Origin of the sequence: Extensimonas soli (assembly GCF_029211265.1) — a bacterium.
In the GTDB taxonomy this organism is placed as follows: Bacteria; Pseudomonadota; Gammaproteobacteria; order Burkholderiales; family Burkholderiaceae_C; genus Extensimonas; species Extensimonas soli.
The window spans coordinates 111164-168230 of sequence record NZ_JARGEL010000013.1 but is presented as its reverse complement, the minus strand read 5'-3'; the positions used below and the strand labels follow the sequence as shown (position 1 = coordinate 168230).

Annotated in this window: 51 protein-coding genes (2 of these 51 cut by a window edge); 32 read left to right on the top strand and 19 right to left on the bottom strand. The window is 65.7% G+C overall.

What is annotated here, in order from left to right:
- From PYV55_RS04910 to PYV55_RS04885, 6 genes are all read right to left on the bottom strand, one after another.
- Positions 1-635: the 5' portion of an acetyl/propionyl/methylcrotonyl-CoA carboxylase subunit alpha gene (locus PYV55_RS04910; protein WP_275849570.1), read on the bottom strand. Its footprint begins 1405 nt before the window's first position; the window shows 635 of its 2040 coding nt (coding positions 1-635); its start codon is at positions 633-635; its stop codon lies off the left edge, out of view.
- A gap of 92 nt (positions 636-727) precedes the next feature.
- Positions 728-2335, bottom strand: a complete 1608-nt coding sequence (locus PYV55_RS04905; protein WP_275849569.1) for an acyl-CoA carboxylase subunit beta — start codon at positions 2333-2335, stop codon at positions 728-730.
- Positions 2336-2482: 147 nt separating this feature from the next.
- The gene (locus PYV55_RS04900) at positions 2483-3310 is read right to left on the bottom strand and encodes an SDR family NAD(P)-dependent oxidoreductase (protein ID WP_275849568.1); all 828 of its coding nucleotides are present in this window, start codon (positions 3308-3310) and stop codon (positions 2483-2485) included.
- A gap of 145 nt (positions 3311-3455) precedes the next feature.
- On the bottom strand, positions 3456-3833 hold the full coding sequence (locus PYV55_RS04895; RefSeq protein ID WP_275849877.1) for a MaoC family dehydratase: 378 nt from the start codon (positions 3831-3833) through the stop codon (positions 3456-3458).
- A 52-nt stretch (positions 3834-3885) separates the two neighbouring features.
- Entirely contained in the window at positions 3886-4329 is a 444-nt protein-coding gene (locus PYV55_RS04890; protein ID WP_275849567.1) for a MaoC family dehydratase N-terminal domain-containing protein, read from the bottom strand.
- Positions 4330-4357: 28 nt separating this feature from the next.
- Positions 4358-5542 (bottom strand): lipid-transfer protein, encoded by a 1185-nt coding sequence (locus PYV55_RS04885; RefSeq protein WP_275849566.1) that lies wholly within the window; start codon positions 5540-5542, stop codon positions 4358-4360.
- Between the two features lie 219 nt (positions 5543-5761).
- On the opposite strand from PYV55_RS04885, the gene PYV55_RS04880 reads away from it, so the two are divergent.
- The 6 genes from PYV55_RS04880 to PYV55_RS16310 all read left to right on the top strand — a co-directional run bounded on the left by PYV55_RS04880 (position 5762) and on the right by PYV55_RS16310 (position 9837).
- A complete protein-coding gene (locus tag PYV55_RS04880) occupies positions 5762-6871 on the top strand; it encodes a CaiB/BaiF CoA transferase family protein (protein WP_275849565.1) in 1110 nt (369 codons plus the stop codon).
- 118 nt (positions 6872-6989) lie between these two features.
- Complete coding sequence (locus PYV55_RS04875; RefSeq protein ID WP_275849564.1) at positions 6990-8972, top strand: DNA topoisomerase IV subunit B; 1983 nt, start codon at positions 6990-6992, stop codon at positions 8970-8972.
- Positions 8973-9023: 51 nt separating this feature from the next.
- Positions 9024-9314 (top strand): nucleotidyltransferase family protein, encoded by a 291-nt coding sequence (locus tag PYV55_RS04870; RefSeq protein WP_275849563.1) that lies wholly within the window; start codon positions 9024-9026, stop codon positions 9312-9314.
- Positions 9307-9429, top strand: coding sequence for a hypothetical protein (locus tag PYV55_RS04865; protein WP_275849562.1), 123 nt, complete (start codon positions 9307-9309; stop codon positions 9427-9429). The genes PYV55_RS04870 and PYV55_RS04865 overlap by 8 nt, the downstream gene beginning before the upstream one ends.
- 14 nt (positions 9430-9443) lie before the next feature.
- Entirely contained in the window at positions 9444-9629 is a 186-nt protein-coding gene (locus tag PYV55_RS04860) for a hypothetical protein (protein ID WP_275849561.1), read from the top strand.
- Positions 9604-9837, top strand: coding sequence for a HepT-like ribonuclease domain-containing protein (locus PYV55_RS16310; protein WP_407066776.1), 234 nt, complete (start codon positions 9604-9606; stop codon positions 9835-9837). Before PYV55_RS04860 ends, PYV55_RS16310 begins: the two co-directional genes overlap by 26 nt.
- A 32-nt stretch (positions 9838-9869) precedes the next feature.
- On the opposite strand, the gene PYV55_RS04855 is transcribed toward PYV55_RS16310, so the two are convergent.
- The gene (locus PYV55_RS04855; protein WP_275849560.1) at positions 9870-10520 is read right to left on the bottom strand and encodes an FMN-binding negative transcriptional regulator; all 651 of its coding nucleotides are present in this window, start codon (positions 10518-10520) and stop codon (positions 9870-9872) included.
- A 138-nt stretch (positions 10521-10658) separates the two neighbouring features.
- Between PYV55_RS04855 and parC the strand changes: the two genes are divergently transcribed.
- From parC to PYV55_RS04800, 11 genes are all read left to right on the top strand, one after another.
- Positions 10659-13082: a DNA topoisomerase IV subunit A gene (gene parC, locus PYV55_RS04850; protein ID WP_275849559.1), complete on the top strand. Its 2424-nt coding sequence runs from the start codon at positions 10659-10661 to the stop codon at positions 13080-13082.
- Between the two features lie 67 nt (positions 13083-13149).
- Complete coding sequence (locus PYV55_RS04845; RefSeq protein ID WP_275849558.1) at positions 13150-14043, top strand: thymidylate synthase; 894 nt, start codon at positions 13150-13152, stop codon at positions 14041-14043.
- A 119-nt stretch (positions 14044-14162) separates the two neighbouring features.
- Complete coding sequence (locus tag PYV55_RS04840; protein ID WP_275849557.1) at positions 14163-14396, top strand: hypothetical protein; 234 nt, start codon at positions 14163-14165, stop codon at positions 14394-14396.
- Positions 14397-14398: 2 nt separating this feature from the next.
- Positions 14399-15385 carry a hypothetical protein gene (locus PYV55_RS04835; protein WP_275849556.1) on the top strand — a complete coding sequence of 329 codons (987 nt, stop codon included), beginning with the start codon at positions 14399-14401 and terminating at the stop codon, positions 15383-15385.
- Positions 15382-16317, top strand: coding sequence for a DNA topoisomerase family protein (locus tag PYV55_RS04830; protein WP_275849555.1), 936 nt, complete (start codon positions 15382-15384; stop codon positions 16315-16317). The genes PYV55_RS04835 and PYV55_RS04830 overlap by 4 nt, the downstream gene beginning before the upstream one ends.
- Before the next feature lie 188 nt (positions 16318-16505).
- On the top strand, positions 16506-16733 hold the full coding sequence (locus PYV55_RS04825; protein ID WP_275849554.1) for a hypothetical protein: 228 nt from the start codon (positions 16506-16508) through the stop codon (positions 16731-16733).
- A gap of 97 nt (positions 16734-16830) precedes the next feature.
- Positions 16831-18432 carry a DNA recombination protein RmuC gene (locus PYV55_RS04820; RefSeq protein WP_275849553.1) on the top strand — a complete coding sequence of 534 codons (1602 nt, stop codon included), beginning with the start codon at positions 16831-16833 and terminating at the stop codon, positions 18430-18432.
- A gap of 57 nt (positions 18433-18489) precedes the next feature.
- The gene (locus tag PYV55_RS04815; protein ID WP_275849552.1) at positions 18490-19494 is read left to right on the top strand and encodes a DMT family transporter; all 1005 of its coding nucleotides are present in this window, start codon (positions 18490-18492) and stop codon (positions 19492-19494) included.
- An 88-nt stretch (positions 19495-19582) separates the two neighbouring features.
- Complete coding sequence (locus PYV55_RS04810) at positions 19583-20101, top strand: dihydrofolate reductase (RefSeq protein ID WP_275849876.1); 519 nt, start codon at positions 19583-19585, stop codon at positions 20099-20101.
- A 34-nt stretch (positions 20102-20135) separates the two neighbouring features.
- Positions 20136-20915: an exodeoxyribonuclease III gene (locus tag PYV55_RS04805; RefSeq protein ID WP_275849551.1), complete on the top strand. Its 780-nt coding sequence runs from the start codon at positions 20136-20138 to the stop codon at positions 20913-20915.
- Between the two features lie 62 nt (positions 20916-20977).
- Positions 20978-22555, top strand: a complete 1578-nt coding sequence (locus PYV55_RS04800; RefSeq protein ID WP_275849550.1) for a phospholipase D family protein — start codon at positions 20978-20980, stop codon at positions 22553-22555.
- Positions 22556-22622: 67 nt separating this feature from the next.
- Here the strand turns inward: PYV55_RS04800 and ntrC are convergent, their stop codons facing one another.
- From ntrC to PYV55_RS04775, 5 genes are all read right to left on the bottom strand, one after another.
- Positions 22623-24284, bottom strand: coding sequence for a nitrogen regulation protein NR(I) (gene ntrC / locus PYV55_RS04795; RefSeq protein WP_275849549.1), 1662 nt, complete (start codon positions 24282-24284; stop codon positions 22623-22625).
- Positions 24285-24382: 98 nt separating this feature from the next.
- On the bottom strand, positions 24383-25438 hold the full coding sequence (gene glnL, locus PYV55_RS04790; protein ID WP_275849548.1) for a nitrogen regulation protein NR(II): 1056 nt from the start codon (positions 25436-25438) through the stop codon (positions 24383-24385).
- A 38-nt stretch (positions 25439-25476) separates the two neighbouring features.
- Positions 25477-25992 carry a hypothetical protein gene (locus PYV55_RS04785; protein ID WP_275849547.1) on the bottom strand — a complete coding sequence of 172 codons (516 nt, stop codon included), beginning with the start codon at positions 25990-25992 and terminating at the stop codon, positions 25477-25479.
- 177 nt (positions 25993-26169) lie between these two features.
- Positions 26170-27585 (bottom strand): type I glutamate--ammonia ligase, encoded by a 1416-nt coding sequence (gene glnA, locus PYV55_RS04780; RefSeq protein ID WP_275849546.1) that lies wholly within the window; start codon positions 27583-27585, stop codon positions 26170-26172.
- A 482-nt stretch (positions 27586-28067) separates the two neighbouring features.
- The gene (locus tag PYV55_RS04775) at positions 28068-29345 is read right to left on the bottom strand and encodes a THUMP domain-containing class I SAM-dependent RNA methyltransferase (RefSeq protein ID WP_275849545.1); all 1278 of its coding nucleotides are present in this window, start codon (positions 29343-29345) and stop codon (positions 28068-28070) included.
- 190 nt (positions 29346-29535) lie between these two features.
- On the opposite strand from PYV55_RS04775, the gene PYV55_RS04770 reads away from it, so the two are divergent.
- Positions 29536-30561 (top strand): 2-hydroxyacid dehydrogenase, encoded by a 1026-nt coding sequence (locus tag PYV55_RS04770; RefSeq protein ID WP_275849544.1) that lies wholly within the window; start codon positions 29536-29538, stop codon positions 30559-30561.
- Positions 30562-30583: 22 nt separating this feature from the next.
- Here PYV55_RS04770 and PYV55_RS04765 read toward each other — a convergent pair whose 3' ends face one another.
- A complete protein-coding gene (locus PYV55_RS04765; protein ID WP_275849543.1) occupies positions 30584-30754 on the bottom strand; it encodes a hypothetical protein in 171 nt (56 codons plus the stop codon).
- Between the two features lie 52 nt (positions 30755-30806).
- Between PYV55_RS04765 and PYV55_RS04760 the strand changes: the two genes are divergently transcribed.
- Complete coding sequence (locus PYV55_RS04760) at positions 30807-31121, top strand: YdhR family protein (protein ID WP_275849542.1); 315 nt, start codon at positions 30807-30809, stop codon at positions 31119-31121.
- Between the two features lie 46 nt (positions 31122-31167).
- On the opposite strand, the gene PYV55_RS04755 is transcribed toward PYV55_RS04760, so the two are convergent.
- The 3 genes from PYV55_RS04755 to recG form a co-directional block, all read right to left on the bottom strand.
- Positions 31168-32133: a LysR substrate-binding domain-containing protein gene (locus PYV55_RS04755; protein WP_275849541.1), complete on the bottom strand. Its 966-nt coding sequence runs from the start codon at positions 32131-32133 to the stop codon at positions 31168-31170.
- A gap of 41 nt (positions 32134-32174) precedes the next feature.
- The gene (locus tag PYV55_RS04750; protein ID WP_275849540.1) at positions 32175-34049 is read right to left on the bottom strand and encodes a DEAD/DEAH box helicase; all 1875 of its coding nucleotides are present in this window, start codon (positions 34047-34049) and stop codon (positions 32175-32177) included.
- An 89-nt stretch (positions 34050-34138) separates the two neighbouring features.
- Positions 34139-36346: an ATP-dependent DNA helicase RecG gene (gene recG, locus PYV55_RS04745; RefSeq protein WP_275849875.1), complete on the bottom strand. Its 2208-nt coding sequence runs from the start codon at positions 36344-36346 to the stop codon at positions 34139-34141.
- Between the two features lie 200 nt (positions 36347-36546).
- On the opposite strand from recG, the gene PYV55_RS04740 reads away from it, so the two are divergent.
- The 4 genes from PYV55_RS04740 (at position 36547) to hemE (ending at position 41479) form a co-directional block, all read left to right on the top strand.
- Positions 36547-37821, top strand: a complete 1275-nt coding sequence (locus PYV55_RS04740) for a cyclic di-GMP phosphodiesterase (RefSeq protein ID WP_275849539.1) — start codon at positions 36547-36549, stop codon at positions 37819-37821.
- Between the two features lie 40 nt (positions 37822-37861).
- Positions 37862-38977, top strand: coding sequence for a 1-phosphofructokinase family hexose kinase (locus PYV55_RS04735; protein ID WP_275849538.1), 1116 nt, complete (start codon positions 37862-37864; stop codon positions 38975-38977).
- Positions 38978-39089: 112 nt separating this feature from the next.
- Positions 39090-40241 carry a tRNA preQ1(34) S-adenosylmethionine ribosyltransferase-isomerase QueA gene (queA, locus tag PYV55_RS04730; protein ID WP_275849537.1) on the top strand — a complete coding sequence of 384 codons (1152 nt, stop codon included), beginning with the start codon at positions 39090-39092 and terminating at the stop codon, positions 40239-40241.
- Positions 40242-40309: 68 nt separating this feature from the next.
- Positions 40310-41479 (top strand): uroporphyrinogen decarboxylase, encoded by a 1170-nt coding sequence (gene hemE / locus PYV55_RS04725; protein WP_275849536.1) that lies wholly within the window; start codon positions 40310-40312, stop codon positions 41477-41479.
- Between the two features lie 314 nt (positions 41480-41793).
- On the opposite strand, the gene PYV55_RS04720 is transcribed toward hemE, so the two are convergent.
- Positions 41794-42039: a hypothetical protein gene (locus tag PYV55_RS04720; protein ID WP_275849535.1), complete on the bottom strand. Its 246-nt coding sequence runs from the start codon at positions 42037-42039 to the stop codon at positions 41794-41796.
- 21 nt (positions 42040-42060) lie between these two features.
- On the opposite strand from PYV55_RS04720, the gene priA reads away from it, so the two are divergent.
- Positions 42061-44172, top strand: coding sequence for a replication restart helicase PriA (gene priA / locus PYV55_RS04715; RefSeq protein ID WP_275849534.1), 2112 nt, complete (start codon positions 42061-42063; stop codon positions 44170-44172).
- Positions 44173-44316: 144 nt separating this feature from the next.
- Here priA and PYV55_RS04710 read toward each other — a convergent pair whose 3' ends face one another.
- Complete coding sequence (locus tag PYV55_RS04710; RefSeq protein ID WP_275849533.1) at positions 44317-45261, bottom strand: ATP-binding cassette domain-containing protein; 945 nt, start codon at positions 45259-45261, stop codon at positions 44317-44319.
- Between the two features lie 123 nt (positions 45262-45384).
- Here PYV55_RS04710 and PYV55_RS04705 point away from each other — a divergent pair, with 123 nt between their 5' ends.
- Together PYV55_RS04705 and PYV55_RS04700 are read left to right on the top strand one after the other, a co-directional pair.
- A complete protein-coding gene (locus PYV55_RS04705; protein WP_275849874.1) occupies positions 45385-46311 on the top strand; it encodes a sulfite exporter TauE/SafE family protein in 927 nt (308 codons plus the stop codon).
- A gap of 129 nt (positions 46312-46440) precedes the next feature.
- A complete protein-coding gene (locus tag PYV55_RS04700) occupies positions 46441-48849 on the top strand; it encodes a glycoside hydrolase family 15 protein (protein ID WP_275849532.1) in 2409 nt (802 codons plus the stop codon).
- A 471-nt stretch (positions 48850-49320) separates the two neighbouring features.
- Here PYV55_RS04700 and PYV55_RS04695 read toward each other — a convergent pair whose 3' ends face one another.
- Positions 49321-50067 carry a pseudouridine synthase gene (locus PYV55_RS04695; RefSeq protein ID WP_275849873.1) on the bottom strand — a complete coding sequence of 249 codons (747 nt, stop codon included), beginning with the start codon at positions 50065-50067 and terminating at the stop codon, positions 49321-49323.
- A 561-nt stretch (positions 50068-50628) separates the two neighbouring features.
- Here PYV55_RS04695 and PYV55_RS04690 point away from each other — a divergent pair.
- The 6 genes in view from PYV55_RS04690 to PYV55_RS04665 are tightly spaced (at most 10 nt apart) and all read left to right on the top strand, a layout consistent with a single transcriptional unit that may run on beyond the window.
- Positions 50629-50841 carry a helix-turn-helix domain-containing protein gene (locus tag PYV55_RS04690; RefSeq protein ID WP_275849872.1) on the top strand — a complete coding sequence of 71 codons (213 nt, stop codon included), beginning with the start codon at positions 50629-50631 and terminating at the stop codon, positions 50839-50841.
- Positions 50838-52424, top strand: coding sequence for a type I restriction-modification system subunit M (locus PYV55_RS04685; RefSeq protein ID WP_275849531.1), 1587 nt, complete (start codon positions 50838-50840; stop codon positions 52422-52424). Before PYV55_RS04690 ends, PYV55_RS04685 begins: the two co-directional genes overlap by 4 nt.
- Complete coding sequence (locus PYV55_RS04680; RefSeq protein ID WP_275849530.1) at positions 52421-53461, top strand: PDDEXK nuclease domain-containing protein; 1041 nt, start codon at positions 52421-52423, stop codon at positions 53459-53461. The genes PYV55_RS04685 and PYV55_RS04680 overlap by 4 nt, the downstream gene beginning before the upstream one ends.
- On the top strand, positions 53458-54714 hold the full coding sequence (locus PYV55_RS04675; RefSeq protein WP_275849529.1) for a restriction endonuclease subunit S: 1257 nt from the start codon (positions 53458-53460) through the stop codon (positions 54712-54714). The genes PYV55_RS04680 and PYV55_RS04675 overlap by 4 nt, the downstream gene beginning before the upstream one ends.
- A gap of 10 nt (positions 54715-54724) precedes the next feature.
- The gene (locus tag PYV55_RS04670; protein ID WP_275849528.1) at positions 54725-55762 is read left to right on the top strand and encodes a virulence RhuM family protein; all 1038 of its coding nucleotides are present in this window, start codon (positions 54725-54727) and stop codon (positions 55760-55762) included.
- Positions 55755-57067, top strand: the start of a protein-coding gene (locus PYV55_RS04665) for an HsdR family type I site-specific deoxyribonuclease (protein WP_275849527.1). 1786 nt of this gene lie beyond the right edge of the window; 1313 of the gene's 3099 nt are visible here — the first part of the coding sequence; it begins with the start codon at positions 55755-55757; its stop codon lies beyond the right edge, outside the window. The genes PYV55_RS04670 and PYV55_RS04665 overlap by 8 nt, the downstream gene beginning before the upstream one ends.

Sequence of the window (57067 nt, the reverse complement as noted above, 5' to 3'; positions counted from 1 at the left end):
TGCACCTCGATATGCCGGCCGTGCTCGATGAAGGGCTCCACGATCAGCGCCGGGTCGCCAAAGGCGCTCGCGCCTTCGCGCATGGCCGATGCGATGTCGGCTTCGAGCGTATCGAGCGTGCGCACCACGCGCATGCCCTTGCCGCCGCCGCCCGCTGCGGCCTTGAGCACCACGGGCAGCGCCATGCCGCGCACGGTGGCGGCGATGGCGGCTGCGTCGCGGCTGGGCTGCGCGCTGCCGCCGAGCACGGGCACGCCAGCGGCGCGCGCCTCGTGCTTGGCCGCGGCCTTGTCGCCCAGGCGCTCTATGGATTCGGGCGTGGGGCCGATGAAGACCAGCCCCGCCGCCTCGACGGCGCGCGCGAATGCGGGGTTTTCGGCCAGAAAGCCGTAGCCCGGATGGATGGCCTGCGCGCCCGTGCGCCGCGCAGCCGCGATCACGGCGTCTATGCGCAGGTAGCTCTCGGTCGCGGGGGCACCGCCGATTTCGATCGACTCGCCGACGCAATCGACGTGCAGCGCGTCGCGGTCGGCGCTCGAATGCACGCCCGCGACGGCAATGCCCAGGCGCGCGCAGGTGCGTGCGATGCGGCAGGCGATCTCACCGCGGTTTGCGATCAGGATTTTTTTGAACATAAAACTTCCAAATCAGTAGCTGCCAGCGCTTGATACATCAGCGCTAGAGGCCAATTTGATACATATTTTTGGACTGCCGCCCAAGCCCGCGCTCACATGCGGAACACGCCGAAATGCGTTTCCTTGGCCGGTTGGCGCCCGGCGAGTTCGAGCAGCAGCGCCATGGTGTCGCGCGTCTCGGTCGGCTCTATGACCATGTCGCACCACAGGTGCGCGGCGTAGTTGTAGGGGCTCGCGAAGCGCTCGAACTGCTCGCGGATCGGCTGCTTGAAGCGCTCTTTTTCTTCCTCGCTCCAGCTCGTGCCCTCGCGCTCGTGGATGTTGTCGCGCACCATGGTCAGGGTGGTGGCGGCCTGCTCGGGGCCCATGAGCGCGGCGCGGCCCGTGGGCCACATCATCATGACATTGGGCTTGAACGGCCGCCCGCACATCGCAAGGTAGGCCGCGGCGTAGGAGCCGCCCGTGATCAGGGTGTAGCGCGGCACGTTGGCTGAGGCCATGGCCGTCATGAATTTGGCGCCGTGCTTGGCAATGCCCTGCTGCTCCACGGCCTGGCCGACCATGAAGCCCGACACGTCGGCCATGAACAGCAAAGGGATGTCGCGCTGGCAGCACAGCTCGATGAAATGCGCCCCCTTGATCGCGCTTTCGGAAAAGATCACGCCGTTGTTCGCGAGGATGCCGACCTGGAAGCCCTTGATGCGCGCAAAACCGCAGATCATGGTGTCGCCATAGAGCGGTTTGAACTCCTGCAAGTCGCTGTCATCGATCAGGCGCAGCAGCACTTCGCGGTTGTCGGTCGGGTGGCGGTTGTCGGCGCTCACGATGCCGTAAATCTCGCGCGGGTCGTAGCGCGGCGGCAGCGGCGGGGCCACGTCCCAGCGCTGCCTGGGGCCCGTGCCCAGGTTGGCGACGATGCCGCGCACGATGGCGATCGCGTGCGCGTCGTTTTCGGCCAGGTGGTCGGTCACGCCGCTGATGCGGCTGTGCATCTCGCCGCCGCCCAGGGTTTCCACATCGACCACTTCCTTGGTCGCGGCATAGACGAGCTGCGGGCCGCCGAGGAACATGGCGCCCTGGTTGCGCACGATCACGGCCTCGTCGCACAGCGCGGGCAGATAGGCGCCGCCTGCGGTCGAGGGCCCGTGCACGGTGGCGATCTGCGTGATGCCCTCGGCGGACATGCGGATCTGGTTGTAGAAGATGGAGCCGAACTGCCCGTCGTCGGGGAAGATGAACTCCTGCTCGGGCAGGTTCGCACCACCCGACTGCACCATGGTGATGCAGGGCAGGCGGTGCTGCCAGGCGAACATCTGCGCGCGCACGTGCTTTTTCGAGGTAATGCCGTAGTAGGTGCCGCCTTTGACGGTGGCGTCGTGGATCATGATCATGCAAGGCCGCCCGCTGACCAGGCCCACGCCCGTGATGATGCTGCCGCCCGGCGGCACGCCCTCGTACATACCCTCGCCCGCAAGCTGGCCGAACTCTAAAAACGGCGAGCCAGGGTCGAGCACGGCCGCAAGGCGCTCGCGCGGCAGCAGCTGCTTGCGCTGCTTGTGCAGGCGCCGCGCCTTTTCGGGGCCACCCGCCAAGGCGCGCGCGCGGCGCTCGTGCAGGTCGGCAATGCGCGCCTCGTAGGCTTCGCGGTTGCGGCGGAATTCGTCGGTATGCACCGACACGTTGGAAGCCATTTCTGTCATTCGATTCCTCTTTCGTCTCGGTGCCCTGGCGGTCCGCCTCGTAGCGGGTCAACCCAAGGCCGCGAAGCGCTGCAGGTGGTGGTCGGCGCTGCCGAACAGGTGGCAAAACATCTCTTCGCATCCTTGTTTGCGCAAGTCCAGGCAGTGTCAGATCGTGATGCCGCCGCCGCACACCAGCGTCTGGCCGCTGACGTAGTTGGCCTCGGGCGTGCACAGCAGATAGACCGAACCGGCGGCCTCTTCGGGCGTGCCCGCACGGCCCACGGGAATGCTGCGCTCCATCATGGCGAGCAGGTCGGGGTTCACGCCGACCTTGATCTTGCGGCCCTCGATGTCGATGGAGGCGTCGCCCTTGGCCGGCGCCTCGGTCAGGCGCGTCTTGATCATGCCGAAGGCCACGCAGTTGACGTTGACCTTGTAGCGTCCCCACTCCTTGGCCATGGCCAGCGTCAGGCCCACGATGCCCGCCTTGGCCGCCGAATAATTGGCCTGGCCTGCGTTGCCGCCCAGGCCCGCGATCGACGAGATGTTGACCACCTTGCGGAACACTTCCTGGCCCGCGTCGGCCTCCTTCTTGGCGGCAAAGCGGATGTAGTCGGCAGCGGCGCGCAGGATCTTGAACGGCGCCGTCAGGTGCACGTCGATGATCGCGTTCCACTGCTCGTCGGTCATCTTCTGGATCACGTTGTCCCAGGTATAGCCGGCGTTGTTGATGATGATGTCCAGGCCGCCAAAGCCCTCGGTGGCGGTCTTGACGAACTGCTCGGCAAAACCGTCGGCCGTGACACTGCCGGGGCAGGCCAGCGCCTGTCCCCCGGCCGCCTTGATGTCGGCCACGGTCTGCTCGGCGGGTGCCGGGTCGAGGTCGTTGACGACCACTTTGGCGCCCTCGCTCGCGAGCTTGAGTGCGATGGAGCGGCCGATGCCGCGACCGGAGCCGGAAACGATGGCAACCTTGCCTTCGAGTTTTTTCATGGTGCGAATCCTTTGGGTAAGAGAAAAAAGGCCCGCGCGCAGCCTGCCTGACGCCGCCACCGCGCACCGTGGCGCAGCGGCAACTCGGGGTCGGCGGGACCAAGGGAAAGAAAATGCGCTGTGCTCTGGGGGACGCTTACAGCCGTCAGCTCAGCGCGATCAGAGCCTCGCCCGCGAGGGTGATCTCGCCCGTGCTCTTGGCCGCGGTGATGTCCACACGCACACAGGGACGCCCGCCGCGCTCGGTCTTTTCGACCACCTTGCCCGAGCAGCGCACGCGATCGCCCAGGTGTGTGACGGCGGCAAAGCGCACGCCGAAGCTCATGAGCTGGCGCTGCGGCACCCACTCGGTCAGGGCGCGCCCGAGGTAGGCCATGGACAGCATGCCGTGCGCGAACACGTCGGGCATGCCAGCCTTGCGCGCAAAGTCGATGTCGATGTGGATGGGGTTGTGGTCGCCCGAAGCGCCCGCGAACAGGGCGAGCGTGGTGCGCGTGATCGGGGGCAGCTCCAATACGGGCATTTCATCGCCGACCTGGAGCACTTTGACAGGGGGTATTCATGACACGAATCCTTCAAGCATGGCGAACGACGATGACCGAATGAATGTCGGCGACATGCTCACCGAGCTGGTTGGTCACGCGCGTTTCTTTGACGACGAACTCGAGCGCGCCGCCTTTTTTGTCATAGATGTCGGTGATCTCGGACTCGAGGCGCAGCGTGTCGCCCGCGCACACCGGCGCGTAGTAGTCGAACCGCTGCTCGCCATGCAGCACCTTGCCCAGGTCGATTTGCAACGTGGTGATGAGCTCCATCATGGCGCCCGAATCGCCCTCAGCCCCGAAGAAGAAGGTGGGCGGTGCCACCACATTGCGGTAGCCCGCCGCGCGCGCGGCCTCCACGTCGGTGTAGATCGGGTCCTTGGCCCCTATCACGTCGGCAAAAAAGGCGATGCGCCCTTTTTCCACGTCCCACAGCGTGGGCGGCTGCTTGTAGCCGATGAATTTTTTATCGATCATGTTCGCGTCTCCCTGGATCACGCGGCGCTCAGTTGGTCTGGTACATCGTCACCACGCAGGCACCACCCAGGCCGAGGTTGTGCTGCAGCGCGATGCGCGCGCCTTCGACCTGGCGCTTCTCGGCCGTGCCGCGCAGCTGGTGGGTGAGCTCGTAGCACTGCGCAAGCCCCGTCGCACCCAGCGGGTGGCCCTTGGAGAGCAGGCCGCCCGAGGGATTGGTCACGACCTTGCCGCCGTAGGTGTTGTCGCCGTCGAGCACGAACTTCTCGGCGCCGCCCTCGGGGCACAGACCCAGTGCTTCGTAGGTGATGAGCTCGTTCTGCGCGAAGCAGTCGTGCAGCTCGACCACATTGACGTCCTTCGCGCCAATGCCGGTGCGCTCATAGACCTGGCGAGCCGCATCGCGCGCCATGTCGTAGCCGACCACGCGCATCATGTCCTTGGACGTGAAGGTGCTCGGGAAGTCCGTGGCCATGGCCTGGGCAACGATCTTCACTTTGGTGTTGAGGCCGTGCTTCTTGGCGTATTCCTCGGAGCAGATCACGGCGGCCGCAGCACCGCAGGTGGGCGGGCAGGCCATGAGGCGCGTCAACACACCGGGCCAGACCGCGGGTGATTCCATCACATCCTGGACCGTCACCTCCTTGCGGAACAGTGCGAGCGGGTTGTTCACGGCGTGGCGGCTCGCCTTGGCGCGGATTTCGGCAAAGGTTTCGAGCTTGGTGCCGTACTTGTCCATGTGCGCCTTGCCCGCGCCACCAAAGTAGCGCAACGCAAGCGGAATTTCGGGATGGCCCACGAGCGCGTCGGTCACGTTGTCGAACTCTTCGAACGGCGTGGGACGGTCGGTGAACTTGGCTTTGATCGCGCCCGGCTCCATCTGCTCGAAGCCCAGCGCGAGCACGCAGTCGGCCGCACCGCTCTCCACGGCCTGGCGCGCGAGGAACAGCGCGCTCGAGCCGGTCGAGCAATTGTTGTTGACGTTGATGATCGGAATGCCCGTCATACCGACCGGGTACAGCGCACGCTGGCCGCAGGTCGAATCGCCATAGACATAGCCGACCATGGCCTGTTGGATGGCGGCGTAATCGACGCCCGCATCGGCCAGGGCCAGATGCGCGGCCTTGCCTCCCATGACGTGGTAATGCTCGCTGGCGCCGGGCTTGGCGAACGGAATCATGCCGACGCCGGCAACGATGACTTTGTGGCTCATGAAAATCTCCTAAGGATGAAGGGGCGCCTTCGTCAGGCAAAAGGAACAACGAGGACTGCGGCAGTCTATCTAACGCTTGACAGTCCTGCAAGCCAAATTTACATTGCGTCGCTGGAGCCGCTCTATGGTCTGGCGCATGCGCCCACACGCAGGGGGTTCATGCAAACCTTGCGCCAGCCCCGAGCCGCGCCGACGACAACTACGTTCTGGAGAATCCTCATGAGTGGCCCTCTCAAAGGCTTGAAAGTCATCGAATTCGGCGGCATAGGCCCCGGTCCTTTTTGCGCCATGCTGCTGTCGGACATGGGCGCGGACGTGATCCGGCTCGACCGCAAGGCCGAAAAAGGCAAGGATCGTGGCGAGGGCGCCTTCCTCGCGAGCGGCCGTCGCGGCGTGCTGCATCGCGGCCGGCGCTCGGTCGCGGTCGATCTCAAAGACCCGCAGGACAAAGAAAAGGTGCTGCAGCTGATCGACGGCGCCGACGCCATCATCGAGGGCTATCGCCCCGGCGTGATGGAGCGCCTGGGCCTCGGGCCCGACGTGCTGCTGGCACGCCATCCGCGCCTGGTCTATGGCCGCATGACGGGCTGGGGGCAGGACGGCCCCATGGCGCAGGCCGCGGGGCACGACATCAATTACATCGCGCTCTCGGGCGCGCTCAGCACCATTGGCCGCGCACAAGGCGGCCCGGTGGCGCCGCCCGCGATGATCGGCGACCTTGGCGGCGGCGGCATGATGCTGGCCTTCGGCATCGTGTGCGCCTTGCTCGAAGCGCGCAACTCGGGCAAGGGTCAGGTGGTCGATGCCGCCATCGTCGATGGTGCGGCGCTGCTGACTTCCATCGTCTGCGACCTCAAGTCGCTGGGCTTGTGGCAAAACAAGCTGCAGTCCAACCTGCTCGACGGCGGCGCGCATTTTTACGACACCTACGAATGCGCCGACGGCCAGTGGATCTCGATCGGCTCGCTCGAGCCGCAGTTCTACACCCTGCTGCTCGAAAAGCTCGGCATCACCGACCCCGACTTCGCGCTCTCGCGCCAGCGCGACCCAGCCGCCTGGCCCGGGCTCAAGCGCAAGATCGCCGACATTTTCCGCAGCCAACCCAGCAGCCACTGGCGCGCACTGCTCGAGGGCACGGACGTATGCTTTGCGCCCGTGCTCACGCTCGAAGAAGCGGCGCAGCACCCGCACAACCGAGCGCGCGGCACCTTCTTCGAACGCGAAGGCATCCTGCAGCCTGCGCCCGCACCGCGCTTCAGCCGCACCGTGCCCGGGCAGCCCGGCCCATCGCCCTACATCGGCGAGCACGATGACGAGATTTTGAAGTAAACACAGGCGCTTCACGCTACGAAAGCCGCAGCAAGCTGCGGCTTTTTTGTGCGCTATTGTGCGCACAATACTGGCGTTTCATACAGCCATTTTTCCCGCCGCACTACAATCCGCCGCCATGGCAAGCAAAGCGTCAACCGTTTCCACCAGCGCGTATGCCGAGGGCTCTATCCGCGTGCTCAAGGGGCTGGAGCCCGTCAAGCAGCGCCCGGGCATGTACACGCGCACCGACAACCCGCTGCACATCGTGCAGGAAGTGCTGGACAACGCCGCCGACGAGGCGCTCGCGGGCTTTGGCCGGCGCATCAGGGTCACGCTGCACGCCGACGGCTCGGTGAGCGTGGAAGACGACGGGCGCGGCATCCCGTTCGGCCTGCACCCCGAAGAAAACGCCCCCGTGATCGAACTCGTGTTCACGCGCCTGCACGCGGGCGGCAAGTTCGACAAGGGCCAGGGCGGCGCGTACAGCTTCTCAGGCGGCTTGCACGGCGTGGGCGTGAGCGTGACCAACGCGCTCGCACGCCGGCTCGAAGTCACGAGCCACCGCGACGGGCAGGCCGCGCGCATCGTGTTCGCCGGCGGCGACGTGCTCGAGCCGCTCAGCGTGCGCCCCTGCGCCGCAGGCGATCGCAAGCAGGGCACCAGCGTGCGCGTGTGGCCCGACGGGCGCTACTTCGAGTCCGACGCGCTGCCCCTGGGCGAGCTGGTGCACCTGCTGCGCAGCAAGGCCGTGCTCATGCCCGGCGTCACGGTGCAGCTCATCGATGAGAAGAAAAAAGACAGCCAGAGCTGGCAATACAAAGGCGGGCTGCTCGATTATTTGCAGCAAAGCCTGAGCGCCGAACCCGTGATTCCGGTGTTTGAAGGCGCAGGCCATGCCGACGCCGGCCACGACAGCTTTGCCGAGGGCGAAGGCGCGGCCTGGGCCGTAGCCTTTACCGAAGAAGGCGCGCCGGTGCGCGAGAGCTACGTCAACCTGATCCCCACGAGCGCGGGCGGCACGCACGACAGCGGCCTGCGCGACGGGCTGTTCCAGGCCGTGAAAAGCTTCATCGAACTGCACGCGCTGCTGCCCAAAGGCGTCAAGCTGCTGCCCGAGGACGTGTTTGCACGCGCGAGCTACGTGCTCTCGGCCAAGGTGCTCGATCCGCAATTCCAGGGCCAGATCAAGGAGCGCCTGAACTCGCGCGACGCCGTGCGCCTGGTTTCGAGCTTCGTGCGCCCGGCGCTGGAGCTGTGGCTCAACCAGCATGTCGAATACGGCAAAAAGCTCGCCGAACTCGCCATCAAGGCCGCGCAAAGCCGCCAGAAAGCCGGCCAGAAGGTCGAAAAACGCAAGGGCTCGGGCGTGGCCGTGCTGCCGGGCAAGCTCACCGACTGCGAAAGCCGCGACCTGCGCCACAACGAGATCTTTCTGGTCGAGGGCGACAGCGCCGGCGGCAGCGCCAAAATGGGCCGCGACAAGGAGTCGCAGGCCATTCTCCCCTTGCGCGGCAAGGTGCTCAACACCTGGGAGGTCGAGCGCGACCGCCTGTTCGCCAACGCCGAGGTGCACGACATCGCCGTGGCCATAGGCGTGGACCCGCACGGCCCGAACGACAGCCCCGACCTGTCGGGCCTGCGCTACGGCAAGGTCTGCATCCTGAGCGACGCCGATGTCGATGGCTCGCACATCCAGGTGCTGCTGCTGACGCTGTTTTTCCGTCACTTTCCCAAGCTCATCGAAGCCGGGCATGTGTACGTGGCGCGCCCGCCGCTGTACCGCGTCGATGTGCCCGCGCGCGGCAAAAAGCCCGCAAGCAAACACTACGCGCTCGACGAGGGCGAGCTTGCCGCGATCCTCGACAAATGCGCCAAGGAAGGCGTGCCGCGCGAAAAATGCCAGATCAGCCGTTTCAAGGGGCTGGGCGAAATGAGCGCCGAGCAGCTCTGGGAAACCACCCTCAACCCCGACACACGCCGCCTGCTGCCCGTGCAGCTGGGCGACCTCGACTTCGCCACCACCGAAGCGCGCATCACCCAGCTCATGGGCAAGGGCGAAGCCGCCGCACGCCGCGAACTGATGGAGCTGCGCGGCGATGCGGTGGAGGTGGATGTGTGATCGCTGCCGCCGCATAATCGACTCCCATTCGCCACCACCGGAGGCCATGCGATGAACCGCCTCCAGACCCTGGAAACCCTGGCACGGGCCAAGCCCGTGCTGCAAGAGCGTTACGGTGTCAGGCGGTTGGCCTTGTTCGGCTCCACCGCCCGGGGCGACGCACGTGGTGACAGCGATGTGGATGTGCTGGTGGCGTTCGACGGCCCGGCAACTTCCGACCGGTATTTCGGCGTGCAGTTCTATCTGGAAGACGAGCTGGGCTGCACCGTAGACCTCGTGTCAGAAAAAGCGCTGCGTCCCGAGCTGCGCCCCTATGTCGAGCAAGATGCCGTCGATGTCTGAACCCACTCGCGCCTGGGCCTTCTACATAGACGACATGATCGCCTTTGCCGAAAGGGTGGTGCACTACACCCGAGGGCTCGACCAGAACGCTTTTGAAACGAGTCCGCTCCACTAGCAGCCTGTCGGACTTTGGGCGTCGATAGCGAGAATGGGCCCCAGCGAGGCCAGTTTTTGCCGAATTTGCCGCCCCATAGCGGGACTATGGGGCAAGAAGACGGTAAAAAATGGGCCGCTGCGGCGCATTCGCAGCCGACGATTCCAAAGTCCGACAGGCTGCTAGGACGCTACGCTGCGCAATCTGGAGCTGATCGGTGAAGCGGCAACCCACATTCCCACCGACATCAGGGCCCTGTATCCCGATATTCCCTGGCGGCGTATCGTGGCAACGCGCAATCGGCTGATCCATGCCTATCTGGGCATCGATCCTGACACCGTGTGGAGCATCGTCCGTGACGATGTTCCCAGTTTGCTCGCCCGGTTGCATGACATGAAAAACCGGTTAGAACGATCGAGTCGTCAGTAACCATGACGGCATGCACTTGCCGCATCGCCCCTTCAGCGCGCCACCCGCCCCCGCGCCGCTTCTTCGACCAAAGCCGCCATGGCCAGGTCATCGGCGCCCGCGCGCTCGCGCAGGCCGTGCGCCACGCCGGCCTGGTTTTCCGGCACCTGGTTCTGGCTCGCCTTCCACTTGCCCGTGAGGCGCGTGATGGCGATCTCTATGCCCACGACGGCGCCGATCATCTTTTCGAGGTAGTCGGCCGGTGCGTCCTCAATCTGCCAGGGCTGGGCGGACGCGGCCTCGTGCTGCGCGGTGAGCGCCGCGAGGTGCGCGCGCAGCCAGACCCGGTCATCGACCGCGCGCAGCGCACCATGGGCATGCACCACGGCGTAGTTCCAGGTTGGCACGGCCTTGCCCGTTTGTGCCTTGGTGGGGTACCAGCCGGGCGTGATGTAGGCGTCGGGCCCGTGGAAGATCGCGAGCGCATCAGTGCCCGAGGCGCATTCGCGCCAGAGCGGATTGGCCCGCGCGACATGGCCGCGCAGCGTGCCCAGGGGGCCGTCCTCTGGCGAGAGGCGCAGCGGAATGTGGTTGGCATCGAGCCCGCCTGCCGCCAGCGTGACCAAGGTGGCCAGTGGCCGCGCACGCATGAGCGCGTGCAAAACTTCGGTGCGCGGCTCGGAAAAATGGGCGGGGAGGTACATGGTGAACGATCCTCAACAAAACAGTCAGCAACATTCTTACAACCTGTCCACGATCTTTTCCTGAACAGGTTCTCAAAAAGCCTTCGCAGCAGATGCCGGCTTTCCAGAAAACCTCTGCCCTGCACAGACAATACGCCCATGTCAGAAACACCGCCTCCCACGCTGAACCCCACCCCTGCCCCGCCCGCCGACCCCGACAGCCTGGCCGCCTATGCCGAACGCGCTTACCTCGAATACGCTTTGAGCGTGGTCAAGGGCCGGGCGCTGCCCGATGTGTGCGACGGGCTAAAGCCCGTGCAGCGGCGCATTCTGTATGCGATGCAGCGCATGGGTCTGGGCTGGGGCGGCGCGAACAGCAACACCCCTGCCAAACCCGTGAAAAGCGCGCGCGTGGTGGGCGACGTGCTCGGGCGCTTTCACCCGCACGGCGACCAGGCCGCTTACGACGCGCTGGTGCGCCTGGCGCAGGATTTTGCGCAGCGCTACCCGCTGATCGACGGGCAGGGCAACTTCGGCAGCCGCGACGGCGACAGCGCTGCGGCCATGCGCTACACCGAGGCGCGGCTCGCGCGCATCAGCACGCTGCTGCTCGACGAGATCGACCAGGGCACGGTGGACTTCGTGCCCAACTACGACGGCTCCACCGAAGAGCCGCGCCAGCTGCCCGCGCGCCTGCCCTTCGTGCTGCTCAACGGCGCCAGCGGCATCGCCGTGGGCATGGCGACCGAAATCCCCAGCCACAACCTGCGCGAAGTGGCCGACGCCTGCGTGGCGCTGGTCAAGAACCCCGCGCTGAGCGACGAGGAACTCTTCACCCTGCTGCCCGGCCCCGACTACCCCGGCGGCGGGCAGATCATCAGCCCCGCGGCCGACATCCAGGACGCCTACCGCACGGGCCGCGGCAGCCTCAAAGTGCGCGCGCGCTGGAAGATCGAAGACCTCGCGCGCGGCCAGTGGCAGCTCGTGGTGACCGAGCTGCCGCCCGGCGTGAGCACGCAAAAAGTGCTCGAGGAAGTCGAGGAACTCACCAACCCCAAGCTCAAGGCCGGCAAAAAAGCCCTGACGCAAGAGCAGACGCAGCTCAAGGCCAGCATTCTGGCGGTGCTCGACGGCGTGCGCGACGAATCGAGCAAGGACGCACCCGTGCGCCTGGTGTTCGAGCCCAAAAGCAGCCGCATCGCGCAGGCCGAGCTCATCTCGCAGCTGCTCGCGCACACCAGCCTCGAAACGTCCGCGCCCATCAACCTGACCATGGTGGGCTTGGACGGCAGGCCCACGCAAAAAAGCCTGCGCCAGATGCTGCAGGAGTGGATCAGCTTCCGCCAGGACACCCTCACGCGGCGCTCGCGCCACCGCCTGGCCAAGGTGCTCGACCGCATCCACATCCTCGAAGGGCGGCAGATCGTGCTGCTGAACATCGACGAGGTGATCGCCATCATCCGCGCGAGCGACGAGCCCAAGGCGGCGCTGATGGCGCGCTTCCACCTGAGCGACCGACAGGCCGAGGACATCCTCGAAATCCGCTTGCGCCAGCTCGCGCGGCTGGAGGCGATCAAGATCGAGCAGGAGTTGCAGGAGCTGCGCGCAGAGCAAGCGCGCCTCGAAGACATCCTGGCACAGCCGGCGAGCCTGCGCCGGCTCATGGTCAAAGAGATCGAAGCCGACGCCAAGACCTTTGCCGACGCACGCCGCACGCTGATCCAGGCCGAGAAAAAAGCCGTGGCCGAGGTCAAGGTGATCGACGAGCCCGTCACCGTGGTGGTGTCAGCCAAAGGCTGGGTGCGCGCGCGCAGCGGCCACGGCCACGACGCGGCGGGCTTTGCGTTCAAGTCCGGCGACGGGTTGTACGGCACCTTCGAGTGCCGCACGGTGGACACACTGCTCGTGCTCGGCAGCAATGGGCGCGCGTACAGCGTGCCCGTGGCCAGCCTGCCCGGCGCACGCGGCGACGGCCAGCCCATCACCACGCTGATCGAGCTCGAACCCGGCACGCAGCCCGTGCATTACTTTGCCGGGCCAACGCAGGCCACGCTGCTGCTTTGCGGCACGGGCGGTTACGGCTTTTTGGCCACCGTCGAAGACATGGCCTCGCGCCACAAGGCGGGCAAGGCCTTCGTCACGCTGGCCGAAGGCGAGGCGCTGTGTGCGCCAGCGCTGGTCAGCGGCGCTCAGGTCGTGCGCCGCGCCGCGCTCGACGGCAGCATCATCGCGCCGCCCACCACGCCCGAGGGCACGCCGCTGCCCGGCGCGCTGGCCCCGGCCACGCAGGTGTGCTGCGTGTCGGCGCTCGGGCGCATCCTCACGTTCGAGCTGGCCGAGCTCAAGCTCCAGCCCAAAGGCGGGCGCGGCCTGATGCTCATGAGCCTGGAAGGCAGCGACACCCTGGCCGGCGCCGCGGGCTACACGCGCAGCGTGCGCGTCGAGGGCCTCGCGCGCGGCGGCAAACCGCGCGCCGAGACGCTCGAGATCCGCAGCCTGAACAACGCCCACGCCGCGCGCGCACGCAAGGGGCGCGAGGCGAACTTCGGCTTCAAACCCACGGGCGTGATGCGCATCGAATGAGAAAGAACCAAGCCACGCGCGCCCTGCGACATCGCTCCATGCCCCATTTCGCTACCCATCCCGCACCATGACGACACCCCCGCCCCCCTCCATTTCGGCCCCCACGGCCCTCACGGCCACCGCGCGCCCCGTGCGTTCGCAGTACGAAGACTTCATGCGCCACGTGTTCACGCACGGCGTGCACAAGGGCGACCGCACGGGCACGGGCACGGGCAGCGTGTTCGGCTACCAGATGCGCTTCGACCTGCGCGAGGGCTTTCCGCTGGTCACGACCAAAAAGGTGCACTTCAAGTCCGTCGCGCTCGAGCTGCTCTGGTTTTTGCGTGGCGACCGCAACGTGCGCTGGCTGCAAGAGCGCGGCGTGACGATCTGGGACGAATGGGCCGGCCCCGACGGCGACCTCGGCCCCGTCTATGGCGTGCAGTGGCGCAGCTGGCCCGCGCCCACGCCCGAAAACCCGCACGCCGCCATAGACCAGATCAGCGCCGTGATAGCCACGCTCAAGACCAACCCCGACTCGCGCCGCATGATCGTGAGCGCCTGGAACGTGGCCGAGCTCGACAAAATGGCCCTCATGCCCTGCCACGCCTTCTTCCAGTTCTACGTGGCCCCGCCGCAAACGCCCGGCGCACGCGGCACGCTGAGCTGCCAGCTCTACCAGCGCAGCGCCGACATCTTCCTGGGTGTGCCCTTCAACATCGCGAGCTACGCGCTGCTCACGCACATGTTGGCGCAGCAGTGCGATCTGGACGTGGGCGACTTCATCTGGACCGGCGGCGACTGCCACATCTACAGCAACCACACCGAGCAGGTGCAAACCCAACTCGCGCGCACGCCCTACCCCTACCCCGAACTACACCTGCGCCGCCGCCCGCCGAGCATCTTCGACTACGAATTCGATGACTTCGAGCTGCGCGACTACCAGCACCACCCGGCGATCAAGGCGCCGGTGGCGGTGTAGGTGTGGGTTGAAGAATATTGGTCAAAATTGCAGCTATCGCTTATCCAGAAAGCACAAACCGCTATATTTAGTGAAGCAATTTATTAGTATGCGATATACTGAAACGAGAGGTTGAAAATATGTTTGACGAACTGACGATGGGCCAACTTCGTTCACAGATTGAGCAACATCTCCTGATGGTTGAGGAGGTACTTGGCGGAATGGATACCTTCATTCAACGACTCGAAAAACGGGTTTCCCGAATCGAGGAGGGATTAGGAATCGAGCCCGAAGGAATTTCTGCATCGGGCTGGGTCGCCGATTTGCAGCGGGTCAAAACGGAGCTTTCCTCTATTCGAAATTTGGTCAAGTGATCATGAGTGCCGTGACCTCTCCGAAAATTGACCAACTAAGCCGTGGTTACGGCAACGTAGGTGGTAGGCCCGCTGGTGAGCGGTTTTACGATGCATTTCAGAGGTATTTGAAGGCCAACCGAGAATCCCTCTTCGACCTGACACTAACGGCCGCGTCAGCGGAGGTATTGGTAGGCCAGGATATTGCTGACCTTGATTCCCGCCTTGTTGAAGCGATTCGCATCACTAACCCCTCCCTGGCCGACGAGCATTTGCTTGGGCTAACCGGGGAAGAACTGCAAGGGGCCATCAATACCGCCAAGGGGAAATACTTTGAGTACCTTGTTGCGGATCGTCTAAATGCCGGCGAACAGGTGGGACCAGTTCTTCTTCCCGATGGCTATAACGCCGTCTTGGCAGACTCGCTGAATCAGCCTGGCTGGGATATGCAGATCGTTGGCCCTGATGGAGCCACCGCAGATTACTTGCAACTCAAGGCGACAGACAGCGCAGGCTATATTCAAGAGGCGCTGCATCGCTACCCGGACATTGAAATCCTGGCCACCCATGAGGTGGCCCACTCCGGTTTGGTGCTGGACAGCGGAATCACTGAGAGTGACCTGCACGATCAAGTGTCGTCGGCCATTGATGTCATGGATGACTCGGTGGCTGAACGCTTCCTCGACTATTTCAGCCCGCTCTTCCCCCTGGTGGCCATTGCGACTTGGGAGGGATACAAGGTTTCAGTTGGGCAGCAGACAATCGACAAGTTCAAGCTAGCCATCGCGCGCCGAGGCCAGCGCATCGTCGCCGCCAAACTCGCTGGTGCCGCAGTCTATGCCGCAGGCGGAGGGTTGCTGGCAATTCCCGCCGCTTTTGCCGGAGGCCTTTTGTTCGACCGGTACTGGAATCAGGAGGCGATCATCACTTCGTTCCGCGCCGATACCAACAGGCTGCTATCAATGCGTCTGTCGCAGCAGAGTCGGCTGCTTTCCGGGGAGTCACTATGAGTTTTTTTGACCGGCTTGCAAACGGCTTGGGGACGCTGCTCGGGGTTCTCGTCGACACCACTGTTCAGGTGATTTCTGGAATCAAGCGAGGGTACGACGCCTACAAGCGTCAAGGAGGGGTAACTGGCGCAGAAGTCGTCGATGAGATCGCGCGCAAGAAGGACCGCTTGCGCTCGGTTAATGACGAAATCATGCACCTGCGGAACCAGCACATGTCGAGCGGAAGTCTCAATGACCGTGCTCGAAAACGTTGGGAAGACCTGCGCGCCGAGCGCGAACAACTCCTCTCCGAACTCAACGAGGGTAAGGAGGTCCGCGCTGCCGAAAAAATCATCGAGACGGAGGGCGTCATCGACAAGGTTGAAATCGACCTTGAAACGACCCATGTCCTTCAGTACAACGCGTTCGCCGACACTCTCGGTAAGCAGTGTCGAGTATGCGGACGGCCGATGAAACTGCAGTGGAAGCGGGATCTTTCCGTCGCAGAGCCCAAAGACTTCTACTGGGGCTGCACGGGCTGGTATGTGCAGCAAGGTGGCCGACGCGCGTGCACACACACTGAGCAACTCCAACGAAATGACTACGGCCTGATGACCGATACAACCGCGCCGGAGTTTTCAATGACGGCCGAGGAGTTCAGCATCATCCTTACCGACAAGGGCACGGAAAAGATCATTGATACCCGCCTCAACGATCTTAAATCTGACTTGATCTCGGGGCATCGTGGAGTCGAACTGGCCACCTGTCCGGTGCACGGTGAGAACATGGTGCTACGAAAAAAGCAAAACGCGACCGGACTGCTGGACGCCTATTTTCTTGCGTGTCCGTACTGGCGCCCCAACAACGCTGGCTGCACTTTCATTGAGAAGCTGAAGTCGGGATCGCAGTTGGCGGCACTGCTGAAGTCAGAGACGGGACGTGGGGTGCTGTGATGGAGCGTGAGCGAAATGAATAGAACACTGAAGCCGACGCATTCCTCAGCGGTTTTTTCGGTCTTGTGGAAGACGCGCTAGGTGCGGCTCTCGAGTTTCAGGTAGACCGGACTCCGGTAGTTCCTTCTGAAGCGACGCCAGGGAACCCAATCGCGTGCGCTGCAAGGAGCGGAATAAGGAAGATCATCATGAGTTACCGCCCTCCATCTGCGCGCATAGAACCCGCGGCCTTGCTCGGCATAGGCGCCTTGCTGCTCTTCATTGCCCTATTCCTCGACCCTATCGGCAATAGCCCGGACACGGGTGTCTTCGACTTGGGCATGCGCGGCACGAAGTGGCTGCTGGGTATTTTGGGCGCCGGCTTTGTCGCGGTTGGCATTGGTGCGATCTGCATAGCAAAAGGCATCAAAGAATAAAGCATAAAAATGCCAAATTTCCCTGATATATCAAGCGCATGCAGCTATCAATAGCGTAGTTCTAGAACATTCCTCCCCCTCCCCTCAAGGACTCCCCATGGGCGACCCCGGACTTTTCTTCATCCTTGGTACAAGCGCGCTGCTCGTGCTCGTCGTGCTGCTGCAGCTGGCACTGTTGCTGCGCAAGCCGCGCTGGGAGACGCCCGCGGACTTGCTCGCGCGGCTCGGGGTGTTGGAGCAGAACCTGCAGGCGCTCGCGCAGGCCAGTGCGCGCAGTGAGGCGCGCAGTGAAGCAGGCAGCGAGCGCGTGGAGCAGCAGTTGCGCGCCCTGACGCAGAGCACCGCGCAGAGCCTGGAGGCCACGCGCGAGGCCGTGGGCGCGAAGCTCGACGGCAAGCTCGACCAGACGCTGGCCGAGGCGCGCAACGGGCGCGGCGAACTGCTCGCGGCGCAACGCAGCTTCGAAGCCAAGATCGAGCAGCGCTTTGAGGCGCTGCGCAGCGCCACGCAGGCCACGCTCGATTCGCTCAAGGCCGACGTGGGCACGCAGTTGGGCGTGCTTTCCACCGCGCTCAAGGACCAGCTCCAAGGCCACGGCGGCCAGCTGCACCAGCAGTTTTCCACGCTGCAAGAAACGCTGGCGCAGCAGCTCGCCGCGCTCACGCAGGGCGCGCAGCACAATTCCGAGCAACTGCGCAGCGCGCTCAACGAGCGCCTCGCGGCGATCCAGGCCGACAACAGCGCCAAGCTCGAGGCCATGCGCCGCACCGTCGATGAAAAGCTGCACGCCACACTGGAGCAACGCCTGGGCGACTCGTTCAAGCTCGTGAGCGAGCGGCTCGAACAGGTGCACGCGGGCCTGGGCGAGATGAAAACCCTCGCAGGCAGCGTGGGCGACCTCAAGCGCGTGATGACCAACGTGCGCACGCGCGGCACCTGGGGCGAGATCCAGCTCGGCGCGATCATCGAGAGCCTGCTCACGGCCGAGCAGTTCGGCCAGAACGTCAAGACCGTGCCCGGCAGCAACGATCTGGTCGAATACGCGATCAAGATGCCCGGCAAGAGCGCCGACGAGACGGTGTGGCTGCCGATCGACTCCAAGTACCCGATCGAGCACTACCAGCGCCTGCTCGACGCGCACGAGGCGCTCGACGGCGCGCAGGTGCAGCAGGCGGCCACGGCGTTCGAGGCCTCGCTGCGCCAGGAGGCGAAAAAAATCGCCACCAAGTACCTGAGCCCGCCGCACACGACCGACTTTGCCATCCTGTTTCTGCCCACCGAGGGGCTGTTTGCCGAAGTCTGCCGCGTGCCGGGCATGGTCGAAGCGCTGCAAAACGACTACCGCGTGGTCGTCGCGGGCCCGACCACGCTCGCGGCCATGCTCAACAGCCTGCGCCTGGGCTTTCGCACGCTGGCGATCGAAAAGCGCTCGTCCGAAGTCTGGAGCCTGCTCGCGGGCGTCAAGACCGAATTCCGCAAGTTCGGCGAGATCGTCGATTCCACGCGCCGCTCGATCGACGCTGCCGCGAACAAGTTCAAGGACATCGGCGTGCGCACGCGCGCCATCGAACGCAAACTGCGCGACGTGGAGGAGCTGCCCGCAGCCGAAGTGTCAGACCTGCTGGGCGCCGAGGCGCTGGGGCTGGACGAGGAAGAGGACGCAGAGAGCGCAGGCGCGGCGGAAAAGGCCAAGGGCTGAAACCGCGCGACAATGCCACGGCCGCCGCCACCCCACCAACCATCGCCCCGCGCACCCATGATCACCCGCCGCCAACTCTGGGGCCTGCTCGCGCTCACGCTCTTGTGGGGCGTGAACTGGCCCATGATGAAGCTCTCGCTGCAGCAGCTCACGCCCCTGTATTTCCGCGCGAGCACCATGCTGCTCGGCGCGGCCTGGCTGTTCATCTATCTGGCCCTGCGCACGGGCGCGCGCATGTGGCCGCGCGGGCGCGAGTGGGGCGCCATCGTGCTGCTGGGGCTGCCCAACGTGCTGGGCTGGCACACCTTGTCGATCTTCGGCGTGCAGGAGCTCGCCTCGGGGCGCGCGGCCATCCTGGGCTTTACCATGCCCATCATCACCGTAGTGCTGGGCGCCCTGTTCTTTGCCGAGCCCATCACCCCGCGCGTGCGCCTGGCGGTGCTGTGCGCGGCGCTCGCCATCGGCCTGCTGCTGTGGAACGAGCTGCAAAGCCTGAGCGGCCGCCCCACGGGCGTGGCCTGGATGCTGGGTGCGGCGCTGTGCTGGTCGGTGGGCACGCTGATGTTCCGGCGCGCGCACCTCACGCTCTCGCCCCTCGTGGTCACGGTGTGGATGCTGCTGCTGGGCGCACTCGCGCTGTGGCCGCTGGCGCTGCTGCTCGAGCCCGTGCCGCACGTGGCGGCGTTTTCGGCGCCGATGTGGATCAGCCTTGCCTATGGCGTGCTGGTCAACTACGGCGTCGCGCAGCTGATCTGGTTCAGCCTGGCGCGCGCGCTGCCGCCCGCGGTCAGCGGCATGAGCGTGCTCGCCATCCCGCTCGTGGGCACGCTCAGCGCCACTTTCATCGTGGGCGAGCGGCCGCACTGGCAGGACTGGCTCGCCATGCTGTTCGTGATGCTCGCCATCGCCAGCGTGCTTTGGCCCGCGCGCCGGGCCAAGGTGACTGCCACAGAACCCCTTGCCCAGCCGCCCGCCAAACCTGCTGCCACCCCGCTCGCAGCACCAGCCCCTGAGCCGCCCGCCGCGCCGCAGGCCACAAGCCCCACAGGCACCGCACAATAGCGGCATGTCTGCCCCAGCCCCTTCCCCGCTTCATGCGCCTTCTGCGTCCACCCCAGGCTGCGCCGCACCCTCCGAGCAGCCGCCCACGCTGCAGGTGTGCCTGATCTACGCGCGCGCCGCCAATGGCGTGATCGGCCACCAGGGGCACATGCCCTGGCACCTGCCCGAAGATTTGGCGCACTTCAAGCAGCTCACGCTGGGCGCGCCCGTGATCATGGGGCGCAAGACCTGGGACTCGCTGCCGCCGCGCTTTCGCCCCCTGCCGGGCCGGCGCAACATCGTGCTCACGCGCCAGCCAGATTGGCATGAAATTGGTGCCGAGCGCGCATCTGATCTGCGCGAGGCACTGCAATCATGCGAGCAACCTGGCACCGTCTGGGTGATCGGCGGCGCGCAGGTCTATGCCCAGGCCCTGCCGCTGGCCACGCGCATCGAAGCCACCGAAATCGCGCAGGACTTCCCCGGCGATGCCTTTGCCCCCACGCTCGGGCCCGAATGGGCAGAAACGGCACGCAGCACGCACCAGAGCGCGAGCGGCCTGCCGTTCAGCTTCGTGCGCTACGAGCGCAAAGGCGCCGCGGATGACTCCTTGATCCATAGCGCGTAGCGCTTGATATATCTGCCATAGAGGCCAAAATCATATGCAACTCGCCACCTGGAACGTCAACTCCCTCGCGGTGCGCCTGCCGCAGGTACTCGACTGGCTCGCGCGCAACCCCGTCGATGTGCTGTGCCTGCAGGAGCTCAAGCTCACCGCGGACAAATTCCCCGCCGAGGCCTTCCGCGAAGCCGGCTACGAAGCCGCGGTGTTCGGCCAGCGCACCTACAACGGCGTTGCCACACTGAGCCGCACGCCCTTGCGCGACGTGGTCCAAAACATCCCCGGCTTTGCCGACGAGCAGGCGCGCGTGATCACCGCCACGGTGGACACGCCCGCGGGGCCGCTGCGCGTGGTCAATGCCTACGTGGTCAACGGGCAGGAGCCGGGCTCGGAGAAGTTCGCCTACAAAATGCGCTGGCTCGAGGCGCTGCGCGACTGGCTGCGCGGCGAGCTTGCGGCCAACCCGTGTCTGATTCTCGCGGGCGACTTCAACATCGCACCCGAAGACCGCGACTCCTACGACCCCGAAGGCCTGCGCGAGACCATCCACCACACGACGCAGGAGCGCGAACATTTCCGCGCGCTGCTGCAGCTGGGGTTGGCCGATGCCTTCCGCCTGTTCGAACAGCCCGACAAAAGCTATTCGTGGTGGGACTACCGCATGCTCGCGTTCCCGAAGAACCGCGGCCTGCGCATAGACCACATCCTCGTGAGCGAGGCCCTGCGCCCCGCCGTGCGCGCCTGCACCATAGACCGCGCGCAGCGCAAGGTGCGCCCGCCGAGCGACCACGCGCCGGTGCTCTTGACGCTTTCGTTTTGAGAGCTGCTCACGCTGATTAAGCCTAGGGAAATGACCGATTTGACCCAAATCTACAGGCGCAAATGCGAGCGATGCTGCGCTGGCTGCTGATCGCGCTCGCGCTGCTGGCGCTGCTCTCGGCGCTCGCGTTGTGGTCCTGGGGGCAGCTCGCGCGGCGTGCACAGGGGCCGGCCGCGGTCGCGCTGGCGCCGCAGCCCGACGCCACGGCGCTCGACCGCCTCGTCGCGCCGCTGCTCGCCGCGCACCCCGATGCAAGCGCGGCGGCGCTGGTCACGCGCAACGTACAGGCCTTCACGCTGCGCGCGCAGACCGCGCGCGCGGCGCAGCGCAGCCTGGACGTGCAGTACTACATCTGGCGCGACGACCTCACGGGCCGGCTGCTCAAAAACGAGCTGCTCGCCGCCGCCGAACGCGGCGTGCGCGTGCGCCTGCTGATCGACGACATGAACACCGCCGGGCGCGACGACCTGCTGCTCGCGATGGACGCGCACCCGCAGCTCGAAGTGCGCCTGTTCAACCCCGCGCGCAACCGCAGCACCACGCTGCGGCGCGCGATCGAGATGGGGCTGCGCTTCGTGAGCGTGAACCGGCGCATGCACAACAAAGCCTGGATCGCCGACGGCCGCGTGGCGCTGGTCGGCGGGCGCAACGTGGGCGACGAGTATTTCGACGCCGCGCAGCAGGTCAACTTCCACGACGCCGACCTGCTGCTGCTCGGCCCCGCCGTGGCGCAGGCGAGCGCGATCTTCGACGCGTTCTGGAACAGCGCCGAAGTGATCCCGCTGCGCGCGCTGCACCCTGGCGCGCCGGCCGTGGACGCCGGGCAGCTGCAGCGGCGCCGCAGCGCCTGGCTGCAGCAGGCGCGCGCCTCCGACTACCTGCAAGCGGTCGGCCAGGCGCCACCGCTTGCAGACAGCCTGCACAGCGGGCTGCGCCTGCACTGGACGCCGCGGCTGCGCGTGCTCTCCGACCCGCCGCAAAAAGCCGCCGCCGTGGCCAGCCGCCGCGCGCCCGCGCACTGGCTGATGTACGACCTGCAGGCGCTGCTCTACAGCGCACGGCAGGAAAACTGGCTGGTCTCGCCCTACTTCGTGCCCGGCGAGGCGGGCACGCTGCTGTTTGCGGGCCAGGCGGCGCGCGGCATGGACGTGCGCGTGCTGACCAATTCGCTCGCCGCCACCGACGTCGCCGTGGTGCACGCGGGCTACCTGCGCTACCGCCCGGCGCTGCTCGCCGCGGGCGTGCACCTGTACGAGCTGCGCCGCGGCAATCCGCAAACCCCCAGCCTGCTGGGTAGCAGCGGCGCGAGCCTGCACACCAAGGCAGTGGTGGTCGATGGCCAGCGCGGTTTCGTAGGCTCGTTCAACTTCGACCCGCGCTCGGCGCAGCTCAACACCGAAATGGGCGTGATGTTCGACGACGCCGCGCTCGCCGCCGAAGTGCGCGCGATGGTGGCGCACGCCATGCAGCCCGCCGCGAGCTACGAACTGCAACGCGATGTGCAAGGCGAGCTGCGCTGGCTTGGCAAACCAGACGCGCAGGGTACGCGCCAGGCGCTGGCCACCGAACCTGAAACCGGCTTTTGGACCCGCGCCCTCGTGCGTGTGCTCAGCTGGCTGCCGATAGAGTCGCAGTTGTAGCTACGGTAAAAGTAGCTGCTTGCGCTTATCCAGCCGACGAGAACTGGCAATTTCGTTATAAAAAAGATCACTCGGGCGGCGCGTCCAGCCCCAGCTCCTGGATCTTGCGCGTGATGGTGTTGCGCCCTATGCCCAGACGCTGCGCCGCCTCCATGCGCCGGCCGTGCGTGGCGGCGAGCGCGGTGCGGATCAGGCGCGACTCGAAGCGGCGCGTGAGCGCGTCCCAGACCTCGCTGTGGCCGCTCGCGAGCAGTTTTTGCGCCTCGGCCTCGAGCCAGCGCTCCCAATCGCCTGCGCCGGCTCCTTCCGCCGCTGCTGCGCGCGTGCCGTTCACCGATGCGGGCTGCGCCGCCAGCGGCACTGCAGCCGCCGCCGTGCCCCAGGCTCCCGCCGGCGGCATGGCCGCCAGCGGCGCAGGGCTTGGCGGCGCGGCAAACGCCGCCACCAGGGGCGCCGCGGCCACAGGGGCCGGATCCTCTGCGGACATGCGCGCAGCCTGCGCGGGTACAGCCGCGCCGACGGAAGCGGCAGAGGCCGGTGCTTCGAGCGCGGGCGCTTCGAGCACTTCGGGCGGCAAGTCCTGCACCGAAATGACCTGCGCCGGCGCCATCACCGTGAGCCAGTGGCAGATGTTTTCGAGCTGGCGCACGTTGCCCGGAAAGGCAAACTGCTGCAGCCGTGCGAGCGCCGCGTCCGAGATGCGCTTGGGCTCCACGCCGAGCTGGCGCGCGCTGTGCTGCAAAAAGTGGCGTGTGAGCATGGGGATGTCCTCGCGGCGCTCGCGCAGCGCCGGCAGGCGCAGGCGGATGACGTTGAGGCGGTGGAACAAATCCTCGCGGAACCCCCCTTCCTTCACGCGGCGCTCCAGGTCCTGGTGCGTCGCGGCGATCACGCGCACGTGCGCCTTCACGGCCGCATGCCCGCCGACGCGGTAGAACTGCCCGTCCGAGAGCACGCGCAGCAGGCGCGTTTGCAAGTCGAACGGCATGTCGCCGATCTCGTCGAGGAACAGCGTGCCGCCCTCGGCCTGCTCGAAGCGCCCGCGCCGCTGCGTCTGCGCGCCCGTGAAGGCGCCGCGCTCGTGGCCGAACAGCTCGGATTCGAGCAGGTCCTTGGGGATCGCGGCCGTGTTGATGGCCACGAAAGGGCCGCCTGCCACGGGCGAGTGCTTGTGCAGCGCGCGCGCCACGAGCTCCTTGCCCGTGCCCGACTCGCCCGTGATCAGCACCGTGACCTGGCTCTGGCTCAGGCGCCCGATGGCGCGAAACACGTCCTGCATCGCCGGCGCCTGGCCGAGCATCTCGGGCGCTGCGCTCTGGCCGTCCTCGACGACCTCCTCGCGCTGACGCTCCTCGACCGCGCGACGGATCAGCTCCACGGCCTTGTTGAGGTCGAAGGGTTTGGGCAAATACTCGAACGCACCGCGCTGGAACGCCGACACCGCGCTATCGAGATCAGAGTACGCCGTCATGATGATGACGGGCAGCCCTGGCTGGCGCTCGCGCACTTTTTCGAGCAGCTGCAGGCCCGAGCCACCCGGCATGCGGATGTCGCTCACGAGCACCTGCGGCCCTTGCTGCGCGTCGTCGCCGGATGCCACGTCGGCCAGGGCCTCGAGCACCTCGCGCGGATGCGAAAAGCTGCGCGTGGGCAGGTCTTCGCGCGCCAGCGCCTTTTCCAGGACGAAGCGGATCGAAGGGTCGTCATCTACTATCCAGATCGGCTTCATGCGTCTCTCCACATTCCGTTGTTTGCTGCATATCGGGCGGGCCTGGCACGCTGGCCGCAGCGCAGCACACGCCAGACATCACCGGCAGTGCGCATGCCTCAAGGCAGCGGCAGCAGAATGCGAAAGTCGGTGCGCCCGGGCTCGCTCTCACACTCAAGCAAACCATCGTGCTGCTGCACAAAAGTCTGCGCCAGCGTCAGCCCCAGTCCCGACCCACCTTCGCGCCCCGACACCAAGGGATAAAAAATCCTGTCCTTGATGGCTTCCGGCACGCCCGGCCCGTTGTCTATGACATGCAATTCCAATGCCAGCCGATAGCGCTTGCGGCCAAAGGTCACCTGGCGCAGCACCCGCGTGCGCAGCGTGATGCAGGCGTCGCCCGCGGCGATGCGCTCAGTGAGGGCCTGCGCCGCGTTCTGCACGATGTTCAGCAGGGCCTGGATCAGTTGCGCGCGGTCGCCGCGGAACTCGGGGATGGAGGCGTCGTAGTCGCGCTCCACGTGCAAGCCCTGCGGATGCTCGAGCAGCACCAGCGCGAGCACGCGCTCGCAGACCTCGTGGATGTTCACGTCGCCCACCTGGTGCGGATGGCGGTGCGGTGCCAGCAGGCGATCGACCAGCCCCTGCAGGCGGTCGGCCTCGTGGATGATGACCTGGGTGTATTCGCGCAAGTCGCGGTTGGCCAGTTCCATCTCGAGCAACTGCGCCGCGCCGCGTATGCCGCCGAGCGGGTTCTTGATCTCGTGCGCAAGGTTGCGGATCAACTCCTTGTTCGCCTGCACCTGCTCGCGCAGGCGCTCCTCGCGATCCTGGCGCGCATGCTGCTCGAGCGGCCACAGCTCAACCAGGATGTCGCCCTGCCCATCCGCGGCCGCCACGTTTACGTGCGCGGGAATCAGCTCGTGCTGCAAGCCCTTGAGGCTGGCCTCGAAGCGCAGCCCCGCGGCCTCCTGCCGGCGCGCGCTGGCCAGGGCCATCTGCAGCAGCGCCGGTTGCGCAAAAAAGGTGGCAAATTCCACGCCTACGAGCGTGCGGCGCGACAGCCCCAGCGCGTTTTCCAGGGCGGCGTTGGCAAAGCGCACCGCGCCCTGGGCATCGAGCACGGCCACCAAGGTGGACATGGAGTCCAGGGCCTGCAAACGCTCACCTTTCATGCGCACCTGCGGCAGGGCCGGCCGAGCGCCCGCACCCATTACTTGCTGCCGCCCGAAGCGGCTGGCAGACGTCCCAGTTCGCGGCGCAGGCTCGCAATGTCGCTCTCGACCCGGTCGATTTCGGCCTTGAGCGCGGCCGTGCGCTCCTGGTATGCCTGCACATTGCGTATTTCGAGTGCACTGCGCTGCGGAAAGCCGTCGTTGTATTCCTTGAGCAATTCGGCACGGCGCGCCTCGGCCTTGCGCAGTTCGGCCTCGAGAATGGCGCGCGCATCGCTGTCACGCGCGCGCTGTTCGCTGTCGTTCACACGCTGCGGTGCCGTGGACGTACCGGATGCCGCAGCGCCGGCCGCCGCCGGAGCCGGACGCATTCCCGGCACCACGGTGACATTGCCCCCTTCGACCAGCTTGCACCCACGCTCCTTGGCCCGTGTAGCATCGTTGGTGTATTCGTTGCCGCAGCGGTAAATCCGGCTTTGCGCCCAGGCAGGCGCCGCAGCACCGGTCGCGGCAAGAGCGAACAGGATCAAGAACGTGGTGCGCGGTGTTTTCATTCGACTTCCTCGTGCTGGGCCGGCGGACTGGACGTACACCAGCGGTTGGGTGCGCAAGTATCCCCCATTCGCCGGGCTCTTCGCAAACCGTTGCCCTGCGTCCGAAGACGAAAAAAGGCGACCAGAGCCGCCTTTTTTCGCACCGATGCCGCGTACAACCGTGGCATCTTGCCGTCATCACAGCGAGTAATACATGTCGTATTCGACCGGATGCACGGCCATGCGATAGCGCGTCACTTCGCCCATCTTCAGCTCGAGGTAGGCGTCGAGCATGGAGTCGGTGAACACGCCGCCCTTGGTCAGGAAGGCACGGTCGTTGTCCAGCGCCTCGAGCGCCTGGTCCAGGCTATGGCACACGGTGGGCACCAACTTGTCCTCTTCGGGCGGCAGGTGGTACAAGTCCTTGGTTGCGGCTTCGCCCGGATGGATCTTGTTTTCCACGCCGTCGAGTCCGGCCATCAACATGGCCGCAAAGCCGAGGTAGGGGTTCATCAGCGGATCAGGGAAGCGCGCCTCGATGCGCCGCCCCTTGGGGTTGGCCACGTAAGGAATGCGGATCGACGCCGAGCGGTTGCGCGACGAATACGCCAGCTTCACCGGGGCCTCAAAGTGCGGCACCAGGCGCTTGTAGCTGTTCGTGCCGGGGTTGGTGATGGCATTGAGCGCGCGCGCGTGCTTGATGATGCCGCCGATGTAATACAGCGCAAACTCCGACAGGCCCGCATAGCCGTCGCCTGCGAACAGGTTTTTGCCATCTTTCCACACCGACTGGTGCACGTGCATGCCCGAGCCGTTGTCGCCTGCATAGGGCTTGGGCATGAAGGTGGCCGTCTTGCCATAGGCGTTGGCCACGTTGTGGATCACGTATTTTTGCAACTGCGTCCAGTCGGCGCGCTCGACCAGCGTGCTGAACTTGGTGCCGATTTCGTTCTGGCCCGCACCCGCCACTTCATGGTGGAACACCTCGACCGGAATGCCCAGGGATTCGAGAATCAGCGACATCTCGGCGCGCATGTCCTGCGTGCTGTCCACGGGCGGCACGGGGAAGTATCCGCCCTTGACGGTCGGGCGGTGGCCACGGTTGCCGGATTCCATCTTGGTGCCCGAATTCCAGGGGGCCTCGTATTCCTCGATCTCATACATCACGTGACCGGGCTCGGTACTCCAGCGCACGCCGTCGAAAATGAAGAATTCGGGCTCAGGGCCGAAAAATGCCGCGTCCCCCAGGCCCGAGGCCTTGAGGTAAGCCTCGGCACGCTTGGCGATCGAGCGCGGATCACGGTCGTAGGCCTTGCCGTCGCTGGGCTCGATCACGTCGCAGGTCATGATCAGCGTGGTTTCCTCGAAGAACGGATCAATGTTGGCCGTGTTCGGGTCGGGGATCAGCTGCATGTCGGACGCTTCGATACCCTTCCAGCCGGCGATCGAAGAGCCATCGAAAGCATGGCCCGAAATGAATTTGTCTTCGTCGAAGTGCGAAATCGGCACCGTGGTGTGCTGCTGTTTGCCACGGGTATCGGTAAAGCGAAAGTCAACGAACTTGACCTCGTTTTCCTTGATCATCTTCATCACATCTGCAACGGTCTTGGCCATCGGGTTCTCCAGAAAAGGCATTGAGAAAAAACGACAAATATACAAAAGCAGTTACCGTGCCAGCCGAAGCCGCCACCGCACCACCATAGCGCAGCACATGGCGCCCACCAACCCCGCCGCTCGCCATGCACTCATATGGTGCAAACGGCGGCATAAAAAGAAAACCAGGTTCCGCGCACTCATTCGGCGCATCTTTTTGCACCAAATTCGAGCAATCCCGCTTGCAAGAGCTCCCAGCCTACCGCCACAGCATCTTCCGAACCTTTGAGGCCGACTTCGATGTGCCAACCATGCGCCGGATCATCCACGCTGGGGGGCTAAAGGTCCGCACACGTGGGATGTTCACGTTGCATGCGTTCCATTAGGGGCACGAGTTCTGACTCCTGCACGCCCCAGCTGCGCACCGAACATTCTTGCTGCGGCGAACGGTGAAACAAGGCCGTATGGTAACGCTCCAGCACGCACTCGCACCGTCGTCCCCCCTACCGTGATGGGCGCGCACTGCCTTGCACCAAGTCAAAGCGGAACAGGCGGCATTCGATGGGGCCGTTCCACATCGGGATGCGGCGTGATTCCTTGAGGCGCATCTTGCTGGGCAGCTTGGGGTCGGGCGAGAGCAACCAGGCGGTCCAGCCGGTGTAGTGTTTTTTCCAGTGCGCGGCGAGCTGGCGGAAAAAGTCGCCGCCGTCTTCGCCGTCCTGCGCGCTGCTGCTTTCGACTTGTGCAGCCTCGCGGCCCACGGCGGCGCCCTGCGCGCGCAGCGCGGCGCGTGCGGCGGCGTTTTGGCCCGCATGGCCTGCCGCGGCGATGCGCTCGCCATAGGGCGGGTTGAGCAGCAGCACGCCGGGCTGCGCGCAGGGCGGCAGGCGTTGCAATGCATCGCCGCCGCGCAACTGCACGGCCTGCGCCACCCCAGCGCGCTCGGCGTTGCGCTGGGCAAAGTCCGCCATGCGGTGCGAAACATCACTGCCAAAAATGGGGATGGCGCTTGTTTGGATTGCCTCGGCAGCTTCGTCTTTGATCGCTTGCCAGACATGCGCCTGAAACGGCTGCAGGCGCTCGAATGCAAAGCGGCGCTGCGCCCCGGGCGGGACGCGGCAGGCGATTTGCGCGGCCTCGATGACGATGGTGCCGCTGCCGCAGCAGGGGTCGTAGAGCGGCACGGGTGCGTCGCCCAGCGGGTTCCAGCCGCTTGCCGCGAGCATGGCTGCGGCCAGGGTTTCCTTGAGCGGGGCATCGCCTTTGTCGAGGCGCCAGCCGCGCTTGAAGAGCGGCTCGCCCGAGGTGTCTATGTAGAGCGCGGCTTCGTCGGGGCCTAGGTGCAGGTGGATGCGCACCTCGGGCCGCTGGGTGTCCACGTCGGGGCGCACGCCCGTCTTGGCGCGGAAGCGGTCGGCCACGGCATCTTTCACGCGCAGGCCGGCAAAGTGCAGGCTCTGCAGCGGACTGTGCTGCGCGCTCACTTCGACCTTGAAGCTCTGGCGCGGGGTGAACCAGGCTTCCCAGGCGACATCGCTGGCCAGCGCGTAGAGGTCGTTTTCGCTGCGGTAGGGGCGCTCGTTCAAGAGCACGAGCACACGCTGCGCGAGGCGGCTGTGCAGGTTCAGGCGCAGCGCGTCGCGCCAGGCTGCGCGCAGCAGCACGCCGCCGCGCCCGACGAGCAAATCCTGCCCGGTGCGCCCGGTGAGCGTGTGAACCTCATCGGCCAGATAGCCTTCCACGCCGCCGGCGCAGGGCAAAAAGAGTTGGAGTGCGTTCATGGGGAATGGAGCATAGGGCAAGGTCACCCGCGTGCTTGCCTGATAGAGTCGAAAACGCCTTGTCCTGGCACATTGCCCCTGTATGCAGAGGGTGGCGCATGGCCGGGCAGCGGAGCCTGCCCCGCCACCCTATTCGGCGCGCGGGGTGGCCATTTTGCGGCGCAGCCGTGCCGCCCCACAGGAGTGCAGTATGAACCCCCCCGTGATTTTCATTCCCGGCGATTGGTTAGGCGACACAATGGCCGAGGCGCTTAGCGGCCAAGGCAACCAAATCGTGCGCGGGCCGGCAGCGGACGAAGTGCCGCCGCATGTCGATGCGACGGCGCTGCTGCCGCTGCTGCAGCGTGCGGACGTTCTCGTCCCCACCCCGGGCTTGCGCGTCGATCGGGCTTTGTTGCAGGCGCTGCCGCGGCTGCGCGCAGTGGTGGCGCCGGCGATCGGGGTCGAGAACATCGACGTCGCCGCCGCCACGGAACTGGGCATTCTGGTGGCGCACGGCGCCACGCCCGAAAATTTCCTGGGCATGGCCGAGTCCACCGTGATGCTGATCGCGGCGCTGGCCATGCAGCTGCCCTACAAGCAGCGCCTGCTCGCCGAAAACGCGCCGCGCCCGCGCGAGCTCTTTTCGCGCAGCGTGCGCGGCAGCACCATAGGGTTCGTGGGCATGGGCCGCATCGCACGCGGCGTGGTCGAGCGCCTGCGCGGCTGGGAGGCGCAACTGTTGTATTTCGATCCCTACGTGGCGCAGGAGCAGGCTCCGGCAGGCACCACGCGGGTCCCGCTCGACGCATTGCTGCAGCGTGCGGATTTTGTGAGCCTGCACGTCACCTTGACGGCCGAGACGCAGGGGCTGATCGGTGCGCGCGAGCTCTCCCTCATGAAGACTACGGCGTACCTCGTCAACACCTCGCGCGGCGCGGCCATCGACGAGGCGGCGCTGTGCCGCGCGCTGCAGGAGCGCCGCATCGCCGGCGCTGCGCTCGACACCTTCGCGCACGAGCCGCTGCCGCCCGACAGCCCGCTGCGCGCTTTCGTCGGCAGCGACCACGTGATCCTGACGCCGCACATCATCGGCCAGGGCCGGGAGGCCATGGACTCGCTGCGCACGGCGATCGCCGAGAACATGCGCCGCATCCTGCGCGGCGAGCCGGCGCTCTACACCAAGAACCCCGAAGTGCTCGCGCGCTGGCAGGAGCGCGTCGCGCGGTTGGCCTAATTTTCAATGCCAAATCGGCACTTCAGGCAATACCATCCAGCACTAGCAGCCTGTCGGACTTTGGAATCGTCGGCTGCGAATGTGCCGCAGCGGCCCATTTTTTACCGCCTTCTTGCCCCATAGTCCCGCTATGGGGCGGCGAATCCGGCAAAAACTGGCCTCGCTGGGGCACATTCTCGCTTTCGACGTCCAAAGTCCGACAGGCTGCTAGCAGCTATTTATAACGAAGCATCGAGGAGACCTTCATGATCACCGCCATCGTCACCTTCGCCCTGCCCCAGCCCATCACGCAGGAGGAGGCACAGAAGATTTTTCTCAGCACCGCGCCGCGCTACCAGAACCTGCCCGGGCTGCTGCGCAAGTATTACGTGCTCTCGGAGGACGGGCGCACGGCCGGCGGCGTGTACCTGTGGCAAAACCGCGAAGCAGCGCAGGCCGTGTACGACGACGCCTGGCGCGCCTTCGTGCGCGAAAAGTACGGCAGCGCGCCGCAGCTCACCTACCTGCACACGCCCGTGGTCGTGGACAACCTCACGCACGAGATCGTCTCGGGGGTGTGAAAACGGCTGGGCGCGGTACTTGCGTGGTACTTGCGCGGTACGTGGCTCAGGTCAGCCGCGTCACGCCCGGCAGCTCGCAGGCATAGATGGCGTTGCGCAGCGCGGCGATGGCCTCGTAGCGCGTGAAGCTGCGCCGCCAGGCCAACACCACGCGGCGCGAGGGCGGCGGGCCCTTGTCGTCGCCGTGCAGCGGCAGGTAGCGCACCAGGGCGTCGTCGGTTTTGCGCCGGCGCGCGTTGCCGGGCAGCGCGGTGCGCGGCACCGCGAGCTGCGGCACCAGCGTCACGCCCATGCCCTCGGCCACCATGTGCTTGATGGTTTCGAGCGACGAGCCTTCGAAGGTGCGGCGAATGCCCTCGACGTTGGTGGAAAAGCGCGCAAATTCGGGGCAGACCTCGAGCACCTGGTCGCGAAAGCAATGGCCCGCACCGAGCAGCAGCATGGTTTCGTCGCGCAGTTCGGTGGCCGACACGCTCTTGCGCTGGGCCAGCGGATGCTGGGACGGGAGGGCGGCCATGAAGGGCTCGTCGTACAGCGGCGCGATGGCCAGGTTGGTGTCGGGAAAGGGCTCGGCGAGGATCGCGCAGTCGATCTCGCCCGTGCGCAGCATGTCGAGCAGCTTGAGCGTGAAGTTTTCCTGCAGCAGCAGCGGCATTTGCGGCGTGCGCTCCATGCTGCGGCGCACCAGTTCGGGCAGCAGGTAAGGGCCTATGGTGTAGATCACGCCCAGGTGCAGCACGCCTGCAAGCGGGTCTTTGCCGCGCTGCGCGATCTCTTTGATCGCCGCGGCCTGCTCCAGCACGACTTGCGCCTGGCGCACGATCTCTTCGCCCAGCGGCGTGACGGCCACCTCGCCGGCCGTGCGCTCGAAGAGCTTGACGTCGAGCTCGTCCTCGAGCTTTTTGATCGCCACCGACAGCGTGGGCTGCGAGACATGGCAGGCCTCTGCAGCGTGGCCGAAGTGCTTGGCGCGCGCGAGCGCGACGATGTATTTGAGCTCGGTGAGGGTCATGGGCGAATGGTACAGATAGGAAAATTGGCTTCTTGCGCCCGTCAAACATGCGCTTCTTGCTCTGCAAACTGCAGCGCCACGGCTTCGAGCGAATTGTGCACCCGCTGCACCATGGGCGAGGTGCCGGCAGCTGACAGCACGAGCTCGTGCGTGGCGCGCGTCATGCCGACGTAAAGCAGGCGCAGTTCCTCGTCCAGGGGCTCGCCCTTCCAAGGCAGGGCGTCGAGCCCCGCAATCACCACGAGCGGAAACTCCAGTCCCTTGGAGCTGTGCAGCGTCATCAGCCTGACGCTGGGGTGCTTCCACACGAAGGTGCGAAAGCCCGGCGTCGCCATGGACTGCACGGCGATGCCACGGCGCTGCAGTGCCGCGGCGACCAGCACCATGCGCTGGCGGGTGCGAAACAGCACGGCGACCTCGTCGGGCGCACGCCCGTCGGCCAGGGCCTGGGCGATGCGCTCTGCCACCAGTTCGGCCTCTGCGCGCACATTGGGGGCCTGCAGCAGTACCGGCAGCGGGCCGCGCCGGCCTGCGCTGGACGGCTGCACGGCCTGCATCTGGTCGTCGGTGGCGGGCCGGTCGGCCAGCAAGCCTTGGGCGCAGTGCATGGCCAGGGCCAGCACTTCGGCGGTGTTGCGGTAGTTGAGCTTGAGAATGCTGGTGCGCCCCTGGGCCTGAATGCCCACGCTGGCGAAGTTGAACCTGCGGCGCTTTTTTTGGTAAATGGATTGCGCGTCGTCGTACAGCACGAGCAGCGCGCTCGTCGCCGGATCGACCATGCGCGCGGCCACGCGCAGCCAGGCGTCCTCGAAGTCGTGCGCCTCATCGATCAGCAGCGCCAGGTATTGCCCGCCCGGCACCAGGCCGCGCGCCACGGCACGCTCCACCGTTTCGGCCAGCGCAACAAAGTAGGCATCACCCGCCAGATGCTGCGGCACGTCGAGCTGGTAGGTGCGCACCATGTCCTGGCACCAGCCGTGGAAGGTGCGCACCTGCACGCGTTCATCGACGCCGCGCTGGCGCAGGCTGCCCTCGATGCGCTGGGCCAGGATGCGGTTGAAACACAGCACCAGGATCGGCCGCTCGGGCGCTGCCGCAGCCGCCAGCTGCTGCGCACGGAAGATCAGGATCATGGTCTTGCCCGAACCCGCCGGGCCGTGGATCACGCGGTGCCCTTCGCCCAGCGTGCGCGCGACCTGTTCCTGCTGCAGGTCCATCACCTGCATCAGGTCGGGCAGCGCGAGCGTGGGGGCGGTCTGCTCCTGCGCCTCGAACAGGGAGGCCTGCTGCACGCGCACTTCCGGAAACAGGTGCCAGCGCACGCGGTCGCGCTGCGGCAGCGTCAGCGCCTGCGGCGTCCAGCCCGCGTACATGCCCCACAGGCGTTTTTCGAATTCGTAAGGATCGAGCTCTTCGGAAAGGTCGTCGCGCAGCAGGGTTTTGAAGTCCGGGAACACCTCGGCAAAGTCCGTGCCCTCGACCTGTTTGCGCCGCACGTTCGACAGCACGCAGCCCCAGCCATAGGGCACGCGCGACTTGCCGCGAAACGGCGGCGCGTCCTGGATCAGCGCGGGGTCGCGCTCCAGCACTTCGTTGAGCTCCAGCGCATAGCCGCGCGCCTGCAGCAAGGGGTGCACCACGGTGACGAGGCCGCGCGCCGTGGCCAGTTCCACGCTGTCCCGGTTGTAGGCGCGCAGCGAACCCCAGGCCCAGTGCTTGACCTCCAGAATCAGCAAGCCGCGCCGCGGGCTGAAGACCACGAAGTCGGGCTGGCGCGCCTTCGGCCCTATGGGCACGTCGTGCCAGACCAGGTAGTCGTCGGACAGGCAGCGCTTGAGCTGGTGCAGCACGGCGCGCTCGCCCGCATTCGCGCAGCGCTTGTCGATCTGGGTCAAACCTTGGGGAAAGAGGGCCATGGGCTGGTATCGCGCTGTGTGCGACGTCGCTGGGGGGTGCCTGTTTCTGCCCAATGATAGACGCCGCCCCGTGCGCAGCCCGTGCAATTTCAGGCTTTCAAATACTCCGCCTTGCCGCCGAGCCAGCGCGCCACGTGGCGGGCGGCCAATTCGGGGTGTTGGTCGAGCATCTGCGGCGCGAGGGCGCGCGCCCATTCGAGCAGGGCCTGGTCGGTGGCCAGGTCGGCAAAGCGCAGCATGGCTTCGCCCGACTGGCGCGCGCCCAGGAATTCGCCGGGGCCGCGGATGGCCAGGTCGCGCCGCGCGATCTCGAAGCCGTCGCTGGTTTCCAGCATGGCCTTGAGGCGCGCGCGCGCCGTCTCGCCCAGGCGCCCGCTCTCGCCCGTGGCATAGAGCAGCACGCAGGCCGAGGCCGCGCTGCCGCGCCCCACGCGCCCGCGCAGCTGGTGCAGCTGGCTCAGGCCGAAGCGCTCGGCGTGCTCGATCACCATCAGGCTCGCGTTGGGCACGTCCACGCCCACCTCGATCACCGTGGTGCTGACGAGCACGGCCATCTGCCCTGCGCTGAACTGCGCCATGACGGCTTTTTTCTCGGCGCTGGGCATGCGCGCGTGCAGCAGGCCCACGCGCACGCCGGGCAGGGCCGCGCTGAGCTCGGCGTGCGTCGCCGTCGCATTCCTCAGGTCGAGCGCCTCACTCTCCTCGATCAGCGGGCAGACCCAATACACCTGCCGCCCCTGCGCAAGCTGGGCGCGGATGCGCTCTATGACCTCGCCGCGGCGCTGTTCGGCCACCAGTTTGGTGACCACGGGCGTGCGGCCCGGCGGCAGCTCGTCGATGGTCGAGACGTCCAGGTCGGCGTAGTAGCTCATGGCCAGCGTGCGCGGGATGGGCGTGGCGCTCATCATCAAGAGGTGCGGCTCCAAAAATCTGTCAGCCTCTGGCATCGTCGGCTGCGGCGCATGCCCGCTTGCGCCGCCCACAGTCTGACAAGATTCCGGTGCCGATGCCGACAGCTTCTGGCGCAGCGCGAGCCGTTGCGCGACGCCGAAGCGGTGCTGCTCGTCGATGATGGCCAGGCCCAGGCGGGCAAAGCGCACCTGCGCTTGAATCACCGCGTGCGTGCCCACGACCAGCGCGGCCTGGCCCGAGGCGATCAGCGCGAGCATTTCGGCGCGCGCTTTTGTCTTCTGGCTGCCCGTGAGCCAGGCCACGCACTGGCCGCGCGGTGCGAGCAGCGGTGCGAGCCAATCGACCAGCTTGGCAAAGTGCTGCTCGGCGAGGATTTCGGTCGGCGCCATGAGCGCGCACTGCCAGCCCGCAGCGATGGCCGTGGCCGCGGCGAGCGCCGCGACCACCGTCTTGCCCGAGCCCACGTCGCCTTGCAGCAGGCGGTGCATGGGTTGCACGCGCGCGAGGTCGTGCGCGATCTCCGCGCTCACGCGGCGCTGCGCTGCGGTGAGCTCGAACGGCAACGCCGCAAGCAATTGCTCGGGCAGCTCCCCGGCTGGCGCGCGCAGCTGCGGGGCGCGCCGCCGCGCGCGTTCGCGCCGCGCCTGCCACTGCGACAGCTGCTGCGCGAGCAGCTCCTCGGCCTTGAGGCGCTGCCACGCCGGGTGGCTGCGGTCTTCGAGCGTGGAAAGCGCGACGTCGGGCGCGGGTTTGTGCAAAAAAAAGAGCGCCTCACGCAGACTGCACAAAGACTTTTGGCCATTTTCATGCAAAAAAACGCTGCCGCCGGGCGGCGCGACGCCCGCAGGCAAAGTCTCGGACAGGTCGGCGCGCGAGAGCGCCGTCAGCACGGCGCGGCGCAAATACGGCTGGGGCAGGCCCGCCGTGCTCGGATAGACGGGCGTGAGCGCGGCAGGCAGCTCACCCTCCGCGGGGCGAAACGCCGGGTGCAGCATCTGCCGCCCCCAGAAGCCGCCGCGCACCTCGCCGCGGATGCGCAGGCGCGCGCCCACGGCCAGCGCCTTTTGCTGCGACGGGTAGAAGCTGAAAAAACGCAGCACGCAGCTGCCCGTGCCGTCCTCCACCGTGACGAGCAGCTGGCGGCGCGGGCGCAGCTGCACTTCGCTGGCCGTGACCGTGGCCTCGATCTGCACCACCTGCCCGTCGCGCGCCTGCGCGAGCGGCGTGATGCGCGTTTCGTCCTCGTAGCGCAGCGGCAGGTGCAGCGCCAGGTCGATGTCGCGCACCAGGCCGAGCTTGCGCAGGGCTTTTTGCGGGCCGCTCGGCGCGGCTTTGCGCGCATCCTTGGCCGGCTTGTCTGGCGCGATGCCCGGCGCTTCCTGCATGGCGGCGGTGCGCACATCAGCGGCGGCGTTCGAGGAAGCGGGCATGGTGAGAAGCAGGAAAATGCAGCGCAAAGCCTATCATGCCCCCTGCGGCCAACTCGAGTGCCAACTCGAGTTACCGCCCCTTACAATTGCGCACCGCATGGGTGCATGTTCCTGCACCAGCGTCCGAACGCAGCCTTCGCACAAAATCTTCCTCCATGCTCAAACGCATCCCCGTTCAAAGCCTGACCCTGGGCATGTACCTGCACGAGTTTTGCGGCTCCTGGATGGAGCACCCATTCTGGCGCGCGCAATTCCTGCTCAAAGACCCCAAAGACCTCGACCGCATCCGCGCCACCTCGATCCACGAAGTCTGGATTGATACCGACAAAGGCCTGGACGTGCCGGCCGGCACCCCCGCGACCACGCGCGAACAGGCTGACGCGCAAATCGACACCGATTTCGGCATGCTCGACGAGCTGCCGGCGTTCACCGTCTCTGCCAGCCCGCCGACCCCGGCACGCGCCCTCGCCCCGACTTCGATGGACGCCGAACTGCAAGCCGCGGCGTCGATCTGCCAGGCGTCCAAGCAGGCCATGATCGATATGTTCCGCGAAGCGCGCATGGGCAAGGCGGCTGACGCAGCCACCTCACGCGCCATCGTCGAGCAAATTTCCGACTCGATGACGCGCAACCCCAGCGCGCTCATCAGCCTGGCACGGCTCAAGACGGCGGACGACTACACCTACATGCACTCGGTGGCCGTGAGCGGGCTCATGGTGGCGCTGGCGCGCCAGATCGGGCTCGACGAGGAGCAGACGCAGATCGCGGGCATGGCCGGGCTGCTGCACGACCTGGGCAAAGCCTTCATCCCGCTGACGGTACTCAACAAACCCGGCAAACTCACCGACGAGGAGTTTGCGCTCATGCGCAAGCACCCCGCACGCGGCTGGGCGCTGCTGCGCCGCAAAGGCGACCTGCACGAAGCCGTGCTCGACGCCGTGCTGCACCACCACGAAAAAATCGACGGCTCGGGCTATCCCGACAAGCTCGCAGGCGAGCAAATCTCGCTGATCGCCAAAATGGCCGCGATCTGCGACGTCTATGACGCCATCACCTCGAACCGCCCCTACAAAAACGGCTGGGACCCGTCCGAGTCGCTGCGCCGCATGGCCGAGTGGACGCGCGACCACTTCGACGCCAAGCTCTTTCAGGCCTTCGTCAAAAGCATAGGCATCTACCCCGTGGGCTCGCTCGTGCGCCTGGCGTCGGGGCGCATCGGCGTGGTCACGCAGCAAAGCGGCAAGTCGCTGCTCATGCCCTGCGTGAAGGTGTTTTTCTCGACCAAGTCGGACTTGCGCATTCCGCCCGAGGTGATCGACCTGTCCGCCCCCGGCTGCTCCGAGAAAATCGTGGCCCGCGAAGACCCGGCACAATGGAACTTCCCCGACCTGAACGAGCTCTGGTCGGGCCAGTCTGGTCAGCCATGGTGATGCGCTGGCGTGTCGGCCCGGCCCTCTTGCTGCCACACCCATGCCCGCCATCCTCACGCTGACCCCGAACCCCGCCCTGGACTTGTCCACCACCGCCGAGCGCGTGCTGCCCACGCACAAACTGCGCTGCGGCCCCGTCACGCGCTACGCGGGCGGCGGCGGTATCAACGTGGCGCGGCTGTTGCACCGCCTGGGAGCCTGTCGGACTTTGGGCGTCGAAAGCGAGAATGCGCCCCAGCGAGACCCGTTTTTGCCGGATTCGCCGCCTCATAGTGGTGCTATGGGGCAAGAAGACGGTAAAAAATGGGCCGCTGCGGTGCATTCGCAGCCGACGATTCCAAAGTCCGACAGGCTCCTAAGCGCCGACGTGGCGGCCTGGACGCTCACGGGTGGGCCGGCCGGCGCCAAGGTGCAGCAACTGCTGCAACAAGAAGGCGTGCTCGCGCTGTGCCTGCCCATCGCCGACGACACGCGCGAAAACCTTTCCGTGATCGAAACCGCCACGGGGCAAGAGTTTCGCTTCGTGCTGCCCGGCCCCACGCTCGCCGCCGCCGAATGGCAAGCCATGCTGGCGCAGCTCGCATCCTTGGCCAACGCGCCACGCTGGCTCGTCGCAAGCGGCAGCCTGCCGCCCGGCGTGCCTGACGATTTTTACGCGCAGGCGGCGCGCATCGCACAGCGCAAGGGCGCACGCTTCGTCCTCGACAGCTCGGGCCCGGCGCTCGCTGCAGCGCTGCAGGTCGGCGCGGCGCTGGTCAAGCCCAGCCTGCGCGAATTGCGCGAGTTGACCGGCCAGGCACTGCCCGACGCGCCCGCCTGGCAGGCCGCTGCGCAAGGCCTGGTGCGCAGTGGCCAGGCCGAGCTCGTGGCGCTGTCGCTGGGCGCGCAAGGCGGGCTGATCGCAAGCCGCGACGGCGTCTGGCAGGCCCCCGCCTTGCCCGTGCCCACGACCACCGGCACCACGGGTGCGGGCGACTGTTTTCTGGCGGCGATTTTGTGGGCGCTCGAGCAAGGCGAGCCGCCACCCGAAGCGCTGCGCTGGGGCATGGCCGCCGGCGCCGCGACGCTGCTCGCACCCGGCACCGCGCTCGCCCAGGTGGCCGATGTGCAGCGCCTGCTGCCGCAGGTGGTGGTGCAGGCGGTGCCAGTGCAGTAATTCCCATCCCCTGACGCTGCAAAGACAAAGGTCTGGGACACAGCGCTGTGCTCCCGGCTTTGCCATACTCGCGCCCTTTCCTTCACTGCGGGCCTGTCCAGCCCCTCTTGCCATGCCTTTTTCCGCCCCCACCGACCCCGGCGCGCCGCGCCACTTCACGCTGCAAGACTTCGATTTCGATCTGCCGCCCGAGCTGATCGCGCAGCACCCCGCGCCCGAGCGCAGCGCCGCGCGCCTGCTCGACGGGCGCGGCGCGCAGCCCGTGGATCGCGTCTTTCGTGATCTGCCCGCGCTGCTGCAGCCGGGCGACCTGCTCGTGTTCAACGACACGCGCGTGCTCAGGGCGCGCCTGTTTGGCGAGAAAGCCAGCGGCGGCAAGCTGGAGCTGCTGATCGAGCGCGTGCTCGCAGGCAACGAGGTCGTCGCGCACATGAAGGTCAGCAAAAAGCCGCGCGTGGGCAGCACGCTGCTGATCGCGGGCGGGCCGCAGCGCGGTGGCTTCACGGCCACGCTGCTCGGGCGCTGGCCCGACGCCGACGGACCGCTCTTTCGCCTTGCGCTGCACGGCCCGGCAAACGCGCCCGATGCGACGCCCGATGCGACGCCCTATGCGCTCCTGGAGCGCTACGGCCACATGCCGCTGCCGCCCTACATAGAGCGCGCGCAGCAGTCGGCCGATGCCGCGCAGGCTGCCCAGGAAGCGCAGGACGCCGAGCGTTACCAGACCGTGTTCGCGCGCCAGCCCGGCGCCGTGGCCGCGCCCACGGCGGCGCTGCATTTCGACGCGGGCGTGCTCGCCGCGCTGGCCGCGCGTGGCGTGGAGCGCGCAAACGTCACGCTGCACGTGGGCGCGGGCACCTTCCAGCCCGTCAAGACCGAGAACCTGGCCGAGCACCGCATGCACAGCGAGTGGTACGACATCCCCGCCGCCACGCTCGAGGCGCTTGCGCGCTGCCGGGCGCGCGGCGGGCGCGTGGTCGCCGTGGGCACGACCACGGTGCGCACGCTCGAATCCTGGGCGCGCTCGGGGCACACGCGCGGCGAGACCGACATCTTCATCACGCCGGGCTTTGCGTTCCAGGTGGTGGACTTGCTCGTGACCAACTTCCACTTGCCCAAGAGCACGCTGATGATGCTCGTGAGCGCCTTTGCGGGCTACGCGCACACCATGGCGCTGTACCGCCACGCGATCGCGCAGCGCTACCGCTTTTTCAGCTACGGCGACGCAATGCTGCTCGCGCGGTGCACGGTGGAGGCGGAGTAGAGGGCGGAGGTGGAGCAAAGAACAGTAACGGCGGGAGCGGCGCCAGCCGGCCTGCGACAATCGCCCGCATGACTGCCCCGGTTTCTCCCCCCCACTCCACTGCGTTCGCGCCGCTGCGCAACGACTGTTTTCTGCGCGCCTGCCGCCGCCAGGCCACCGACTACACCCCCGTTTGGCTGATGCGCCAGGCGGGCCGCTACCTGCCCGAATACAAGGCCACGCGCGCCAAGGCGGGCAGCTTCATGGGCCTGGCGACAAACGTGGATTACGCCACCGAAGTCACGCTGCAGCCGCTCGAGCGCTTTGCGCTCGACGCCGCGATCTTGTTCAGCGACATCCTCACCGTGCCCGACGCCATGGGCCTGGGCCTGTCGTTTGCCGAGGGCGAAGGCCCGCGCTTTGCGCAGGCCGTGCGCGACGAGGCCGACGTGGCCCGGCTCGCCGTGCCCGACCTCGACAAGCTGCGTTACGTGTTCGACGCCGTCACCAGCATCCGCCGCGCGCTGCAAGGGCGCGTGCCGCTGATCGGCTTTTCGGGCAGCCCCTGGACGCTCGCGTGCTACATGGTCGAAGGCAAGGGCAGCAGCGACTACCGGCTCGTCAAGACCCTGCTCTACAGCCGCCCCGACCTCATGCACCGCATCCTCGCGGTGAACGCGGACGCCGTCGCCGCGTACCTGAACGCGCAGATCGACGCGGGCGCGCAGGCCGTGATGGTGTTCGACAGCTGGGGCGGCGTGCTGGCCGACGGTGCCTTCCAGCAGTTCAGCCTGGCCTACACGGCGCGCGTGCTCGCGCAGCTGCAGCGCACGGGCGCCGACGGGCAGGACGTGCCGCGCATCGTCTTCACCAAGGGCGGCACGCAGTGGCTCGAAGACATGCGCGCGCTCGACTGCGAGGTGCTGGGGCTGGACTGGACGGCGCACCTGGGCAAGGCGCGCGCGCTGGTCGGCGGCGCGGTGGGCGGGCCCGGCAAGGCGCTGCAGGGCAACCTGGACCCGAACGTGCTTTTTGCCCCGCCCGCGCAGATCGAGCAGCAGGTGCAGCAGGCACTCGCGAGCTTCGGCGCGCCGCACTGCGAGCGCAGCACGTGCGGCCCCACGCATATCTTCAACCTCGGCCACGGCATCAGCCAGTTCACGCCGCCCGAGCATGTGACGGCACTCGTCGAAGCCGTGCACAGCTATTCGCGCATGCAACGCCAAAGCATCACTTGTGCACAGTCTGCGGCGCGCTGAGCGCGCCATGGGCACCAATGCGGTGCGGGCCGTGGGGGACTGCGTGAGCCCCGAAGTTTTTCTAACCCATTGATTTTTCGAGCACTCAAACCCCTGCGCGTTTCCTGGGCAAAGTGAGCAAAGCACGGCGCGACAAGGCTTTGCAAGGCACTTACAAAGCCTGTCCACAAAGTTATCCACAGAAATTGTGAGGTGCAGCAAAAACTCCCGTCGAATCAAGCACTTGCACGCCAAAACAGAGAAAACAGACCCGATGCGCAAGCGCAGCTAGCACAAAAATGCCCCCAAACCGGGCCTTGACAGATACAGAAAATTCAACTTGTGCACATATTTTTTGATGCAGCGCAACCAGACATTTGCCCACCTGCGCATCTCTGGAAAACCCTGGACAGCGCAAAAGATGATTGATTCATAAGGATTTTCTTTTTTTGCTGAATTTTCATGCAGCCCAGCCAACCCACGCAGCCATGCGGCCTGGCGCCCGGTGCACGCAGGATGTCAACAAAGTTATCCACAGAAACTGCGGACACACGCCCAAAGCCCTGAAAAATCAAGCCCATGGCGCTTTTTCTTCCACCACCATGTCTGATTTGCCGCACCTCGTCCCCGTCGCCGTGCACGCCCCGGTGCACAGCGGCCTGGGCGATCTGCTGAGCTACGCGAGCGCGGCGCCGCTGCCGCCGGGCACGCTGGTGCGCGTGCCGCTGGGCGCGCGCGAGGTGCTGGGCGTGGTGTGGGACGGCGCCGCGCCGCCGCCCGCGGCAGGGGTGGAGATTCGGCCCATCGCGGGCGTGCTCGAGGGGCTTGCGCCGCTCGATGCGCACTGGCGCCGGCTCGTGGCTTTCACGGCGCGCTACTACCAGCGCAGCCTGGGCGAAGTGGCGCTTGCGGCGCTGCCGCCGCAGCTGCGCACGCTCAGCACCGAGCAAATCGCGCGCCGCCTGCGGCGCAGCACGCCCGCGCCCGAGGCGTCTGCGGAAACTATCGAAAACGTAGTGCTCAGCGCAGAGCAGGAAAGCGCCAGAGCCCAAATTGTCTCTGAACCCGGGCCTTTCTTGCTGTTCGGCAGCACGGGCAGCGGCAAGACCGAAGTCTATCTGCGCTGCGTGCAAGAGGCGCTCGCGGCGGCGCCCGACGCACAGGCGCTCGTGATGGTGCCCGAGATCAACCTCACGCCGCAGCTCGAAGAGCGCTTTCGCGCGCGCTTCGCGCCGCGCTTTGGCGCCGCGGCGGTGGTGGCGCTGCACAGCGGCATGACGCACGCGCAGCGCCTGGCGAGCTGGCTCGCGGCGCACGCGGGCCGCGCGCGCATCGTGCTGGGCACGCGCATGGCCGTGTTCGCGAGCCTGCCGGGCCTGCGCCTGATCGTCGTCGATGAGGAACACGACCCGAGCTACAAACAGCAAGAGGGCGCGCGCTATTCGGCGCGTGACCTGGCCCTCTGGCGCGGACGCGCGCAGGGCGCGAAGGTGATCCTGGGCTCGGCCACGCCCTCGCTCGAGAGCTGGCACGCAAGCCGCCCAGCGACGCCCGAAGACCCCGCGGGCGGGCGCTACCTGCGCCTGCACATGCCCAGCCGCATCGGCGCGGGCGCGCTGCCGCGCGTGCGCCGCGTGGACATGAACCAGCAGCCGCGGCGCAGCGTGCTTTCGCCGCCGCTGCTCGCGGCCATCGCCGAGCGCGTGGCGCGCGGCGAGCAGAGCATGATCCTGCTCAACCGGCGCGGCTACGCCCCGGTGCTGCACTGCGCCGACTGTGACTGGAAAAGCGACTGCCCGCACTGCAGCGCGCACCAGGTGTTCCACAAGCTCGACCGCACGCTGCGCTGCCACCACTGCGGCACCACGCAGCGCGTGCCGCGCGCCTGTCCGGCCTGCGGCAGCCTGGACATCGTGCCCATAGGCCGCGGCACCGAGCAGCTCGAAGAGCAGCTGGCCGAGCTGCTCGCACCCGTGCTGCGCCCCGACGGCACGCCCGCGCGCATCGTGCGCATAGACGCCGACAGCACGCGCGCCAAGGGGGCGCTGCAAAGCCAGCTCGCGCAGGTGCACGCGGGCGAGGTCGACGTGCTCGTGGGCACGCAGATGATCGCCAAGGGCCACGACTTTCGCCGCATCACGCTCGTGGCCGCGGTGCAGCCCGACGGCGCGCTGTTTTCGAGCGACTTTCGCGCGCCCGAGCGCCTGTTTGCGCTGCTCATGCAGGCCGCAGGCCGCGCCGGGCGCGACGCCGCCTACATGGCCGCGCAGGGCACGCCGTGCGAGATGTGGGTGCAGACCAGCCACCCGCGCCACCCCGTGTTCGAAGCGCTCAAGCGCCACGACTACCCGGCCTTCGCCGCGCAGCAGCTGCAAGAGCGCGCCGCCGCGGGCCTGCCGCCGTTCAGCTTCCAGGCGCTCGTGCGCGCCGACGCACGCACGCAGGACGTCGCCCAAGGCTTTTTGCGCGCCGCAAGCGAAGCCGCGCAGGCGCTGCCCGAGCTTGCCCAGGTCACGCTCTACCCGCCCGTGCCGCTCGCGATCCAGCGCGTGGCCAACGTGGAGCGCGCGCAAATGCTGCTCGAGAGCCAGCACCGCACCGCGCTGCAGCGCTTTCTGGCCGCGTGGCAGCCGCTCTTGCACGCCACGCGCGCCGAGCCCGCGCACAAGGGGCTGATCCGCTGGCTGATCGACGTCGATCCACTCGCGATCTGATGCCGCAAGGGGATTGGGATGCGCCATCCCGGGCAGGCACACAGCGCACGCGGCGTTTTATGAAAAAACCGGCCAAACCCAAGGCGCATCAAGCGCAAGCAGCTATCAAAAGTAGGCTGGGTTGCAACCCAGCCTACCAGGGACTCAGCCCTCGTCCCGTATCTGCCGCCCCGTGAGCTTGAGGAACAAGTCCTCCAGATTGGCCGGACGGTGCAGCGTGCGCAGCTGCGGCCAGGCTTCGAGCGCGTGCAGCAAGGGGCGCGCGTCGGCGGTATAGAAAAACACCGTCTCGCCGCTCGTCTCCACGCGCGCCGCGAGCGCGCGCAGCGCGGCGTCCTGCGCGAGTGCGAGCGCCCCCACGCCATAGACCTCGACCACCTCGCGCTCCAGGTGCTCGGCGATCAGCGCGCGCGGCGCGCCTTCGGCAATCTTGCGGCCGTGGTCGAGCACCAGCAGGCGCGTGCACAGGCGCTCGGCCTCGTCCATGAAGTGCGTGGTCAGCAGGATCGATTTGCCCTGCTGCAGCAACAACTGCAGGCGCTCCCACATCAGGTGGCGCGCCTGCGGGTCCAGCCCCGTCGTGGGCTCGTCGAGCAGGAGCAGGCGCGGATCGTTGACCAGCGCCCGCGCAAGCGACAGACGCCGCCGCATGCCGCCCGAGAGCTCCGCGGGCCGGGCCGCAGCCTTGCTGGCGAGCGCGGCAAATTCGAGCAGCTGCGGCACGCGCGCGTCCATCACGCCGCGCCCCAGGCCAAAGTAGCGCCCATAGATGCGCAGGTTCTCAGCGCAGCTGAAGTCGGGATCCAGCGTGTCGAACTGCGCCACCACGCCAAGCTGCGCCTTGATCGCGAGCGCGTCGCGCGGCATGTACAGCGGCGCCGCGCCCGGCTCGGCGGTAAAGCGCACACTGCCCGCGTCGGGCACGGCCTGGCCCAGGCACATGCGCAGTGTGGTGGTCTTGCCCGCGCCGTTCGGGCCGATGATGCCCAGGCATTCGCCCGCATCGATGTGAAACGACAGGTCATCGACAACGGCATGGTCGCCGTAGCTTTTGCGCAGGTGCTGGGCTTGGAACAGGGGAAAATCCATGGCCCGATTGTCTGCGAAGCGGCGCCCAGACGGCACCCATACAGCGCCCAGACGGCAACTTGCTCGCTCCTCCATGCGCAGCGCCACCTTTTTCAAGCAAACCCGCTCCCCATGCCAGAACCCATGCTCGAAATCCTGCTCCTGCTCGCCGCGGCCTGCACCGCCGGCGCCCTCAACGCGGTGGCCGGTGGCGGCAGCTTTTTGACGCTGCCGGCGCTGGTCTTCAGCGGCGTGCCGCCCGTGATGGCCAACGCCACCGGCACCGTGGCGCTGTTTCCCGGCTACATCGCGAGCGCCTGGGGTTTCCGTGAAGACCTGGCGCCGCCGCCGGGGCTCACGCTGCGCGCCGTCATGGGGCTGTCGCTCGTGGGCGGGGCGCTGGGCGCGCTCTTGCTGCTGGCCACGCCCGACGCCACCTTTCGCCGCGTCGTGCCCTGGCTGCTGCTCGCCGCGACGGCGCTGTTCGCGCTAGGAGCCTGTCGGACTTTGGGCGTCGATAGCGAGAATGCGCCCCAGCGAGGCCAGTTTTTGCCGGATTCGCCGCCCCATAGCGGGACTATGGGGCAAGAAGACGGTAAAAAATGGGCCGCTGCGGCACATTCGCAGCCGACGGCTCCAAAGTCCGACTGGCTCCTAGGCCCGCGTCTGCGCCCGGCTGCGCGGCCCGACGCGACGGCGCACGCCGTAACGCCCGCGGCACGCCTGCGCGCGCAGGCCGGCGTGCTCGCCGTGGCGGCGTATGGCGGCTACTTCAACGGCGGGCTGGGGATTTTGCTGCTCGCGCTGTTCGGCCTGCTCGGGCAGACGCGGCTGCATGCGGCCAACGGGCTCAAGAACCTGGTCTCGGCCCTGCTCACGGCGATTGCCGTGCTGATCTACGCGGCTGGCGGCCTCGTCGCCTGGCCGCAGGCACTGGCCATGATGCTCGCGGCCACGGCGGGCGGCTACGGCGGCGCGCGCCTGGCGCGGCGCATTCCCGCGCCCTGGCTGCGCGCCGGCATCGTGGCCACGGGGCTCGTGATGGCGGGGCTGTTTTTCTGGCGCGGCTGATCAGCCTTTGAGCGCCAAAGCACTCTTTCACCCCCCTTTCACCCCCCTTTCACCCCCCTTTCACCCCCCCTTTCACCCCCCCTTTCGCCGCACAAAGCACGCGCGGCGCAACGGCGGTATAAAACGTGCATGGCCCCACCCGACCACCCCGCCAGCCCAATCTCCGCCGAGCCACAGGGCACGGCGCCCGGCGCACCCGGCATCGCGCCCACCTGGAGCAGCAGCGACAAAGACCTGGTCGGCACGGCCGCCGAAGGTTCGCGCCTGTGGTTCACCTGCGGCCACGGCATCGTCAACGAGGTCTATGGCCCGCGCATAGACATCCCGCAAACGCGCGACCTGGGCTTCATCGTTGCCGACGGCGCGGGCTTCTGGGTCGAGGTCAAGCGCCTCACAGACCGCCAGCTGCGCCTGGTGCACAGCGGCGTGCCCGCGCCGATCATCGTGCACCGGCATCCGCGCTTCACGCTGCAATTGCGCATTTGCAGCGACGTGGAACGCGAGGTGCTGCTGATCGAAGTCGTGCTGAGCGGCGATGAAGACTTGCGCCCTTATGTGCTGCTGGCGCCGCACCTGGGCAGCACCGGCCAGCACAACCGCGCCGCAGTCGCGCGCCATGGCGGGCGGCGCGTGCTCTGGGCCGAGCAGGGGCCGTTCGGCCTCGCGCTGCTCGCCTGCGACGCCAACGGGCAGGACGCCTTCGCGCAGGCCAGCGCCGGCTACGTGGGCTACTCCGACGGCTGGCAGGACTTTGCGCGCCACGGCGCCATGACCTGGGCGTATGCCGAGGCCGGCCCCGGCAACGTGGCGCTCACGGGCGCGCTGCGCAGCCGGCATGCGGTGCTTGCGCTGGGCCTGGCCAGCAGCCCGGTGGCCGCGGCCACGCTTGCGGCGAGCGCGCTCGCGGCGCCGTTTGCCAAGCGCCTCGAAGCCTACGTGCGCGGCTGGCGCGACTGGCGCCGGCGCGGGCTGTCGCCGCACCGCAAGGCGCCGAGCGCGGCCGGCCTCACGTCCGCGGTGAAGCGCGAATTCGCCGTCTCGGCGCTGGTGCTGCGCAGCCACCTCGACCGCACCTACCCCGGCGCCGCCGTCGCGAGCCTGAGCATTCCGTGGGGCAGCAGCTCCGACTCGCCGGGCGGCTACCACCTGGTGTGGCCGCGCGACCTGGTCGAATGCGCGGGCGCGCTGCTCGCGCTCGGCGACCACCACGCCTGCCGCAACACCCTGGCCTACCTGATCGCCACGCAGCAGGCCGACGGCCGCTGGTACCAGAACCAGTGGCTGGGCGGGCGCGCGTACTGGGCCGGCATCCAGCTCGACGAAACCGCCCTGCCCGTGCTGCTTGCCGCGAGCCTGGCCGAGCGCGACGCGCTGCACGGCCTGCACGCCGCGCCCATGGCGGCCGCGGCGCTGCGCCATCTTGCGCTCAACGGCCCGAGCAGTCCGCAAGACCGCTGGGAGGAAAACGCCGGCCTCAACGCCTTCACGCTGGCCACGCTGATCGCCGCGCTCGTGGCGGGCAGCCGCTTCGTCGATGCCGCATCGGCGCGCGTGCTGCTCGCGCTGGCCGACTACTGGAACAGCCGCATCGAGGACTGGACCGCGGCCCGCGCCACGCCGCTCGCGCAGCGCCACGGCGTGGCCGCCTACTACACGCGCATCGCGCCGCCGCAGGTGCTCTGGCAAGGGCCGGCGGCGTTGCAGCAGGTGTTGCCGATCAAAAACCACCGCCACGACCCCGGCCAGCGCGCGGCCGAAACGGTGGGCGTGGACTTTCTGCAGCTGGTGCGCTTTGGCCTGCGTGCGCCCGACGATGCGCTGGTGCGCGACACGCTCATCCTTGCCGACGCGCTGCTGCGCCGCGATACGCCCAGCGGCCCAGTGTGGCGCCGCTACCTTGGCGACGGCTACGGCGAGCATGCCGACGGCAGTGCCCACGACGGCAGCGGCATCGGGCGCGGCTGGCCGCTGCTCACGGGCGAGCGCGGCCATTACGAACTCGCCGCCGGGCGCGATCCGCTGCCCTACCTCGAAGCCATGGCGCGCATGGCCAGCCCGCTGGGCCTGTTGCCCGAGCAGGTGTGGGACGAGCCGCAGCCCATCCCCGAGCGCTTTCTGTTCCCCGGCCGGCCCACGGGCGGCGCGATGCCGCTCGCCTGGGCGCATGCCGAGTTCATCAAGCTCGTGCTCTCGCGCCAGTTCGGCCGCGTGATCGACCAGCCGCCCGCCGTGGCCGCGCGCTACCAGGGCCGCCGCCCCGAAGCCGCGCTCGCGTGCTGGAGCGAGGCCGCGCCGATTACGCAGATCGCACGCGGCCAGGGGCTCCTGCTGCTGCTGCCGCGCCCCGCGCGCCTGCACTGGGGGCGCGACGGCTGGCAGGACGTGCGCGAGCAGGACAGCCGCGCGCTGCCCATAGGCCTGCACGTGCTGGAAGTCGAAGCCGCCGCCCTCACCCACGCCACGCACATCGACTTCACCTGGCGCTGGCACGAGGGCGGTGGCTGGCGCGGCGTGGACTATGCGGTGGAGGTGGGCTGAGCCTGGATTGTTCATGAAGACGCGGGATGATCTTTCCCCGTCATTGCGAGGGCCGAAGGCCCGCGGCAATCCATGGGGCCGTCGAAACAGCGCCTACGTGCGCAGCCAAGGACGGGACTGGATTGCCGCGCCCCTACGGGGCTCGCAATGACGGGTTTCTTTGCTGCAGCCAAAATGACCGCCAGCCGCCCGCGCAGGTGCCAAGCACCGCCTAACCATCTGTTTTGATAGCTGCCAGTGCTTGATGCGCCTTGGCTTTGGGCCGATTTAACCCAGATTGTTCGTTAGGACGCGGGATGGTGGCGAGGCGGCTGGCGTGGCAGTTTGGTCGCGGGTGAGAAGTCCATGGCCAGTGCCATGGACGCCGAAGCCGCGGCCAAAATGACCGGCAGACGTCCGCCAACGCCCGCGTAGGTGCGCAGCACCGCCTAATGGACAATCTGGGTTTAACCCAAAAATTGCGCGGTGCGCTCAGAACTGCTCATGCGGCAGCAGATAGCGCCACTGCCCGGGCGGCAGCGCGCCCAGGGTCACGCGCCCGATGCGGATGCGCTTGAGCCCGACGACGCGCAGGCCCACGAGCTCGCACATGCGGCGGATCTGGCGCTTCTTGCCCTCGGTGAGCACGAAGCGCAGCTGCTCGGGGTTTTGCCATTCGACGCGCGCGGGCTGCAGCGGCTGGCCGTCGAGCGCCAGGCCGTGGCGCAGGCGCGCGAGCTGCGCCGCAGGAAAGGCTGCCTGCACGTTGCTGCTCACCGCGCCGTACTGCACGCGCACGAGGTATTCCTTTTCCATGACCGAGTCTTCACCGATGATCTGCCGCGCCACGCGCCCGTCCTGCGTGAGCACGAGCAGGCCGACCGAGTCGCTGTCGAGCCGCCCCGCCGGCGCCAGCCCGCGCAGCTGCTGCGCATCAAAGCGTATGCGGCTCGGGTCTTCGCGCCAGTGGTTGCGCGGCTGGATCAGCGTCACGGCGGGCGTGTGCCCGTCTTCGGCCTGCCCGCTCACGTAGCCCATGGGCTTGTGCAGCAGGAACGTCACCAGCCGCTGCTGCTGGCCCTGCGCACGCGCATCCAGCTCGATGCGATCCTGCAGCCCCACCTGCTGCCCCACGGCGGCCACGCGGCCATTGACGCGCACCCAGCCCTGCGCGATCCACGCGTCGGCCTCGCGGCGCGAGCACAAACCGAGCTCGGCCATGCGCTTGTTCAGGCGCATGGTGGCATCGCCGCCCGCAGTGGGCCCGGGGCTTGGGGCAGGTTCAGACGCAGCCGCCGCCCTGGGCAGGCGCGCCGCAGGCGGGGCGGCCTTGGCAGATGCAGGCCGGCGCAGCACCGGGCGCACGGGATTCGCTTGATTCGCTGGATTCGCTTGATTCGCTGGATGTGCGGGGTTCGCAGCCGCTGCGGGCGGCTGCGCCGCGGGCGCTGCACCGGCACGCGGGGCCGAAGCTGCAGGTGACAACGAAGTGGGGCGTGAGGATGAGGAGGTGGAGGACGGCATGCAGCGTATTGTCCCGCGCCGGCCCGCTTCGCGCGCACGGTGTGCGGCTGCCAGCCGGTGGCCATCGTCGACAGGCCCAACCCAGCCGCGCTGCCGCAGCGCGGTCAGCACCTTGCTCCGAGCCCCGCTGCGCAAGGTATCGGGTGGAATTACGCATGCCTCGGCACGGCGTGCTGCAACGCGCAGCCGCAGGCTTGGGGTCGGGGAATGTTTGGGCAGTATAGACTTTCAACGATCTTCATCGACTTTGAACTGCACCACCGGAGCGCCAATGCCATGACTACCGAACCGTGGGTTACCGCCGTGGATGTCGCCCAGCACCTGGGCGTGGCCAAGGACAGCGTTTACCGCTGGCGCGAGCGCAAGGGGCTGCCCGCGCACCGGGTGGGGCGGCTGTGGAAATTCCAGCTTTCCGAGGTGGATGACTGGGTGCGCGCGGGCGGCGCGGATGAAGACAAAATGACCGATTCAACAAGGAACCAACCATGACCAGCATTCAACAACGCGCCGAACTGCAACGCCGAATCTGGCAAATCGCCAACGATGTGCGCGGGGCCGTCGATGGCTGGGACTTCAAGCAATACGTGCTCGGCACCCTGTTTTACCGCTTCATCAGCGAAAACTTTGCGGCCTACATCGAAGGCGGCGACGACAGCATCGATTACGCCAAGCTGAACGACATTGTCATCACCCCCGAAATCAAAGACGACGCCATCAAAACCAAGGGCTTTTTTCTGTACCCCAGCCAGCTGTTCGTCAACATTGCGGCCCAAGCCAACACCAACGAGCGCCTGAATACCGATCTGGCCAGCATCTTTGCCGCCATTGAAGCCTCCGCCAACGGCTACCCCTCCGAGCACGACATCAAAGGCCTGTTTGCCGACTTTGACACCACCAGCAACCGCCTGGGCAACACCGTCAAAGACAAAAACACCCGCCTGGCCGCCGTGCTCAAGGGCGTGGCAGAACTGGACTTTGGCGACTTCGATGCCAGCCATATCGACCTGTTTGGCGACGCTTACGAGTTCCTGATCTCCAACTACGCTGCCAATGCAGGCAAATCGGGCGGCGAATTCTTCACGCCGCAGCATGTGTCCAAGCTGATCGCCCAGCTGGCCATGCACCAGCAAACCAGCGTCAACAAGATTTACGACCCCGCCTGCGGCTCGGGCTCGCTGCTGCTGCAGGCCAAAAAACACTTTGACGCGCACACCATCGAAGAAGGCTTCTTCGGGCAAGAAATCAACCACACCACCTACAACCTGGCGCGGATGAACATGTTCTTGCACAACGTGAACTACGACAAGTTCAACATCCAGCTGGGCGACACCCTGATCGACCCGCACTTTGGCTACGACAAGCCGTTTGACGCCATCGTCTCCAACCCGCCGTACTCGGTAAGGTGGGTGGGCAGCGACGACCCCACCCTGATCAACGACGAACGCTTTGCCCCGGCGGGCGTGCTGGCTCCCAAATCCAAGGCCGACTTTGCCTTTGTGCTGCATGCGCTCAGCTACCTTTCCAGCAAAGGCCGCGCCGCCATCGTCTGCTTCCCCGGCATTTTTTACCGGGGCGGGGCCGAGCAGAAAATCCGCCAGTACCTGGTGGACAACAACTATGTAGAAAGCGTGATTGCGCTCGCGCCCAACCTGTTTTACGGCACCACCATCGCCGTGAATATTCTGGTGCTGGCCAAAAACAAAAAAGACACCACCACCCAGTTCATCGATGCCAGTGGCCTGTTCAAAAAAGAAACCAACAACAACGTGCTGCTGGACACGCACATCGAGCAAATCATGGCCGTGTTCGACAGCAAGGCCAATGTCGATCACTTTGCCCGCTCGGTCAGCCATGACCGCATTGCCGCCAACGACTACAACCTGTCGGTCAGCAGCTACGTCGAGGCCAAAGACACCCGCGAAGTGGTGGACATTGCAAAGCTCAATGCCGAGCTGAAAACCACCGTCGCCAAAATCGACCAGCTGCGCAAAGACATCGATGCCATCGTGGCCGAGATCGAGGGCGACAGCGAGGGAGTGGACGAAAGCGAGAGCGAGGGGTTGGAGGCATGAACGACCAGCCCATCACCCTCACGCCCACACCTGCCGGCTACGCCGACTGGCTGGCCGAACTGAAAACACGCATTCACAACGCCCAACAACGCGCCACGCTGGCAGTCAACCGCGAACTGGTGCTGCTGTACTGGCAGATGGGCCGCGACATTCTGGCGCGGCAGTCCCAACAAGGCTGGGGTGCCAAGGTCATTGAACGGCTGGCGCACGATCTGCACACTGCCTTCCCTGACATGAAAGGTTTTTCGCGTGCCAACCTGATGTATATGCGTGCGTTTGCCCAAGCGTGGCCTGATGCCGAAATTGTCCAACAGGCTGTTGGACAATTGCCTTGGGGGCATAACTTGGTACTGCTATCAAAGCTGAAAACGCAAGCAGAGCGCTGCTGGTACGCCGCCAAAGCCATCGAGCACAACTGGTCGCGCAACGTGCTGGCCATGCACATCGAAACCCGCTTGCACGAACGCAGCGGCACCGCCGTGACCAACTTTGCAGCCAGCCTGCCCAAACCCCAGTCAGACCTGGCGCTGGAATCCATCAAAGACCCGTACCGCTTTGACTTTTTGGGGCTGACCAACGAGGCGCAAGAGCGCGAAGTGGAACATGCCCTCGTCAAGCACGTCACCGAATTTTTGCTGGAGCTGGGCGCGGGCTTTGCCTTTGTGGGGCGGCAGGTGCTGCTGGATGTGGGCGGCGATGAATTCTTCATCGACCTGCTTTTCTATCACCTCAAACTGCGCTGCTATGTGGTGATTGAGCTCAAGGCGGGCAAGTTCAAACCCGAGCATTTGGGGCAATTGGGCTTTTACCTCACCGCCGTGGACCGCCAAGTGAAAACCGAGCACGACAAGCCCACCATTGGCTTGCTGCTGTGCAAAAGCAAAAACAAGGTGGTGGCCGAATATGCCTTGGGCGACACAACCCAGCCCATGGGCATTGCCGAATACAAATTGCTGGAATCGCTGCCTGCTGAACTGCAAACCAGCCTGCCCAGCATTGAACAAATTGAGCGAGAGCTGGAAGGGGGTGAGGCATGAGCGGCGCGCGTTTTTTGGAAAAGCTGTTGGATGGCGTTGATGTGGAGTGGCGGGCGCTGGGGACCCTTGGCGAACTGGTTCGTGGCAACGGCTTGCAAAAGAAAGACTTCACTGAAGCAGGTGTGCCCGCCATCCACTACGGCCAGATATATACCTATTACGGCCTGTCCACGACTGAAACAAAATCCTTTGTTTCACCTGAGCTGGCTAGGCAACTTAAGAAGGTAAACAAGGGCGATGTCGTAATCACAAACACAAGTGAAAACCTTGAAGATGTAGGCAAGGCGCTGGTTTATCTTGGCGAACCGCAAGCAGTCACGGGTGGGCATGCAACAATATTGAAACCCGGAGAGCTTCTGCTGGGGAAATACTTCGCATATTTCACTCAAACAAACGAATTTGCGTCTGAAAAAAGAAAATATGCAAAGGGTGCAAAAGTGGTTGATGTGTCTGCCACAGATATGGCGAAAATCTCAATCCCCATCCCCTGCCCAGAAAACCCCAAAAAATCGCTTGAAATCCAGGCCGAAATCGTCCGCATACTGGACACCTTCACCGAGCTGACCGCCGAGCTGACCGCCGAGCTGACCGCCGAGCTGACCGCCCGCAAGAAACAATACAACTACTATCGCGACCAGTTGTTGAGTTTTGAAGAAGGTGAAGTGGAATGGAAGACGCTAGCGGAAGTGGTAACCTTGAGGCGTGGCCGCGTTATGTCGAAAGGCTATCTTGCGGAGAATGCAGGCCCCTTTCCAGTATTCAGCTCACAAACCGCCAATAACGGCATGATTGGAAAAATTGAAACGTTTGATTTCGATGGGGAATTCATTAGCTGGACGACTGATGGCGCCAATGCCGGAACCGTTTTTCATCGGACGGGAAAGTTTTCCATTACCAATGTGTGTGGCCTGATAAAAATAAACGATGAATCGAAGTTGAACTATAAGTTCTTGTACTACTGGCTATCAATTGAAGCGCAAAAGTATGTTTACTCAGGTATGGGCAACCCAAAACTGATGAGTCATCAGGTTGAGAAAATCCCTGTCCCCATCCCTTACCCGGAGTCTCCAGCTAAGTCTCTTGATAAGCAAAAACGTATCGTTTCGATTCTTGACAAGCTCGAAGCGCTAGCATTTTCCATCAGCGAAGGCTTGCCGCGTGAAATCGAGCTGCGCCAGAAGCAATACGCGTATTACCGCGATCTGCTGCTGAGCTTCCCCAAGCCGGAAGTCACCGCGTCCACTGCCACATAAGGATGCTGCCATGTCCAAGCACCATCTCACGCTACGCGACCAAACTACCGAATTCCTGCTCTACACCGCACCCAATGGCGCGATCAAGGTGGAGGTGCTGCTGAGTGGTGAAACCCTGTGGCTTACCCAGAAACGCATGGCCGAGCTGTTTGGCGTGGGCATTCCGACCATTTCCAAGCACCTTGAAAACATTTATGAATCAGGTGAATTGCAGCGCGAGGCAACTCTTTCCATTTTGGAAACAGTTCAACAGGAGGGAGGGCGTCAGGTTGCACGCAAGCTGGAGTATTACAACCTGGATGCCGTGATTTCGGTCGGTTACCGGGTGAACTCAGCGCAGGCCACCCAGTTCCGCATTTGGTCCACCCAGTTGATCAAGGAATACATCATCAAAGGCTTTGCCATGGATGATGAGCGCCTGAAAAACGGCCGTTTCTTTGGAAAAGACTACTTTCGTGAGCTGCTGGAGCGGGTGCGCTCCATCCGCGCCAGTGAGCGGCGCATTTACCAGCAGATTACGGATATTTTTGCCGAGTGCAGTATCGATTACGACCCGAAGTCCGAAACCGCGCGCCTGTTTTACGCCCATGTGCAGGACAAGTTTCATTTTGCGATTACGGGCCACACGGCAGCCGAGATCATTTCGCTGAAGGCCGACGCCAGCAAGCCCCTGATGGGCATGAGCACTTATAAAAACGCACCGGATGGCCGGGTGTTGAAATCCGATTCGCTGGTGGCGAAAAATTATTTGAGCGAAGATGAAATACGGAAATTGGAGCGGGCAGTGACCGCTTTTTTCGATTACATCGAGGGCATCATCGAGCGGCGAAACACCTTCACGATGGAGAGCTTTGCCGAGAGCGTCAACAAATTCCTGGCCTTCAATGAATACCGGATTCTGGAAGGCTACGGCAAGGTAACCCGCCAACAGGCGGAACAAAAAGCTTTCGCTGAATATGAAAAGTTCAACAAACAGCAACGCATTGAGTCTGATTTTGACCGGGAAGTGAAGAAGCTGCTGCAAAAGGGAGCGGACAAGAATGAGTGACTACAAGACCATTGCCGAGTCGAAGAACTTTATCGTTCTCGATCAATACACCCAGGAGTGGAAAGTTGCAGAAAGCTACCAGAGCGAATACGACCTGGAGCGCGAGCTTATTCAGGATTTGAAAAACCAGGGTTATGAATACCTGCCCGGCCTGAACACGCCCGAAGCCTTGCTGGCCAATGTGCGCGTGCAGCTGCAGGCGCTCAACAACGTGCAGTTTGCCGACGGAGAATGGCTGCGCTTTGTCGAAACCTGGCTGGACAAGCCCAGCGACGGCATTGTCGAGAAAACCCGCAAGATTCACGACGACTATATCCACGACTTTGTCTTCGACGACGGGCGCATTCAGAATATCTACCTGCTGGACAAGAAGAACATCGCGCGCAACAAGGTGCAGGTGATCCAGCAGTTTGAGCAGACCGGCAGCCACGCCAATCGCTATGACGTGACGATTTTGGTCAATGGCCTGCCGCTGGTGCAGGTGGAATTGAAAAAGCGCGGGGTGGCGATTCGTGAAGCCTTTAACCAGGTGCACCGCTACAGCAAAGAGAGCTTCAACAGCGCGCATTCCTTGTTCAAGTATTTGCAGCTGTTCGTCATCTCCAATGGCACCGACAGCCGTTACTTTGCCAACACCACGCAGCGCGACAAAAACAGCTTCGACTTCACCATGAACTGGGCGAAGGCGGACAACAGCCTGATCAAAGACCTGAAGGACTTCACGGCCACCTTCTTCCAGAAGCACACCCTGCTCAATGTGCTGCTGCACTACGCGGTGTTTGATGCCAGCAACACGCTGCTGGTCATGCGCCCCTACCAGATTGCAGCCACGGAGCGCATTCTGTGGAAGATCAACAGCAGCCATCAGGCAAAAAACTGGAGCAATACGGAAAGCGGCGGCTTCATCTGGCACACCACCGGCTCAGGCAAGACCCTGACCAGCTTCAAGGCGGCGCGGCTTGCTACCGAAATGGAATTCATCGACAAGGTGTTTTTCGTGGTGGACCGCAAGGATCTGGACTACCAGACCATGAAGGAATACCAGCGCTTTTCACCGGACAGCGTGAACGGCTCGGACAGCACAGCGGGCCTGAAGCGCAATCTGGAGAAGGACGACAACAAGATCGTCGTCACCACCATCCAGAAGCTCAACAATCTGATGAAGAGCGAGGCGGACTTGCCGATTTACGGCAAGCAGGTGGTCTTCATTTTTGATGAGTGCCACCGCAGCCAGTTTGGCGAGGCACAGAAGAATCTGCAAAAGAGGTTCAAAAAGTTCTGTCAGTTTGGCTTTACCGGCACGCC

Coding starts and splice junctions, on each gene's coding strand:
- queA (WP_275849537.1), top strand. CDS start 39,090: ATGCCTTTTTCCGCCCCCACCGACCCCGGCGCGCCGCGCCACTTCACG.
- PYV55_RS04815 (WP_275849552.1), top strand. CDS start 18,490: ATGATCACCCGCCGCCAACTCTGGGGCCTGCTCGCGCTCACGCTCTTG.
- PYV55_RS04840 (WP_275849557.1), top strand. CDS start 14,163: ATGTTTGACGAACTGACGATGGGCCAACTTCGTTCACAGATTGAGCAA.
- PYV55_RS04875 (WP_275849564.1), top strand. CDS start 6,990: ATGGCAAGCAAAGCGTCAACCGTTTCCACCAGCGCGTATGCCGAGGGC.
- glnL (WP_275849548.1), bottom strand. CDS start 25,438: ATGAAAGGTGAGCGTTTGCAGGCCCTGGACTCCATGTCCACCTTGGTG.
- PYV55_RS04895 (WP_275849877.1), bottom strand. CDS start 3,833: ATGCCCGTATTGGAGCTGCCCCCGATCACGCGCACCACGCTCGCCCTG.
- PYV55_RS04775 (WP_275849545.1), bottom strand. CDS start 29,345: ATGAACGCACTCCAACTCTTTTTGCCCTGCGCCGGCGGCGTGGAAGGC.
- PYV55_RS04705 (WP_275849874.1), top strand. CDS start 45,385: ATGCTCGAAATCCTGCTCCTGCTCGCCGCGGCCTGCACCGCCGGCGCC.
- priA (WP_275849534.1), top strand. CDS start 42,061: ATGTCTGATTTGCCGCACCTCGTCCCCGTCGCCGTGCACGCCCCGGTG.
- PYV55_RS04855 (WP_275849560.1), bottom strand. CDS start 10,520: ATGTACCTCCCCGCCCATTTTTCCGAGCCGCGCACCGAAGTTTTGCAC.
- PYV55_RS04760 (WP_275849542.1), top strand. CDS start 30,807: ATGATCACCGCCATCGTCACCTTCGCCCTGCCCCAGCCCATCACGCAG.
- PYV55_RS04880 (WP_275849565.1), top strand. CDS start 5,762: ATGAGTGGCCCTCTCAAAGGCTTGAAAGTCATCGAATTCGGCGGCATA.
- PYV55_RS04700 (WP_275849532.1), top strand. CDS start 46,441: ATGGCCCCACCCGACCACCCCGCCAGCCCAATCTCCGCCGAGCCACAG.
- PYV55_RS04695 (WP_275849873.1), bottom strand. CDS start 50,067: ATGCGCCTGAACAAGCGCATGGCCGAGCTCGGTTTGTGCTCGCGCCGC.
- PYV55_RS04830 (WP_275849555.1), top strand. CDS start 15,382: ATGAGTTTTTTTGACCGGCTTGCAAACGGCTTGGGGACGCTGCTCGGG.
- glnA (WP_275849546.1), bottom strand. CDS start 27,585: ATGGCCAAGACCGTTGCAGATGTGATGAAGATGATCAAGGAAAACGAG.
- hemE (WP_275849536.1), top strand. CDS start 40,310: ATGACTGCCCCGGTTTCTCCCCCCCACTCCACTGCGTTCGCGCCGCTG.
- PYV55_RS04680 (WP_275849530.1), top strand. CDS start 52,421: ATGAACGACCAGCCCATCACCCTCACGCCCACACCTGCCGGCTACGCC.
- PYV55_RS04870 (WP_275849563.1), top strand. CDS start 9,024: ATGAACCGCCTCCAGACCCTGGAAACCCTGGCACGGGCCAAGCCCGTG.
- PYV55_RS04800 (WP_275849550.1), top strand. CDS start 20,978: ATGCGAGCGATGCTGCGCTGGCTGCTGATCGCGCTCGCGCTGCTGGCG.
- PYV55_RS04670 (WP_275849528.1), top strand. CDS start 54,725: ATGTCCAAGCACCATCTCACGCTACGCGACCAAACTACCGAATTCCTG.
- PYV55_RS04865 (WP_275849562.1), top strand. CDS start 9,307: ATGTCTGAACCCACTCGCGCCTGGGCCTTCTACATAGACGACATGATC.
- PYV55_RS04690 (WP_275849872.1), top strand. CDS start 50,629: ATGACTACCGAACCGTGGGTTACCGCCGTGGATGTCGCCCAGCACCTG.
- PYV55_RS04820 (WP_275849553.1), top strand. CDS start 16,831: ATGGGCGACCCCGGACTTTTCTTCATCCTTGGTACAAGCGCGCTGCTC.
- PYV55_RS04735 (WP_275849538.1), top strand. CDS start 37,862: ATGCCCGCCATCCTCACGCTGACCCCGAACCCCGCCCTGGACTTGTCC.
- PYV55_RS04885 (WP_275849566.1), bottom strand. CDS start 5,542: ATGAGCCACAAAGTCATCGTTGCCGGCGTCGGCATGATTCCGTTCGCC.
- PYV55_RS04720 (WP_275849535.1), bottom strand. CDS start 42,039: ATGGGCTTGATTTTTCAGGGCTTTGGGCGTGTGTCCGCAGTTTCTGTG.
- PYV55_RS04770 (WP_275849544.1), top strand. CDS start 29,536: ATGAACCCCCCCGTGATTTTCATTCCCGGCGATTGGTTAGGCGACACA.
- recG (WP_275849875.1), bottom strand. CDS start 36,346: ATGCAGGAAGCGCCGGGCATCGCGCCAGACAAGCCGGCCAAGGATGCG.
- PYV55_RS04685 (WP_275849531.1), top strand. CDS start 50,838: ATGACCAGCATTCAACAACGCGCCGAACTGCAACGCCGAATCTGGCAA.
- PYV55_RS04900 (WP_275849568.1), bottom strand. CDS start 3,310: ATGAAAAAACTCGAAGGCAAGGTTGCCATCGTTTCCGGCTCCGGTCGC.
- PYV55_RS04805 (WP_275849551.1), top strand. CDS start 20,136: ATGCAACTCGCCACCTGGAACGTCAACTCCCTCGCGGTGCGCCTGCCG.
- ntrC (WP_275849549.1), bottom strand. CDS start 24,284: ATGAAGCCGATCTGGATAGTAGATGACGACCCTTCGATCCGCTTCGTC.
- parC (WP_275849559.1), top strand. CDS start 10,659: ATGTCAGAAACACCGCCTCCCACGCTGAACCCCACCCCTGCCCCGCCC.
- PYV55_RS04905 (WP_275849569.1), bottom strand. CDS start 2,335: ATGACAGAAATGGCTTCCAACGTGTCGGTGCATACCGACGAATTCCGC.
- PYV55_RS04740 (WP_275849539.1), top strand. CDS start 36,547: ATGCTCAAACGCATCCCCGTTCAAAGCCTGACCCTGGGCATGTACCTG.
- PYV55_RS04750 (WP_275849540.1), bottom strand. CDS start 34,049: ATGGCCCTCTTTCCCCAAGGTTTGACCCAGATCGACAAGCGCTGCGCG.
- PYV55_RS04825 (WP_275849554.1), top strand. CDS start 16,506: ATGAGTTACCGCCCTCCATCTGCGCGCATAGAACCCGCGGCCTTGCTC.
- PYV55_RS04675 (WP_275849529.1), top strand. CDS start 53,458: ATGAGCGGCGCGCGTTTTTTGGAAAAGCTGTTGGATGGCGTTGATGTG.
- PYV55_RS04845 (WP_275849558.1), top strand. CDS start 13,150: ATGACGACACCCCCGCCCCCCTCCATTTCGGCCCCCACGGCCCTCACG.
- PYV55_RS04785 (WP_275849547.1), bottom strand. CDS start 25,992: ATGAAAACACCGCGCACCACGTTCTTGATCCTGTTCGCTCTTGCCGCG.
- PYV55_RS04755 (WP_275849541.1), bottom strand. CDS start 32,133: ATGACCCTCACCGAGCTCAAATACATCGTCGCGCTCGCGCGCGCCAAG.
- PYV55_RS04710 (WP_275849533.1), bottom strand. CDS start 45,261: ATGGATTTTCCCCTGTTCCAAGCCCAGCACCTGCGCAAAAGCTACGGC.
- PYV55_RS04890 (WP_275849567.1), bottom strand. CDS start 4,329: ATGATCGATAAAAAATTCATCGGCTACAAGCAGCCGCCCACGCTGTGG.
- PYV55_RS04835 (WP_275849556.1), top strand. CDS start 14,399: ATGAGTGCCGTGACCTCTCCGAAAATTGACCAACTAAGCCGTGGTTAC.